Genomic DNA, 57,671 nt, shown 5'->3' on the forward strand with positions numbered 1-57,671 from the left:
TCCCCTTGTCCCCGATCCCCGATCCCCGATCCCCGATCCCCAATCCCCGTCCAATTTGGTGTACCGGGAATATATCTATAGTAAAGACACAAGGCTGTTTTGATTAAACTAGCAATTCCCGATGCAGTGTATGTATGACCGATATTAGCTTTCACACTGCCAATTGCATAGTTTAAATCATTTGCACTTCCTGGATAAGCCCTAAGCAAACCTGTGATTTCAGCTTCGTCTTCTTGTTTGTTACCACTACCGTAAACTTCGAGATAGTTCACATCAGATGGTTTGATACCCGCCATTAACAAAGCTTGCTGACAAACTTGGTGAATGGCTTTAGGATTACTATTTCCTAAACTATCTTGCACAAAACTGATTGCATCAACAGCTGCGTAAATGTGATCGCGTTCTTTTTTCGCAGTTTCATGCAGTTTTAAGACTACCGCACCTGCACCTTCTCCAACCATCCAGCCATTAACTTTTTGATCATAGCTGAGGGTATTTGTACCAGAATTAATTGCTGTTCTTTGATTTCGCAACAATACATTTTCCATCCCGCCAGCTAAATCAACTGCACCCACAAGTACAGCATCTGCTTCTCCAGTTGTGAGTAAATGTTGGGCGACTTCTAAAATTTTGAAAGTCGAATTTTCACCCGCAGTTATAGTAAACGCAGGTGCTGTAAAATCCCACAGCGAAGAAATACGACTCGCCATAATATTAGCGATATAACTTACATATTCGCTGCTTTCAACGGGATGATGAATACCATCTTTAACGATGGTTTCTAATTGATCAACTTTATCAGCTGGTAGAGAAATTTCTCCGGCAATTAAGCCTTCCTTAATCTGCCAATCTAAATTCCATCTTTGCTGTAAATGATGTACAGAAAATTCCGTTTCTGCGGCAATTATTACTGCTACATTTGCACCTTCTTTAATACCTGCATCTTTTAAGGCACGTTCGGCAACTTTCAATAATAATAATTGTTGTTGATTGAGTTTTTCTAGTTCATTCGGCGGAATTTTGCTGGAAACTGTATCAATTTCAAAATCTGTAATGTATGCGCCTAATGGTGGTTTCCCGTCAGCCAAACCGTATTTTTTCAGTAACTCTGTTTGCTTCTCTATTCCGTACCATCTCTGGGGGGGTAGAGGAATAAAATGTTGTCTACCCTCGTAAATACTGCGTTCAAAAGCATCTAAACCATCACATCCACCAAAAAAGGTATCCATCCCGACAATAGCGAGTTTAGGGGGGAAAGGGGATTGGGGAAAGGGGATCGGGGATCGGGGATCGGGGATCAGGAACTCTTTTTGTCCCCCTTGTCCCACATGTCTCCCATGTCCCCCTTGTTCCCCTTGTCCCCGATCCCCGATCCCCGATCCTTCTTCTAAAATCATATGAGCATTAGTTCCACCCAAACCAAATGCACTGATAGCGGCGCGTTTTATCGGTTGGTTTCCTGGCCAATTGGTGGTGTTGGTAACAATGCGTTGCGGTGAGACAACATTGTTGTCTGTACCCATCGGTTCTGTAATATTGATTGTGGCTGGAATGACGCCATTAGACATGCTCATCAGCACTTTAATTAAACTAACGCTACCAGCAGCTGTCAGCAAGTGACCAACATTAGATTTTACAGAACCGAGTAAAGGTGTGGCTTGGTATTTACCGAAGAAGGTTTCTATTGATTGGGACTCGGTGGTATCGCCTAACAATGTCCCCGTCGCATGGCATTCCATGTAATCTATATTACTAGGATTAATCTGTGCTTCTTGGTAGGCACGCTCAAAAGCAATGGTTTGTCCTTTAGTATTGGGGCTGAGTAAGTGTTTACCCCGACCATCATTAGAAAGACCATTACCCGTGATGGTAGCATAAATGCGATCGCCATCTCTAACAGCATCACTATATCGCTTCAGTACCACCATCCCTGCACCTTCCGCAGTCAGCATCCCCCGCGATAATTTATCTAAAGGACGGCTAATATCATCATTTTCGGGATATCCTTGAATTCCAGAAAACAACATTCTAATAAATAGCGGATCTGCACAGCTGATACCACCTGCTAACATCAAATCAGCTTTGTGTGTCCACAAATAATGAGATGCCAACCTGATAGAATATTGTGGCGATGAACAGGCAGCATCGATACAAAAATGTATATTTGATAATGAGAAAGCTTGAGCAATAATCGCTGCTGGTAAGCCTGAGATCATCGCATTGTAAAATGAAGCTTCCTCAGATGAATTTAAAGCAGCTAAATCAAAGTCTTGCTGTTGTATGAGTTCTCTAATTGCAGGTGTCAGGATTTGTTGATAAATTGGTGCGAATAATTGATTAGATGCTTTGGTAGGAAGAGAGAGTGTACCTAATATGACTCCGCATTGAGAGAGAATAGATTCTTGATTGAAATAACCGCTATGTTGCAAAGCTTGTTTAGCAACATAGAGCGACCATTTAAAGGTATTATCTAGTTTTTCTAATACTTTTGCTGGTAGTTTGTAACCTGTAGTATCAAATTGAAAATCGCGGATGAATCCACCTTTGAGAGAGTAAACTTTATCTGTTTTTCCTTTGGTTTGTTCGTAAAATGTTTGAGGATTGACTCCGAGTTCTTGGGAAGTTAAAGATGATGTTGAATCTTTTTTTTGAATAAGGTTTTGCCAAAATTCTTCAGGATTTTTGGCGTTAGGAAATAAGCATGAGAATCCGATAATGGCAATTTTTTCCACAGATATTCTCCTAATACTATTATTTCTTGGTGTCTTTGTGCCTTGGTGGTAAAAAAAGAATATTTTAAACACGAAGACACTAAGACACAAAGATGTCTATTTGAAAAACCGCAGAGACGCAGAGGACACAGAGAGAATTATGCTTTTGGACGCATTAATTTGGCTGGGAAGATAATACCTTTTCCTCCGAGAAGTTGTGAGTAGATTTTTCCTTGTTTATCGTGTACGAAGAAGTCAGCAATAACACCTGTTTGTGTTTTGCTTCTGACTTCGCAGGAGACGTAGAATGGTTCGTTGTAGGGGGTTTTAGCAAATTGTTCGTATTTTTCTTGTTGTCCTGGTAAGCAAATTTCTTGATGGTAATGATTTAGCCAAATCCATAAGGGATGGGTACTCAAATCAGTTGTGAATCCATTGATCCAATATGCTGGAAATTGTCCTTGTTTGGCTTTGTCGATTTCTTGCCAAAAACATTCGACGGTGATTTTTTGTGAGTTAATGTTTATAACTCTTCTGAGTTGTTGAAAAGCTGCGCCATGAAATAATGCGGATTCTCCTGTTTGATAAAAGTCTTTATCTATGGTGGTGATGATATTATCTTCTGTCAGGTTCAGTTTTTCATAGATGGGAGCGGGAGGAATATCACGCAAGAGTTTAACTTGTGTGCTGAAGTGATATATGGTTTTACTTTCGGGGTTTTTACTCCAGATTCTGCACAGGAAATTTATTTCGTGATTATCGAGGTTTTTGGATGTTTCTTGTAAGTCGAGAATGTATTCATCTGCGAGGGTTTCGTTAAAGGTAATTCCTTTAAAAATTCGGAAATCTGTGCTACTGAATGCTTTATAGCCTGGATATAATTTTTCACAGACATCAGACATCCATGAAACTGCACAGGTAGCTGGTAAAACAGGATTTCCAGCGATGACATGATCCTGTAAAAATGGATTTGCTGCAAGTGTAAGTTTGCGACGGATGCGATAACTACGAAGTTCAGTATCTAAAGACGCAGCTGGTGTAGGCATGGGGCTACCAATCACAACTTGTGTGGTATTGTGATTAGTATTATGCAGTTCTCTGACTAACATTTGTGTCCCTGCTTCTACTGGGATTATATCAATACCCCGACGCGCAAATTCTTTTTTCAATTCTGCTGTCACCATTCCACTATCCCAACCTCCCCAGTTAATTGCAACAACGTGAGATTGAGGATTTTGTTGTTTAAATAAATGGGCTGATTTGTTGAGAATTTCGTTAGCGATCGCGTAATCAGATTGTCCGATATTACCGTAAAAACCAGTTACGGAAGAAAATAAGACTAAATGCTCAATCTGATTAGGTTTGACACAAGCTAAAATATTTTCTAGCCCTTGAACTTTAGCTGTATAAACTTTTTCAAAATCCTGTTCTGTTTTCTTTTCAATTAATTTATCGGCTAAATTACCAGCACCATGAATGATACCTGTTATTTCACCCATGCGTTGAACAGTAGCAGTCAGTTTTTGATTTAAAGCTGAAGTATCAGTGACATCTACACTAATATATTCGGCTTGTCCACCTGCTTGTTGAATTGCTGCTAATGTTTCTTTAATTTCTCGACTCGATGCTATTTGATTATATAACTTCTGTACACTCATGGGTGTGGGCTTCTCTCCAGTGGAAAGAATATATTCCATGATGCGTTTTTTTAATGTTGCTTCATCAAAACAATTTTGAGCAAAATCTGGTTCTGTTTCTAAAAGTTCCGAACGTCCTAGCAAAATAAACTTACAAGGATGCTGCTGTGCTAATCTAATTGTACATTTAGCCGTAATTCCCTTAGCCCCACCACTGACCAAGAAAACAGATGTAGGGCGAATCTGAGTTGCTGTAATCATAACTTATCCTCTCGCAGAGATAATTTCAATAAATAAAGTTGAAAATACTTGGTGTCTTTGTGGTGATAAAATATTGAAACACATAGACGCGCCAGCGGCTACCTACGGTAGGCGCGTTAGCGACTTCTGCAAGTAGTCACTCCGTGTCGAAGCGCAGGGTAGGCACTAAGACACTAAGTGTATTGCGCCTATTAACTGGATTTTTTTGAGGTGAAGGTTTGAAGGCGATCGCCATCATTAAAAACATCATCATCATGACTGCTATGATTATTGGCAAAGGAACAAAATTGTTATTTTGAGATTGAGATTGTGAACTAGAATTTGTACTTAATTTATTACTAGAAGCTAAACTAGAACTAGAACTAGAATCTGAGCTTGATTTGTTACTAGAATTAGAATTAGAGCTAGAACTAGAACTAGAACTAGAACTAGATTTAATATTAGAAGATGAACTCAAGTTAGAATTAGGTTCAACTAGTCGAACATCACCAAGATCTTTTTGTTTTGGTGATAGTTTTATTGAAGAGTTATAATTTTTGTAGCCATTGGCTTGAATAGATAATTGTGATTGCAAAGAATCGCTGTTATTAAAGTTAATTGTTAATCGATATATTCCTTCTAAATCTGTGTAGGTAATCACTGAATTACCTGGATATGTTAGTAAAATTTTAGCCCTACTAATTGGAGCTTGTTTTTTTTGGTCAATAACGCGACCAAGAAAAGTTATTGTTTGATGCTTGGACATATCTTCAAGAGTGAGGTGGGAAGGAGGACGAGGAGGACTAGGAGGACTAGGGGGAATAGGAGGACAAGGAGGTATTTCTTCTCCCTTGTCTCCCCCCTCTCCCTTGTCTTCCCTGTCTCCCCCCTTTCCTGGTCTTTCTATCTTTTGTTATCTGTCGAGTACGCTAACTAAAGTTACTCTTCCCTGGGAACCATAGGCTACTTCGGTAAGATAACGATTGGGGTCGTGAAGTTCAGCAAAAATGTGTTGTGCTGATGTTTCGGCGCTAAGATCAGGACTAAGGTCTATTGCCCGACAATATACTTTTGGCCATTCCCAAATCATGGTTTTGGTTAATCCAAATAAACCTGCACCAATCGCCCCAAAGTTAACTTTGTGTTCAACTCCAAAAGCCCCGTCTAGACGTGCTACGGTACAGAAACAACTGCGTCCGTAATTGGCTGCTGCGTTGAGGGATTTTTTCAGGTGTTTCGCCATGAAGAAGACTTGCTTAATAATCGCTTTTTCGGCTGGGAAATAAGCAATCTTACTGTTGTTGCTAGCCTGGAAGACGGGGTGAATGTGAATAAATGCGCCAACGTTACCGTAATGAGTGGCGATCGCTGCTAGTTGTTGTTGTAGATGTTCTTCAGTAGAATCTTGTAGGGTAACGCGATTCACACCTGCTGGTAAGGGGGATTTTTCGGGAACTAGGGACGGAGGTAAGTTTAAGACTACTACTTTCCATCCCCGTTGACTCAATAACTCAGCAACTTTGGTAGTGGTGAGGGAACCATCGTCGGTGATTAAGGCGATGTGTCCCTCTGGTATGGGGGATTCCCAAAAGTCGGGGGGTGGGAGAATTTGCAGCTTGGCTGGACGACGTTGGATGTTGGGTACTAACTCATCTGGCTGGTTAACAGATTCATGTTGCTGCTTTTTTTTTTCAGCCCCAGCTAGTTTCTGGAGGTACTCAACTATTTGACCGATGGTGCGTAGTTCTGCTAGTTCTTCCACATTACTCGGTTTCGGTAGGTCAGGGTATTTTTCTTGTAACGCTCCCATAATTTCTACCCGTTTAATCGAGTCAATCCCCAAGTCTGCTTCCATATCCATGTCGAGTTCTAGCATCTCGACTGGATAACCTGTTTTTTCGCTAGTAATAGCTAACAGGGTTTCAGATAGGTTACTTAAGTCAATTTCTGCTGCGGGAGTGGCTGTTTCGGTAACGGTGATGATTGGTTCGGCGGCGACTGCAACACTTGCGTGAACAACGGTAGAGTCGTTGCTGAATTCAGGTACAGCTTCTGAAGACGCGGTGACGGAGAGACGCGGTGACGCGGAGAAATTATCAAAAATATTCTCCGTGTCCCCCATGTCTCCCATGTCCCCCATGTCCCCCATGTCTCCCTTGTCCTCTACCAACGCGGGGGTAAAAACTAACGATTGTAGATACTGGACGATTTGACCGATGGTACGTAGTTCCGCCAGTTCTTCTACATTACTTGGCTTGGGTAAGTCGGGGTATTTTTCTTGCAATGCACCCATGATTTCTACTCGTTTGATCGAGTCAATTCCCAAGTCTGCTTCCATATCCATGTCGAGTTCTAACATTTCGATGGGATAACCAGTTTTTTCACTGGTGATGGCTAGCAGAGTTTGATCTAACTCAGATAGATCAATGGTTGGTGCTGATGCTACTAATGTTGCTGGTGGTAGTGGCTGTTGAGTAATTACTGGTTGCGGTGGTGCGCTGATGGTCGGTGTGTTGGGAGTGGGAGTGTGGGAGGTAGGGGGAGTGGGGGAAGTCGGGGGAGTGTGGGGTGTGTGGGAAGTGTAGGAAGTGGGGGAAGTGTTTTCTTGTGTGACTTCTTTGAGTGGTTTGACTTCTGTTACTTGTGTGACTTCTTTAATTTCTTTGACTGGTTTGATTTCTTCTGGTGTGGCTTTTCTCCCATTTGTAGAAATTACTGGTTGAGTGGTTCCACCGTCGGTGATGAGTTGGGAGTATTCTTGCTGAACGAGTTGGAAGAAGTTTTTGGTGTATTCTACCTGATCTTTGAGATATTGTTGATGAATGCGTAGGGTTTCACCTTGTTGGGCGTGAAACTGCATCATGCTACGGTCTAAGCTTTCGATGATGCTTGGTTTCAGTTTGGCTGTATCTGGTGAATTGTTACCGTTAGCAAGCAGGGAATTCTGCTGCTGCATCAGTTGGAAAAATGTTTTAGCATATTCCATCTGATGGTTCAGGTAGTGGGAATGAACTTGTAAATTCTCGCTTTGATTTTGTTGAAACTGTGTCAGGACGTATTCTAAGCTTTCTAAAATTCTTTGGTAATTTACAAGTTTATCTGGGATTTCTGGTTGCATTGGGGATCGGGGAACGGGGATCGGGGATTGGGAGGTGGGGAGAGTGGGGGGAGTGTGGGGAGTAATGTAGAGACGCGATTCATCGCGTCTGGAAGTGGGGGAGGTAGGGATTAGGGGTTGGGAATTACTGTTACCGTTGGTTTTTACCATTTCCCCTTTAACCATCTCAACAGTGTTTTCTACTAACTGGGGTTGTTTGCTGTGTCCGTTAGTACCGTTAGTACCGTTAGTTTGTGGCAATGCGATCGCACTTGTGGAAACAGAATTAGAATTATGCTGCAATTTTACTGTTTTCCCGTTCTGCAATGCTTGCTCAAATGCCATTTTCGTTTTGTCTGATACGTAGTTACTACCGCATAATTTGACGTTCAAACCTTTGTTTTTCGGTGGTTCGGCAATTACTGGCGGTAGTTGGTAGGGGTCGAGGTTTTTCAAAGACATACCCGCAACCCGCAACTGTACAGCGGCTTCGCGCACAGAACGATCACTGTTCTTTTGGGCGCTGGGGTTAAGTGCGATCGCCATATGAGGGCGATCGCCTAAGATGTCTTTGATTAAGTTGGTGAGAATGTTTCTCGGCCCAAATTCTACGAAGCAATAACCCCCAGCTGCGTAGATATTTTCGATTTCCTGCTTGAACAGTACGGAGTTGGAAAGGTGGGTTTCGAGGGTTTTTTGAATGACTGCTGGTTCTTTGGGATATTCTTTTCCTGTGACGTTGGTGTAAACAGGGATTTGAGGAATTTGGAAGTTGACGTTTTTAATGGCGATCGCAAAGGATTTTTGAGCAAAAGCAATTAGCGGTGTATGGAAGGCTGCGGATACTGGTAAAGAAACAGCCGCATATCCTTGTTTGTGTAATGCATCCTTTACTTGGGTAATAGCGTTGGTGGGGCCTGCTAATACGACTTGGCGGGGTGAATTGAAGTTAGCGATCGCCACCTGGGGATAATTCCTCAGTACGGCTTCTACTTTACTCAGGTCTTCTTTTACCGCCAGCATTGCTCCTGTATCATAATTCGGATCTTGGGGTGCTGCCATTGCTTGTCCCCGTGCTTTCACGAGTAAGCAGTAATCTGCATCACTCAACACTCCCGCCGCCCACAATGCTGTCAGTTCACCAAAACTGTGTCCAGCGACGAAATCTGCCTTAAATCCAGATTGTTGCAGAATTTTATACATCCCTGCGCTTAACATCCCAATTGCAGGTTGAGCATATTGTGTCCGTTGTAATGCTGCAATTTGGGCATTCTTTTCTGTCTCTTCAAATACGGGATGGGGAAAAACTATTTCGGATAGTGGCTGCAAGTTATCTTTGCATAACAAGCTATCCATGTAGCCATACAGATTCCGCATTTCCGGGAAATTCATCACTAATTCCCGACCCATATTCAAGTATTGCGAACCCTGACCGGAAAATAAAGCTACTACTTTTCCGGCTAATTCCATACCAGAAGCGCGGTAGTAAACACCTTGGGGATGTTCCCAGGATATTGCAGTTGCTTTGTTTTTCAACAAGTCAATGCTAATTTGTAGTAACTTGCAAGCCTCAGCACTATTCTCAGCGACAAAACCAACCCTAGCAGCACCCTGGGGAATTTCTTTGGTTTTGCAAGCTTCGACCAACTCTAGATAATGTTTATTACCTGCTTCAGACTGCAATTGAGCTAAAGTTTCCTGACAACTGCTTAATAACTCTGCTGGAGTTTGAGCAAACAGGACTACTTCACTAGGCGCAGTGTGCAAGCGGTAAGCTTGGTTGTGTTCGCCTTCGTATTCTTCCAGAACCACATGATAGTTTGTACCACCAAAGCCAAAGGAACTGACACCCGCCCGTCTTGGTGCTTCCCCTTCTGACCGAATCCAGGGTCTTGTTTCTGTATTTAAATAGAAAGGTGAATTCTTGATTTGAAGTTTGGGATTGGGTTCAGTAACGTTAATTGTCGCTGGTAGGATTTTGTGGTGGAGTGCCAAAGCAGTTTTGATTAAACTCGCCGCACCAGCTGCCGCTTTTGTATGTCCAATCTGGGATTTGACTGTACCAAGGGCGATATGATGTCTTTTGGAACTATTTTCTCCGAAAAATTCTCGTAAAGATCCGAATTCAGTTGGATCACCCGCCATAGTCCCTGTACCGTGGGCTTCAATCAGGGAAACAGTTTCGGGTGTAAAGCCTGCATCTTCGTAGGCGCGGCGTAATGCTTGTACCTGTCCCGCTTGGCGAGGGGCGTAAATACTTTTATAGCGTCCATCGCTGGATGTACCGATACCTTTGATGACTGCATAGATTTTATCGTTGTCTCGTACCGCATCTTCTAAGCGTTTGAGAACAACCATACCGATACCTTCACCCAACATCATGCCATCAGACTGGGTATCGAAGGGTCTCACGACGCCGCTAGGAGTCACCGCCGGAGTTTTGCTAAAACTGATATAAGCTGTGATCGAGTTGTCAGTGTCAACGCCGCCAGTCAGCATCATGTCACAACGATGCTCGACTAACTCGCTAATTGCCATTTTCAGAGCGGCGAAGGAACTTGCACAAGCAGCGTCAACTGTACAATTTATCCCGCCTAAATTCAAACGGTTAGCAATACGTCCAGAGATGACGTTCGCTAACATTCCGGGGAAAGCGTTTTCATCCCACTTGACATAAGCGCTTTTGATTTTCTCAATCACTTTTTGGGTATCTTCATCAGATAAGCCGCTACTTTTGAGGGCTTTTTCCCAAATTGGATATTGCAGACGCGCAGCCAAGGGAATCCCTAATTTGAGAGCTGCTGATCCTAAGATGACGCCAACAGTCTCGCGACTAAATTCCCGGTTTTCGCTGTAACCAGCATCTTCCATCGCTTGTTTGGCAATTAGCAAGCTCAACAGTTGGGAGACATCTGTTACTTCTAAAATATTTGGCGGAATCCCAAAATCCATGGGGTTAAAATCAACATGGGGGAGAAATCCGCCTCTTTTGCAATAGGTTTTGTCTTCTGGTGTCCTGGGGTTTGGATCGTAGTAATCTTCCACACTCCAATGGGTGGGTGGAATGTCGGTTATACAGTCGAGTTTATTAACAATATTTTGCCAATATTCCCGCAAGTTTTTCGCTTGGGGAAATAAGGAAGCCATACCAATAATAGCAATAGGATTATGCTGCAATTTTCTGTTTATTTTTTCGATTCCCATAGACTTATCCGACATCCTTTTTTTGACCTCAAGAAACCTCACCACTGCCTTTTCACAATTGTTTATCTGTTCTTCCAATTGCGCTAAGGCAATCTCAATTGAATGAGCAGACATAGAAGATGATTAATTTTTGGTAATGTGGATGATATAACTGCTACAGTTTCTGTAGCGAATTAATGCAGCAGTTATCCTATGCACAAGGGCTAAATACTTGTATTGACATCAGCATCCAATAGCAAATGTCACCCTAACAATTTTGGATTTTGGATTTTGGATTTTGGATTAATATTTTTTGGAATATCAATTCTAAAATCGCCAATCTTAAATCGGTTTACTCGATGAAAATAATTTTGCTTGTGTCTGTTGCAATTAGATCAAAAATATTACACAACGCTCGACTCCTGAGATTGCGGTAATAAGTCGATGACGTTGTTGTAACTAGTAAAGTAGTCTTGCAGTGCGTTAGCTGCCTGACCCGTAAACTCTATCCATTCGTAATTATGGATATTGGGGGAGATGCTTTCACACTGGAATATTGGAAACTTAGGAGTAACTAAGAGAACAGAAACGCTTTTTATTTCTGAGGCAGTTTGATTATCTAGCTTAACTGCGGCAATGTAGCTGGTGTTAAGAATAACGTTCTGAATCTTGATAAATGCCATAGCAGTTTCGACTTCCAAGATAATATATTCTATGAATTCTGTCAAACAATATTTGACAAATTCGTTACAGAAAAATACCTCCTTTCATTTGAATTCATAAGCAATTACAAAAATAATTGAACTAATTAGAACTTAGAAAGATAAAGCCGCTTCCTGATTGGATTTAAAGAAGGAGCATTTTAAGTTTAATTCTGTTCACTTACTCAATCATTAATAATGGCATAGGGACTTTTTTAGTGCGTAGTTATGTACTCTCAATTAATTATTCACTAACTAATAAGCCTTGTTGCCTAAAAGAACGACAATTAATACCAAGATTAGCATAGCCAGAATTAACTGAACTGTTCGTAGAAGGCAATTTTAGAAAAAAGATAATTACTAACTTGAACAATCATTAAAAAGTAGCATTTCTTACTATTGCTTCAAGTAAAAAGTAGAAAGTGCCTATACTACGGTAATAAATAGGCATCTCTTTCGCAATTATATTAATAAATAGCTTCAAGAAATATTGATTTTGGAATTAAATTAACAATGTGATCAAAAAAATTGTGCAGCCAGTAAACATCAGTATATTTTTCCTGACAAGCTGATGATTCAGCTATCAATGATGCTGATTTTGCAATAAAAATAAACTAGACACATTAAGAGGTTATTAAAGTCAATATTTATTTACATTTTTTTGTTGGTCATTAGAGACGCGATTTATCGCGTCTGTACAATGGTCATTGGTCATTCTCCCTTGTCTCCCTTGTCCTCTTTGTCCCCCATCACCCCATCCTCACACTGAGATTGGCTTTTTTCCCTGTCCATTTTTCCCAACGGATAATTTCGCGACTGACTAATTCTGGGTTAGGATCTCCGATAAAACAGATACGTCCCATCCTTTCACAAGCGCTCAAAATTTCACCGTTTCCCATAAATGGAGCAATGACAAATTGATCTTGATGACTTGTATAAAGGTTGATCAGGTAATTAATTATTCCCTCAATACCTTCAATATGAATTGGTGTTTGTGGCTTGGATATGGATTGATGAGAAAAAATGCCAATGTACAGGTTACTAATGATTAATTCATACTGGTAAGGCATCCGAGTTTGGTTGCAAAACTCATAAATTTGATCTTGGGAACGTACGACTGCAACAATTCTTGCTTCATCAACCAAGTAATCATGATTCCAAGTAGGCGATAGAGTGGCGATCGCTAAAGCTGCATTTGAGGGTAATAGTTGTCTAAAATCTTTACTACTGGTATCACCACAATAAACTAAATGCCTACCCAGCACTAATTCATCACCTACTTTGACTTGCGGTTCTTTGAGAATAATGGTAGTTTTGCTGTCTGTATTTTCTAAACGATTTGGTACTTTTTTAATAGCTGACTTTGCTTGTTTTTGTGCGATCGCACTTTTTAAGGCTAATAATTGTAACTCCTTTTGCTTGGCTCGTGATTCTGCTGCTAATTGTGCTTGTCGTTCAGCTTCTTGTTCTTCTCCCTTGGCTTTGGCTAATTGTGCAGCTTCTTCAGCTTGTTCTGCTAAGGTACGTTCAGCAGTAGCAGTTCTGGCTATTTCTAACTGAGCTGTAGTACTTTTGGCTAATGGCGTTTCTTTAATTAACTGTTTTACCTCTGGATGAATAGCTTTAGCAATTTGTAAACCTTGCTGCAAAGTACGTTCAGAGAAACCTGTTTGTTTTGCGATATCCTTGGTAGTTTTAGCTGGTGGTGAAATGGTTGCACTACCTTTGAGGGTATATTGGTTATCTCCTGCTTTGGCTCTGAGTCCCATCCGTTGGAGAATTTGCTCTCGTTCCAACCAAAGTTCATTACGTTCGAGAGGTTCTAACTCATTGCGGATCAAATTTTCGTCTATTTCCGCTAAACGAGATTGTTCAGTATCTTCATAATGAACAACATTGCACTCAATTTCTTCTAAACCCAGCATCTGACAAGCCGTCAAACGGTGCAACCCAGCAATTAAGTTGTAATGTTGATCTACCGTGATTGGGTTTAAAAGACCATTTGCTTGAATAGATTCTTTTAAATCCTTGACTTTCTCGCCATTTAATGGACGACGATTCACACCAATTTTAATTTTGTCTATAGATATTTTAGGCATAATTACTGTTTTTCTAAGTCGTCAGTCAGAATACCCGCAAGACGATAAACCCGATTTTATTTCACCAGTGCGATCAAAAACATTAATTTTATGAAAACTCTGATGAGGATCTCTGAATGCTTTACGGTCATTCGATTTTAGATTGATTTCACTGAGAAATTTGGGGGCTTTTACCTCGCTCTTACAGCCTTATTGAAGCCAATGCTCTTAAAAAAGTTCCCCCCTTTCCCCCCTTCCCTCGCTTATCCCCAATCCCCAATCCCCGTACTCTATGAGAAGCCGCTGACGCGTCTACGCGAAGCGTCTCCTCTGGAGAATCCCCGATCCCTTATCCCCGATCCCCTGCTTGACAACATCAAAGTTTTTTGCCATATTGGAAGGCGAGTTTTTGATGTCCATATCATCGCCGCTTCGTTTTGAACTCAAATTCTTTTTCGACGTAAAAGTTTTCTAAATTAGTATTGTTATTGTTCAGGGCCTACTTTACCAGATATCTACCAAGAGTAAAATTGAGAAAATTTTGGTGTAAGGCTGCTGTTGATTGTGTGATCAATTACATTTAATTAGGTCGGCACAAATAAGGATAACTGGCGAGGAGCGTCATTCGTCATCCGTCATTTGTCATTGGTAAAGGTTTCTATTAATCAGTGAACAGTTAGAAAAACAGGTGTAATTTCCAGAATCGATGAATAACTGATAACTGATAACTGTAATATCGAAGAGTCATTGTTAGTCTTTTGTTATTTGTTGTTTGGTATTTAAAGCACCAATCATCAACAACCAACTATCAACAACCAACAATCAATATCAACCAATAAAAATATGACAGCAGACAAGAAAAGCTTGTTCTTCGCAAAACCTTTAACTAGGTGGGGAATTTTTTTGGCAGTTTCCATTGCTTTTGCTACGGGTTTAGTGTCTTTCTTCAGTTTGTTATTGCTTCGATCTCAAGTTCAAACCGAACCACAAAAGCCTGTGAAAGCTGCGCCTGCAAGAGTTGCTGTGACTGCTTTAGGGCGTATTGTACCTGATGGTGAAATTACTCAATTGTCTGCTCCAAGTTCAGTAAATGGTGTACGAGTAGAAAAGCTGTTAGTGAAAGAAGGAGAGCAAGTAAAAGCAGGTCAGATCATAGCATTGCTGGAAGGATACACGCGTACTTTGGTAGGTGTACAACAAGCTTTAGACAGTGTGACAGTGGCTCAAGCTAAACTAGCACAGGTTAAAGCTGGGGCAAAAACAGGCGATATTGATGCTCAAAAAGCAGCGATCGCTCAGGTAGAATGGCAATTACAAGGAGAAATCACCACTCAGCAAGCAGCGATCGCCAGTCTCGAAGCCCAAGTCCAAAATGCTGAAACTGAAAACAACCGCTATCAACAACTATATAGAGAAGGTGCGATTTCCGCATCTACAGCAGAGAGCAAAGCTTTGCAACTGAAGACTTTGCAACAGCAACTAGCTGAAGGTAAAGCAGCTCTCACGCGCACTGTTGATACTCTCCAACAACAACTCAGAGAGTCTAAAGCCAAACTAGGAAGTATAAAAGAGGTGCGTCCCACAGATGTGCGCCTAGCAGAAGCAGAACTCAAGAGTGCAATGTCTGATGTGAAACAAGCACAAGCCCAACATGAATTAACTTATGTAAAATCTCCAGTCACTGGTAAAGTTTTGAAAACTCATGCCAAATCAGGAGAAGCAGTCGCCGCTAACGGTATTGTAGAGATCGGTAAAATTTCTCAAATGTACGCGATCGCAGAAGTTTACCAAACAGATATTCAAAAAGTACGTATAGGTCAAAAAGCAATCATCACTAGCACCGCCTTTCCTGGTAAAAAATTACAAGGGACAGTCAGCGAAATAGGTTTACTCGTTGACAGACAAAATATCTTAAGTGTCAACCCTGGTGCAGATACAGATCGCAGAGTCGTTGAAGTCAAAATCCGCCTCGATAACCCAGCAGATAGTCAACAAGTCTCTGATTTAACCAACTTACAGGTAGATGTGGCTATTAAAATTTAGCTACTCCCAGCATAGTTAAATCACTCACAAAACAAAGTAGCTAGGCTGGTTTTTTACTATTAATTACTAACCACTAACTACCAATTACCAATTACCAATTACCAAATCATGGTGTTTAAAATTCCTCTGGGATGGTTGCAACTAGTCAGAAACAAGATTCGTTCACTAGTAGCTGTAGCCGGCATTGGTTTTATTGTAATTTTGATGTTTATGCAACTTGGATTTCAAGATGCTCTTTATTCTAGTGCTACCCAGGTGCATCGCAATCTCCGAGGTGATTTATTTTTAGTCAGTTCGCAGTATAAATCTTTGACTGCAATTCAAAGCTTCTTTCGGACTCGATTGTATCAAGTTTTGGGGTTTGATGGTGTAGAGTCAGTTAGCCCTATATATTTGGGATTTGCTAAATTTAAAAACCCCGAAAATGGCGAAAAATATTCAATCTATGTGATTGGTTTTGAACCAGGAAGACCAATCATGAATATGCCGGAAGTTGAGAAAAATATAGATAAAATTAAAATTCCCGACGTCGTACTTTTCGACCGGAATTCTCGTCCAGAATTTGGACCAGTTGCCAATAAATTTATTCAGGAAAATACCGAACAAATACTAGAAATATTTCCCTTTGATTCCCTCAGAGGTTATAGAGTTAGAGTTGGTGGTTTATTTAGTCTAGGGCCATCCTTTGGTGTAGATGGAAACTTGATAGTCAGTGACACAACTTTTTTGAGGATATTTCCTAACAGTCGTCCTTCAGAAATGATTGATGTCGGTGTAATTTCACTACAACCAGGTGCTAATCCCCAAAAAGTAATAGCAGAATTGCGAGCTAATTTACCCAATGACGTGAAACTTTTTACTCACCAAGAGTTCATTGATTTTGAGAAAGAATATTGGGCTACAAGAACACCCATTGGTTTCATACTCAATCTTATGCTTTCAATGGCTTCAGTTGTTGGTATCGTAATTGTTTATCAAATTCTCTACAGTAATATATCCACTCAACTAGTTGCTTATGCAACCTTAAAAGCCATAGGTTATGAAAACAATTATTTATTAAATGTCGTGTTTCAACAGGCTTTTATATTGTCAGTTTTAGGTTATATTCCAGGGTTTTTTCTATCTATATTCATATATGATTTTGCTATGGAAGCAACTAAACTACCCATTATGATGATTCCTCAAAATGCAGTCATTGTTTTCATTTCAACAATCTTAATGTGTATGACATCTGGTGCATTAGCTATCAACAAACTGCGCTCCACAGACCCAGCAGATATTTTTTAGAAACGCGATTTTTCGCGTCTGTACAATGGTCATTGGTATTTCATCTCTCACACTCCTCAAATAATTTGTATCCAAATATGAACTTGCAAAATAAAACTATCCTGATCACTGGAATTGGCGAATTTATCGGTTTGCGTACTGCTCAATTAGCGATCGCCAACGGGATGAAAGTTTGTGGAATGCAAAGTTCCGCAGATAAAGCAAAAAAAGCACAGAATTTAGGCACAAAAGTCATCATTGGCAATATCACCGATTCTACTACTGCTGAATTAGCTTGTCAGGGAGTAGATATAGTTGTACACACAGATGAAATTGCCAAAGAAGGTGGTTCCCTAGAAGAATTTCGCAAAGTAAACGTTGATGGAACTATCAACATAGCTAAAGCAGCGAAAAGTGCTGGTGTTAAAACCTTTGTTTATATCTCCAGTGGATTAGTTTATGGCTTTAATTATCCAAAACACATCACAGAAGAAGGACCACTTTCAGGAGATAATAATCCCTATTGTCAGACAAAAATAGAAGCAGAACAAGCACTTTTACAACTAAATAATCCACCTGATTTTGGCATCATTAATCTTAGAGCAGGTGATGTTTACGGTCCAGGTAGTATTCCTTGGATAGTCCGACCATTAATCATGATGCGGCAAAAATTATTTGCCTATGCTGGTGATGGAATGGGAATCATCAATCATGTATATATTGATAACCTAGTTACAGCTATATTTTTAGCAATAGAAAAAGAAACCTACGGCGAAACTTTCAACATCACTGACGGACAGGAAACTACTTGGAAAGAATATTTTACTTGCTTGGCAGAAATGGCAGGTTTACCAGCACCTTTTTCACTACCAAAAGACGAACTCAAACTATTTCTCAAGCTGCGCTACCAGGGACAAAAACTCTTTCGTAAACAAGCTGATATCTTACCAGAAGCCGTAGATTTTATGACTCGTCCCTATGCTTATTCAATTGAAAAAGCACGTAAAAATTTAAGCTATGAACCCAAAATTAAATTAGAAGAAGGAATGCGTTTAACCCAAGAATGGGTGAAAAAAACAGACCTCAAGAAAATTGTTAATGCTTAGGGGGAATGTAGAGACGTACCATGGTACGTCTCTACAAATAACATTCATTACCAACAATATATTTGTGATGGTGAAAATAATGTTAACGAAAGCTTCTAAACTTTTGACATTTCTACTTCCGAGTTTGGTAAGTATTGGTTTGTCTAACACAGTGCAAGCAGAACCCACAACCACACTTACTGTAGTCGTAAATGGGATCAAACACCAAAAAGGTCAAATTTGTCTGAAAGTATATGCGAGTGAAAAAGGATTTCCGATGAGTGAGACTAGTGGCGTAAAAAGCGGCTGTGTCAAAATTACAGGAAGTTCTGTAACCAAAGAATTTGTTGGTTTAAAACCAGGGAAGTATGCAGTTGCTGTAGTGGATGATCAAAACGGAGATTATAAACTCAATCAAGATTTTTTAGGCATTCCTCAAGAAGGATTTGGGGTTTCTAATAACCCAACCGTATCAGTCATAACTGGTACACCAAAATTCAATAAAGCAAGTTTCCGATTGCAGAAAAATACAACCATCAAAATTGAAATGAAATATGGATTAGACCCATAAGAATTTGTTGATAGTTGCTAGTTTTTTATTCTCTTCCTAGTCCCCCTAGTCTCCCTAGTCCCCCTTCCCTTCTCTCCTCATCCCCCACTCCTCACACTCCTCACCAATGAAAGAACTAGCGATATCTCTGTCTAGAATGTTGCTAAATTGGTTGGCAATTCAAACATTTGTGACGTTAGCTTTTTTATGGACATTAAGAACGCATCGCAGAAATTCCTTACCAGATGAACAGCTTCCTAAAACAGCAGTTATTCTTTGTTTACGGGGAAGCGATCCGTTTCTAGCCAATTGTTTAGAATCACTTCTGCAACAAAATTATCCACAATATGATTTAAAGATAATTATCGATCATCGTGAAGATCCAGCTTGGAAAATTGCCACCGAAACTATAGCTTCACTCGGTGCAACTAACGTCCAAATTAACCCTTTGACTATCAGACGATATAACTGTAGCCTCAAATGCAGTTCTATAGTTCAAGCTGTCTCAGAATTGGATGAATCTTACAAAATAGTTGCATTTGTAGATGCTGATGCGGTAGTTCATCCCAACTGGTTACGCGAATTAGTTAGCCCTCTAGCCAATCCGAAAGTAGGCGCAACAACTGGTAATCGCTGGTACTTACCCACAGGTAAATCTTGGGGTTCACTGGTGCGGTATTTCTGGAACTCTTCTGCTGTTGTGCAGATGAGTCTCTACCGCATTCCTTGGGGGGGTAGTTTAGCACTGAAAACAGAAGTAATTCACGAAACTGAACTACTAGAAAGATGGGCAAGAACCTACACTGACGATACTATGATCCGTAGAGTTCTTGCAAATTATGGATTCCAGGTAAAGTTTGTACCATCTCTGTTGATTCTCAATCGTGAAGAGTGTGATTTACCAAGATTATTTGACTGGACAAAGCGTCAAATGTTGTCTTCGCGCCTGTATCATCCCCAGTGGTGGGCGGTAATTGCTGATGCATTGCAAACAGTACTACTTCCGAACTTGCTGTTGGTGTTGTCTATAGTAGCGTTATGGATGCAACAATGGGATACTGCGGCTCTAGCTTTCACTAGTTATGGTAGCTATATAGTAGCATTGCTATTGTTGGCGATCGCCCTCGAAATCGGAGTCAGACCAATAATTCGCGACAACACAAAGGTCAAAACCAAATTATCACCAGCTACGATAATCAGAATGCTGTTTGGTATACCTCTAACACATTGGTTTTATGGGTTTGCACTGATATTATCTTTTTGGATGTCAAAAGTCACCTGGCGCGGCGTCACCTACCAAATAAAAGGGCCTTGGCACATTCGTCTGATTCAATATCGCCCCTATCAAATCTTAGACCAACCCATTGATAGCAAAGTATCTTTGTGAACATCTAACAGAATTATTATCGTTTCATAAATTCCTACACCCTTATACCCTTACACTCTAAAACCAGTATTTTTTGGGCAAAGTGTAAAAAAGCTACATCTATTATCCTATCTCCTCATTTCTCCAAATAACTCCTCCCTTAACTATGAAAAAACAACCTCTTCGTGTAGCGTTAATTACAGGATTGTATGCGCCATTTTTGACAGGGGTTTCCATCGCAGTACACCAACGAGTGCGCTGGTTACTACAACAGGGACACGAAGTATTTCTTATCCACCCAGAAATCAACGACCAGTATCCAGAAGAAGTTGGTAGTCGTCCGATGGCGGGACTCAAAGAACTCCAATCTTTCCCCAAATTTTCTTCCTATGCATTTCCTACCCAACCCCTAATCTTTTATAAATCTCTTCCCCAACCATTACACTACCGTCACTGGAGCGATACTAAATTACTGGAGAACTTTAAACCAGACATTGTAATTGTTGAAGAAGCACCACAAATGCGAGGCTTTTATTCACTTTATTTACAAGGTTACGGTCGCCCAGTAGGTATTGAATACGCTAAAAAAACTGGCACACCAATCATATCGCTATTCCACACCGATATTGTTGCTTATATTCGCTATTACATGGGCAATCAATTTTTTAGCTTTATTCGTCCCATGTTACCCATGTTAATCAAGCAATTCAGCGAATCTTACGACCATAACTTTTTTTCTTCGCGGGAACAACTTGAAAAATATCAAAGCTTAAAATCCCAACGTAGCGAATACCTACCCTATCAAGGTATAGATTGCCAAAAATTTAATCCTGCAAATATCTCTTACAACCCCATACCCAACGACAAGCGTCCCACACTTTTGTTTGTTGGACGCATTGCTCCCGAAAAAAGTGTGATTCAACTTCTAGACATATACCCAATTGTCGCTGCCAAAATCCCTGATGCACATCTAGTTATCGTCGGTAGTGGTCCCCAACAAGAAGAAATCCGTCAACGTGCAGCTCAATTTGGTAAAGGCGTCACCATCTGGGGAGAATCTCACGGTACAGAACTCTTGGGATGGTATGCACGAGCCGATGTTTTTGTCAATGCATCCGTTACCGAAAACTTCTGCACTTCCACCAACGAAGCTTTAGCATCGGGAACTCCTGTAGTTGCAGTCAAAGCGCCCTCAACCTCGGAACAAGTAGTTCCTGGTCGCAATGGCTTTTTAGCTCAACCCAATAGTCCTTGGGATTTTGCTAATAAGGTAATTAGAATTCTCGAAAATCCCGAACTCAAAGAAGAAATGTCTCTCCACGCGCGTTTTTCTGTTCTGGAATATGATTGGTCTGTATGTATGCAAAAGTTTGAACAGAGACTACATCAAATAGTAGAAAAATCCAAAAATTTAGCAGCAACACCAATCTTATAATTACCTGCTTGGTGTCTTTGTGGTGAAAAATAGCATTTTTTTTAACACAAAGACACTAAGACACATTTGAACTCTCGATTTGATAGTTTTTTGGTTTGCTCGTATCGCATAACTCAGTTGAATCAAGCTAAAAGCCTCCTCTCATACCATAAAATAATTCTGCAAGAGGTCTACTATATCAGTACAAAGAGATAGTTACTCATAGTAATGAATACGTGTAGAGACGCAAAATTACCCTGCGGGATCTTGCTACGTGTCTCTACTTTATTGTGGAATTTGTCTAGAAAGTTTTTGAATTTGTCCAGAAAAGTAATCTTCCTCGTATTTTAATTGTTGTGCTAATTCCAGCCCTTTTTGAAAAGCCTGTAGTGCTTGAGGATAGTCTTTACGTTCTAACTGCATTTTGCCGATTTGATCGTAGGCATTCATTAAACCATAAAAATTGGAAGCTAATTGTTGAGTCTGTACAAGAATTTCACTAGCTTGCAATGCTTCTTGTATTTGTCCTTGGGAACGGTAGAGTGTGATTAATTTTTGCAAAGCTTCACCAGCACGCACGTACTGCTGTGATTGCCAAGCAATTGTGTAAGCTTGTTGATAGTTATTAAAAGCTTCTTGGAGGAGATTAGGATTTTTCTTGGCGAGAGATTCATAATCTGAAGCGATCGCTAGTTTTAAAGCTGGTAGTTGAGTTAGATTATTCTGTCTTTGATATATTTCTGAGAGTCGGTTCTGTATTTCGATTGCTTGCTGGGGTTGTCTTCCTTGTTCGTAAATGTAAGCTAATCTTTGTAGATACACTAACTCGTTGACACTATCACCCCTAGCAATAGCTAGTTTTAACAACTCCTGATAGGTATCTGCTGCTTTGGTGTAATCAAACCAACTCAGATGTACTTGGGCGATCGCTTGTAAAATTTCAACCTCTTTGGCTGGATTTTGCTGTTGTCGCACCGCAGTTAAAACTTGCTGATACATTTCCACTGCATTTTGAGGCGATCGCACTTGTTGGTAAGCTTGTCCTAGTGCTTGCAATAACTCTAAATTAGGGGTTTTTTGGGATTTTGCTTGTTTTTGAATCGCTTGCAATCGCTGAGTAATGTATTGTACCTCTGGACGATTGCTTTTTTGATAGGCTACAGCACCCACTCTTCCTAGTGCTTGCACCTCTTTGATAGAACCCAAATAGCGACGCAACCGTAGTTCTCGGTTCCAGATATCAAATGCTCCTAACTCATCACCTGCTTGCAGTTTCGCGGTAGCTTGTTGATTCAACTTGTCCAACTCCGTCTCCAACCGTAGCTGTTCAATCACAGATAAAGGCTGTTTGTCTTTGTCTGGATTACGTGGTAACAGTGGATCAGGTGTGGTAATTTCTAAGGGTGATGGCGGAAACTCATCTGGTGGTTGAGGTTTTTTAGTCGCCGCCATACTCAAAGAACCACCAAGTAACCACAAAGCAGTAGTAGCAGTAATTGTCACACTTAAGCGTTTGAACATAATTTTTGGTCATTTGTCAATGGTCAATTGTCAATTGTCAATTGTCGTTAGTTATTCTCCTTTTCCCCCTTACGCGGGAGACCCGCGCAACGCAGTGGCTCCCCTTGTCCTCCGTGTCCCCCTTGTCCCCCGTGTCTCCCGTGTCCCCCGTGTCTCCCGTGTCCCCCGTATCTCCCGTGTCTCCTTTGTCTATACTGACGATAGTCATTCAAAAATTCTCCTGCAAAATCAACAACTTTGCTTTTTTTGAAAAACCATAGACTGACTTTAGCCAAAAAGCATTTGTTCAGCGAGGGTGAACAGCCATGACAGGTAAATTAGAAGGCAAAGTTGCAATTGTTACCGGGGCTTCTGCTCGTATTGGTGAAGCAACTGCGATCGCATTGCTAGTTATAAAACATCTGGTAACAAGCACGATTAGGCAGCTTGATTAACAGTTGGCTCCGGAAGGGGTTCATTTGTTGCTTCATAAGCCATAATTAAAGACTCTAACGCTTCAATCCCATTCGCCACAGCCTCTTCATAAGTATTGCCATGAGTCCGCCAACGCTGTCCGGGAAAATCAGGAAATCCAACCAAGAAGCAGTTGTCTTCAAGAGACCATTGAATCAACATTTGGTACTTAAATTTACTCATCTTCCAGCTTCTCCTGCTGTTGCTTCTCCTCTACCTCTTTTATAGCTTGTTGCACATCCTTTTCTTGGTAGGGTTTAGCGTCCGAACTATCTTTCCCTGAAACCGTTAGCTTTCCAGTATATAAAGGATGTATCCAGTTAGTGTGGCTTCCTTTTCCTGGGAGTTCTGTAAAACCTACTTGGCGTAGCCATTGTTTTAACTCCCTAATTTTCTTGGGCATTAATGAGATATTGACTATCAACTACAGCATAGTAACCTTAATCTCACCTAAAAAAGGGAGCCTTTAAGTGTGTGTTTAGATGATCACTCCACCTTATTCTCTCACTTAAAAAAGCCCGTGGCGAGGATTGAACTCGCGACCTCACCCTTACCAAGGGTGTGCTCTACCACTGAGCTACACGGGCAAAACTAACGCATTCATAAAATTAAAAATGTAAAACTAAAACTTTTAAATTTTAATTTTACATTTTTAAATTTAGCAGGTGGGCCGGGCTGGATTTGAACCAGCGTAGGCGCTAGCCAACGGATTTACAGTCCGTCTCCATTAACCACTCGGACACCGACCCGTGAGACCCACGATTAAGAATATTAGCACAAGGTTTTAGAATTTCCAAGCTTTTTTTCAAAAAAAAATTTATTGGGGAAAGGGGATCGGGGAAAGGGGATCGGGGATTGGTTACTCTCCCTGCTCACTTGTCCCCCTTCCCATGTCCCCAATGCCCCATGCCCAATGCCCACTAACTCAGTAATTCCCCTGTTTCTTGCAGTGCGTGCAAGCGATGGTAAATACCACCATGACGCAGAAGTTGTTCGTGATTACCGACTTCTATAATTTTGCCTTGGTCTAAAACCACGATCTGATCTGCTTCTCTGACTGTACTTAGGCGGTGAGCAATTATAATTGTGGTACGAGTTCCTTGGAGTGATCGCATTGCTAATTGAATGGAACGCTCAGACTCATAATCTAAGCTAGAAGTTGCTTCGTCAAAAATCAGTACATCCGGTTCTACTAGTAACGCTCTAGCAATTCCCAGGCGCTGTCTTTGTCCGCCAGACAACCTCACACCTCTTTCTCCTACGACTGTGTAATAACCATGGGGTAAATTCTGAATCACTTCATCAAGTCTGGCGATTCTACTAGCTTCTTCAACTTGCTCAAAGGTGACATGTGAGCGACCATACTTGAGATTATCCAAGACAGTTCCGTTAAAAACATCTACTTCTTGGTGAACTATTGCCAGTCTCCGGCGATAATTCCCCACATTTAAAGTACGAATATCTTGACCATCAATCAGAATTTGACCTTCATTTGGTTCAAAATAGCGCAATAGTAATTTCACTAAAGTAGATTTACCCGAACCTGATCGCCCGACCAATGCTACTGTTTGATATGGTTCAATCAAGAGGCTGATATCCTGCAAAACAGGACGTTGAGGTTCGTAACCAAAGCTCACGTGGGAAAACTCTACTTTTCCTGTAAATTGATAAGCAGAATCTGGTTGTGGTTTCTCCAAAAGACCAACGGAATCAACTCCAGATGGTTCTTGCAAAAATTCGTTAAACCGGATCATAGAACTATAGCGACGAGCAAACATCTCTGCCAATACGCTAATTGGTTCCAACTCCGCATAAGCCATACTGGAAAGAGTTAAGGTCATGATAAAGTGACCAAGAGAAATCCTACCAGCTACAGTTTCGACGAGCGTCAAACCTAAGATTGCAAACACGCAAAACTGAATGACAGTTCTTTGCTTGGTATTCAGCTTGACATAACCTTTGTGGATACGATGATCCACCACAGTGAATTCACGTTCTAAACGGACTTTTTGCCGTTCTAGTTCTTTGGCTTCTGTCGCAAATGCTTTTACTGTTTTAATATTGCTGATAATTTCCGAAGTTCGGCTTTCTGTTCCTTCTCCATATTTATCCAAGCGGTTATCATGCCAAACTAGGCGTTTTAACTTTTTCAAGGTAAAGCCAAGAATCACCACAAAGGAAATTAAGTACAAAATTGCGATTCGCCACTCCACAAACCAGATAAATACAAAAATTCCCAAAACCCGAAACAGCTTCGGAATCATCTGTCCAGCGATTTCGGGATAAGTCCAAGTGTGGTTGGCGATACCTCTTGCTACTCGCCCAGCAATACGTCCGGGGTTATTTTCGTCATAAAATTCTAGGGGTAAGGTGAGAATCTTTTCAATCGCTTTTTGATGTTGATCTCGACGCGATCTTAAGGCAATATCCCAATGAAACCAACTAGTTAGCCAAGGTTGTGTCGGCGCTCTCACCACAGTGACAAGAAAAATTAAACCCAGCAATACACCTAAAGATAGAAGCTGATTTACTGGATAATTGATAAGGTTTGCAATTGTGGCGATCGCTACTACTAGCGGTTTATCTAATGGTTGATTAGACAACACATTCAAAATTTGTCCGATCGCATACGGTACGACCAAATCAATAATCTCGTAAACACTGGTAGCTGCAATACTGAAAATACTCAGCTTCCAGTAGGGACGAAAGTAATTGAGAATATCTCTAAAGTTTGCCATGATGCACACTGTCCAAGAGCATGAGCCTTTAGCTCTGGAAGTTTTATACTACATGCATATTACATTGTAGTCAAGAGGCAGATTGGTAAATTAGTCTTTGGGAAGAGATGAACAGTTATCAGTAATCATTACTTTGACCATCTTTCCGCCCACTCCTTACCTAATACACGCAATAATGCTTTGAGTCCCAGAATGTATGGGGGTTCAAAGCGAATATTCTCTGATTTACCTCTGATTTTCAGTAAGACATTTGTCAATTCACGGTTTGTATCCCGCCATAATTTTTCGTTGTCTTGAAGGTCTAGACTTCTTCTATATCCTTGTAGAGGTTTTATTCCCTCGACTTCTAAATCTCTCAATGCTACATGGAAATCATAGAGAAACTTAGGTAGTTGTACTAATTTAGGAATGGCAAATTTTTCAATTTCTTCTTCATCTTCTTCCAATTGCAAACGGGAATTCCAATCAATAGTTCTACCATTAATTTCACATTGTTCACCTGCAATTAATGGATCTTTGGTTCTTCTTTTCAAGTCTTGAAGTTTTGTATCATGCAGTACTAAACCACAAGCTACTTCATCTTTGGGATTTTGGCTTAAGCGTGTCGGAACTTCAACGTCTTCAAAACCAGAGGCTTTACTTAGCATCTGGCTAAATAATAAGTTTATTTCGGAGTTACGGTCAAATTGTGCCGTCTCCGAAAGCCAATTTAAAAATTTACCACCATTTCCAGCAATATAAACAGGGGTAATCTCTTGGCGTTGATACTTACCTTCTTGGTGCAGTGTATGGAGAAGAATTCCTACATAGTAATACAATCCTGCCATACCAATTGCTGTTAGTTGTATCAGTCCTTGAAAATCTGGTTCATCTGCAACAAATGCTTTTCTATTATTCAGCCAATTATCTCCTTCTAAGCGTAACCACATGTCTAATTTCAGATTGAAATCTGCTCCTTTCAGTCCTTTGACTTGAACAGCTTCGATTCCAAATCTACGCTCTAAAAACTTAGGGTTTAGCTCTAGGAATTGTGAAAATAAATCTCGTCCGGCTAAAAAAACTGAACATTGATGAACAAGAGTTTCTTCTTCCCAAATTGATATATCAGAAGTATTACCACCCACATCAATACAAGTAGTGTTAACTAAATCATGTCCTTCATGGTCGGCGAAATATTGGGCTACTGCTAAACTTTCCAAACGAAAGTCGTCTAAATTATGTATTTCTGGAGAAGTGTGCTTAACTCCTGTTTTTTCTTCTAGTTCTTTGGTGATATCTTTCCAAGTTTTGGCATATCTAGCTCTGTCAACACGAGAAAAAGACGAGCGGTAAGACAAAGACCATTTAATTTCTGCAACACCATTCTTGGCTGCGATCGCAGTGATGTGCAAAGCTAAATGTTTGAGGAAGAGTTGATTATAAGCTAATTTTTGATTGTCTTCCCACTTTAAATCCGTTTTAATCCAGTCTTCTTGGGGTTTAAACTTGTAGCTATTTGGAACATAAATCCGACCGTCTAAAATTGGTCTCATAACATCGTTATGAGTAGCAAAACCTCCTCTTGTGGTAAGTACGTTTCGCAAAGGTAAGGGCTTGTTTAAAGGAATAAAGTCTTCTGGAATGAAGTATTCATACAGCAGAGGTAATCGAGTTTCTTGGTTAAACTCTGCTACTTTAAGATGTAAATTTTCTAATCTCAATGGTTCTACAATACCATCTCTGTTGACATAAACATTAGTGGAAGAAGTGCCAAAATCTACACCTATTTCCCATAAAAGTCTCATAGGAACTTCTAATGGAGATCGCAATATAATTAAACCTAAAATTTGTCTATCTTGCCATTGACGACATTCAATATGAGATGGGAATTCCTCTAAGTAAGCCATTTGATAAGAACCACGACCATCTTTAAAAATGTGTGGCTGTTTGGCTTTGGGAAAATTTACTTGAAAAGTTTCTTCTGCATGTTCACCATCGTAGTAGAATGCATAATAAGATTTCCAATTTTTAGTATGGAAGTTTGGCCATATTTCTAAAACGGGTACTTCTGGTAAAGCATTCTCTCCTTTGAGCAGATAATCTTTTTGGATGCGATAATTTTGGAATGAATGATCATAATTCATCCCAGACAAGGGTAAATCTAAAATCACCCGTACTAGCTGTACTTCATCTGTATCAATTGGTTGCAGTGTCAATCGAGAAATTAAATCTTCTGGTGTGAGATAATCAAGTAGAATTGGATTAAGCGGAATCAAGGGAGTAATGCGATCGCCCTCAAAGGTCAATGGTACAATTTCCTTGGGTAATAACGCACCAGGTAAAGCTTCTTCTTGATTAATAAATTTAAACTCCGGCAAGAATAAATCTTTAGGTTCAATCCATTTTACATCTGTCCAAATAATTCTTTTTTGCCGTAAATCTTCTATATTTAAAGCCGCTAAAGTTTTCCCGCCATGAATCCAAATATCTTGAGGTGAGACATTCCAAACTCTAGCTATTTCTGGATCTATGATTAATAAATCAGGATATTGCCATTTATTTAAACTGGGAATCAACCGGATATTGGGAAATCTTACCGGTGCTTTTATAGGAAAATTCAAAGCATGGAGTACTCCTCGATTGAGGGGAACTCCAAAAAATTGCGGTTCTTCAGTTAAAATAAATTGTTGATTAGTATCTGCGTTTAAATCAATACGAAATTCATCTATTAACCCACCAATCATATTAATAGCGTGCCTTTTACCATTATGCTGAGTTATCTCTTTCCGCAGATTTTCTAACCAACGCCACAATAGAGATTTTTCAGTAGAATTTATATAATTAATTGGAGAGTCTAGCTGACCTTTTGACCACCATTGTAATCCTATCCATTCTCCTTCTTCTGAAGGAGAAACTAAGGTACTAGGTGAGGTCATTCCTACTGGTTTATTTTGCCATAAAAATACATAAATATCTTCCCAAGGATGTTTATTTTCTAATGTGTAAAGGGTGTTCTCATCACTAGGTAAAACTTCATGTAAACAACGAGCAAATTCTTCTTCATATCTTAATTGACCCAATTCTATCAATTGTGCTGTGAGTGGAAAACCGCGTACTTCTGCAAGTGCTATTGCTGCTAACATCCCCCGCCATTGCTTAATCATTTGTTCACGGAGCGGATGATAATAATCATGTAGAGCCATCTCCATTGATAAGGGACGCGCCCACATATTTGGTACGAAGCTAACACTTTTTACTTCTCTTGGAGCTTGATAATTTAGACTGTTAGCTATAGATGTAAATGCTGTGTTTTCATATGCTTCCCATTTCCCGCTCTCGTAAGGAACTTGAAGGTCATAATCACGCTTTAATGAGGGTAGTAGTGAAACAGTAAACGCCGTTTTTTGCTTTGTTATGGGTGTGTCAGGAGCAACTGTATTTTCGAGAATCTCAGATGCTTTAACAGATGAAACTTCAATTGGATTTTCGGGAATCTCAGGTGCTTCAATAGATGGAACTTCAATCGGATTTTCGAGAATCTCAGGTGCTTTAATAGATGAAAGTTCAATTGGAATTGACAACTTTATTTCAGCAACTTCAACTTGATTTTCATGTATTGATAACTGGCGAAATTGTTCTTCTGCTTCCTCTATATTTCCACGAGTAAAACTCTGCATTCCACGAGCATATTTAATTAAAGGCGGAGAAAATTCTGCCAATGCTTCGGGAAGAGTTTCTATTAATGATGCAAGCTGAAAAAGTTCATTCCAGTTTTTTTGTTTTAACCTTGATTCGATTGCTTCTGCTAGTTCCTGACTAACCTGATGAGGTTTTGTATAAGTCAATGCTGTCCAATATTGTGCTTGTGCTAAATCTCTTGTTCTTGAGTCTTCATCCTCAAGTTGGTGTTTTACGTATTTAGTCAGAAAATCTGCTAATTCTTCTAACCGTTGTTGACCAAAACGTTTATCTTCTTGCAGCTCTGTTAACAATAAATTACGGACAGTAACATTCATTTCATAAAGCTCATAACCCACTTCACGACACAAACGTGACAGAAGTATACGAGCAACTGCTGTCCAAGGAGCTTGGGGAAGGAAGCGAAGCCAAATTTGATAGAGTAAATCTGGTGTCAGTACTATTGGAAATGCAGCGTGACAAGCTAAGTCAAAATGTGCGCGGTCGAATTTTTGGGCAAATCCGACAACTCGCTCAACGGCAAATTCTAACTTTGTCGTATCAGCTTTGTTTTTCATCGCTACGACAACATCCATTGATAGGGGCGTTCCCAATAGACATACCGTCCGCGCAAGGTATTAATAGCTGCATTGAGTCCTTGGCGACTCATCTCAAACATCGGCACTAACAAAGCAATCTCGCCAGCAGTAGTATACTGCCAACTTTCGTTTGGCATAGGATTAAGCCATGCAAAATAACGCACAAACTGCTGGAGTTGCTTGATAAAATTTTGGCTCTCCTTTACTCGTTCTGCATTATAGTTACCACGTGCAGCTCCTGCATCGCTGACAATCAATACAGCTGCTTTTTGATCAATTGATTGTAAAACTTCGTTTAATAATTGAGCTTTGAGGCGAGTGGGATCAGTATAAATATATTTTTCAGGATAATTGTGAAAATAGTAAACACGGGTTCGAGTTATGTTTCCACCCTGTTGAGCTTTTTCGATTAATTGACGGGATAAATGATGAAAAGGTGTCATTGAACCACCTTGGTCAACGAGTAGAACTAGTTCACTACAGTTAACATAGCGTGGTTTGAATATTGGTTCAATGACAATACCTTGCTGAGAAATTTTTTCTACTGTAGCTGCTACATCTAATTCTTCTAATTTACCTTTACGTATAGGACGACGCAGGATACGCCAACTCTGCTTGATTTGTCTACCTGTAACTGGTAAATATTGATCGGTTGAGTTTGGATAGGGGTAGATAGTAATTAATGATTCGCGCTTGTTATGGCGAATAGCTTGAATTACTTGCTCTGGTTCTTGGGAAATTTCTACATTTTCTTCTTCAGATTCAGTTGAGGAATTGGTGGTTGAATTGAAAGTATCTTCTGCTGGTGGTGGAGCAGGGGTATCAACTGGTTGTTCAGGCTTGGTCGAGGAAATTTCAGATAAAGAAGAATTGGATGACTCTTGAGTTGGTGATGGTTCTACTGTAGGAGATGTTTCAACTTCAATATCAACCTGTGCTAGAACCTGATCTAGAAGTCGATGTAGCAAACGCGCTTCTTCTTTAGATTTTGTCCATAGTATACAGCAAAGTTGTTCTAGAGATTGGCGATCGCGAATTCCAAATCCACCTTGCACAGCTTCCATCGCCAAAAGATAATCATCAATTCCTAAAGGAAGACCAAAATCACGTAAATTATAAAAGAGATTTAATAAAGCATTTAATAAAGATATTTCGGTAGGATTCATGTTTTATCCTCCCGTAAAAATAAGTAATCCCGGTAATCTTTCCAATATTTAAGCAATGCTCCAGCAAAAGGAAGCTTTCCTTGAAGTTTTGCTAAGGCTTGGTCTTCTGGATATTGACGCAGCAGTGTAAACCAATCAATCAACTCACTGGTACTAACTTTTTTGCCAGTTCTACCGCTATCTTTTTCCATTTGTTCTCGTAGCTGTGTAAAGCGAATAACGGCTGCTTCAATAATGTCTTGTGAAGAATCAGGAAAATGGAGGTTAATAATATTTTTTAAATCAGACTGAGAGGGAAAGTCAATATAATGGAATAGGCAACGACGCAAAAAAGCATCAGGTAAATCTTTTTCATCATTACTAGTAATAAATATAATTGGTGGATGCTTTGCCTGAATAACAGTTTGTCTCATTTCGTGAATAATAAACCGCTTTTCATCAAGTTCTTGTAATAAGTCATTAGGAAAATCAAGGTCTGCTTTGTCAATTTCATCTATCAGTACAATAGTCCGTTTCTGGTTGATAAAAGCACGACCTAAAGGCCCTAGTGTAATGTAATTTCTCACATCATCAACCTTAGAACGTCCTTGTTCATCAACACGTGTTAGCTGTGCATCATGGAGACGAGCGACAGCATCGTAAGAGTAAAATCCATCTTTTGCTTTAGTTGTAGATTTTATATACCAAGGCTCGTAGGGTAAGCGTAGTTCGTGAGCTACAGCCTCCGCTAAACGAGTTTTACCACAACCAGGTTCTCCCTTCAGCAATAAAGGACGTTTCTGTAAAAAAATCGTAAGGTTTACTACCTCAACTAATTGCGGTGAAGGAATATAAGGTGCAAGTCCAGCAGCACGTTCTTCTTGAGAAGGTTGCTGTGTACCTGTATAAATAAGAGGTATTACTGAATCAACCATTGTGCTAATCTTCCCTCCCAACTAGAACCGCAGTGAAGACAAATTTTTTGATAAACAAGTTCTGGTACACCTGATTTTGACTCTTTCAACAAATTTTCTATAGATAAATTCTCAAGGTCTATTTCTGAATCTGTGTTGCTTAACCATTTGGCAAGTTTTTTATATGAAAATCGGTTAGCTTGAGTTAAACATAGAGGAATTTTCGGATATTCTGCTTCAGAATGATGATAGACTAAAGGAATACCGGAATCACAAACTTTTGCCTGATTGTCAAGCCAGAACATGACTAAGTATTTCGTTTGACAATTTACTTTTTCTATAATTGGTTGCCAGAAATATTCAATTAACTCAGATAAAAAACCTATATAAGTACGATGAACTTCATCAAAAATAAAAATTAAGTGCTGAGTTTGCAAACATTCCGCAATTTTATCAAAAATTTATTCTTCGCAGATGTATACTAGCTGAGTTGATTCAAAAAAGTGTTTGGCTATCTCATTCCATAAATCTGAAATTTTACCCATACCTCCTAATTTAATTTTAATCTTTCTGCCATTACGCAATTGTCTTAATTGAGACAATCGTGTAACTAGAATTTCTTGACCATATTTTTCCTGACCATGAATTAAAAAAGCTGCAACTCTGTTGGGATGAAAATCTAGAGCTTCCACAAATTCTTGTTCTTGCTCTTCAAAATCAATAGCAAGTATTGATTTAAACAAATGCTGATCACATTGATTTATTGGTATATATTCTTTTTTTTGTTGAATTTCAAATTCTTTTATTTTACTGTATAAAATATCTATCTCCTTCCATAGTAGTTCTTCTGTCGCCTCGTAACGTAATCTAAGTTTTCAACATCATTTTCACCGTTGTGTAGTGCTACTACCTGCCAATTAGTAACATTCAATACAGCAGCACCAGAAGTTCCTTCTTCTGTTGGAGCGCTATGCAAAATTTGATTTGGATTAGATGCAAACCTGATAAATCTACCTGCGGAACGCTGTTTTTGCTGTCCTTTAGGATGTTGAATTACGTATAACTATTTCAGAGGGTTTAATGTGATGATATGAATAAATATTTGTCGAGTAAGTGTAAACCCTCCGTACTGTGTTGAATAGGATATCAAAAAATCAAAGTAAAATCTAGAAAACTTACGTATTGATACTTAATTATACATAAATACTGCTGATTCATAAGCCATATCTAAAGCCTACAGAGTATATATAGAGCTTTTGCTAATCCAGCAGCACCCTGGTTTGGTTCCTTGAGGTCTCTTGGTTCAGAAATCAATTTGACGTGTAATTCCTGTATCGTGTCTCGTGTTTGCTTACTTCTATCCCGACTGTCATCAATTACAAGAGTGGGAAATAGCTCTAATTTAGGTTGCAAAAAAGAACGAGAAGCAAAAAGTTGAATGTCATCACCATCACCTTGATGAATAGCATGTAACCAACCTAAATATGTTTGACACCAGTTAGTCACAACATTGATTGTGCCTTGTTCATTTGCATTACCCAACTCAGGTAAATCTTTACCTCTTCCCCCGAACAAAGTTTGAGGGCGGAAAAATCTGCTAAACCAAGCAATATTTTTTTGCGCCCAGGGAATTCCTTGGGTTTGAGCAGTTTTTAATTCGGGGAGAGTATTTGCTAGCCAAGCATAAGCAAAACGTGTGGCGTTTACTAATTCCTGCTGAACCACACTTTTATCTGGAAGATCATTCCATGTGATTTTATCTAAACTTTGACGAGCAATTAATGTTACAGGAAGTTGTTCGTTACAAGGTTTTAAGAAAAACTGTCTGGCTGCTAATGCTGCGTAAAGTTCGATAAAATGAGGGTCGTTACGTTGGGTGTTTTTACCAATACTAAAATCAACTTTTTTGGCGTTCTGATTCCCTAATAAATATACGGTATTAAAGATTTCTCGTGCTTGAGTAACGTAGTAGCGCAACGCTGCTTCTGTATTTAATAAAAACAAATCGGATTGGGCGTAAACACCATCGGCATCTCCTCCTACAGGCGGCGAAAAGCAAAAATACGGTAACATGAATAAACAACCAATCTTAACGCGATCGCGTACATTCAGCCGCCACAATTTGTTGTTAAGCAAGCTACCAATGGTAGGTAAGCCAGAAGCACCTGTTCCGCCAAAGATCGAACCGCAAAGCAAAATCTTGGTTTCGCTTCCCTGTCCTACATCTCCCTGAATTTGACTGATGAGCGATCGCCATGTTTCATTATCTAAAGCATCCAAATCGACTTGGCTCATAATTGCTGAACCAATCGCCGGTCGTCCGCGAAACCCAACATCTAAATCAACAGTTCTTTCTTCTTTGGTGTAAAGAACATCAAATAAATTGCCTAATTCTTGATAATCTTGTTTCAGGTTATTGTAATTAAAAAAAGACCCAAGATTTTTATTAACGTTAGCTTTCGCAAATGGCGACCATGAAGAAAAAGACTCAATTGGAGTTTTCATCCAAGAACATTGTTCTTTTTCTCCAGCGATAATTTGGTAGCATATTTGGTAAAGGTTGAGAGTGCTTTGAGTGCGTTCCAAATTACCATTAGATTCATCTGGGTCTATAAATAAAATTTTGATGGAATTGTTGCTAAAAAGTCCAATACTAGCTAACTGAATTACAGCTTCTACACACTTAGCACCTGTCCCACCAATGCTAATTAAGTAAAGTGACATTGTTTAATCTTCAAATAAAGGAAGACGACGTAGTGTAAATGCTCCCGGAGGAATGTACATTAAAGCTTTGGGAGAACTTGTAGCCGTAGTAAACCAATAAAGGAACGCAACATCCAATATAAATAAAGTAGTCAGAGAAAAAAGAGCTTCTGAAGTATAGCTGTAAAAGAATAAAGCAATCCCAATACTTAACACTGGTAAAAACAAAATTATACACCAAATCAGTAGCCAATTCTGCCGATCATGCGCTGTTCTGGGTTGCGCTCTGGCTGCTAAAACATACCATAATAATGTTGAGAAAATACTAACACTGAGAACAACCGTTGCTCCTGGCGTGTAATAATTAACAATCCAAACTTCAAGGTTAGGTACTTTGCTCAGAACAAAGAAAAAAATTTGACTGCGATAAAATATCGGCTGTACCCAAAGCATCACAAGCGAGCCGAGCAAACTAAAAGCTATGATGCGAATCCATTCACTCGCCTTCACTCATCCTCCTATTACGATTACTAGTACAAGTTTGTAAAAATATGCCAATTTCAGTAGATCACAAACTTTTCCCGAAAGGATGATCGCTGGTGAGATGCAGCACACTTTCAGGGAAAATACATAATAAAAAGTTATAGTTGACTACGAGCTAAAAAATGAAATGATTTAGAGTTGTGAATCAAAATGTGGTGAAAAAAATTGACTGTTTTACGAGATAATCCATCTCTTACAGACTCAGAGACGCTTGACGAAGTTCTTAATTGTTTAGTATAAAATATATCGATTGATACCCAAGGTGCCTGTGACGAAAAAACATTATTTGAGATTTTAATTAAAGCAGCTAGTAGTGGAGATAGTATTGAGAACACATCGAAAATATTAGATAATATTCCCTCTGGGAATGATGTTAGATATCATTTGGACAAAATCAATAATTTTGAAGAATTAGAATTACAAATTAATCAGGCTCTGTTAAGTCGTATTCCTGCAAGAATCAAAAATGGAAGTCATTCTATTGCTATAGATTTAAACCTAATTCCTTATTATGGAAAGCCTAGTCCTGAAGAATTACCTTATATATATAGAAGCCAAGCAAAGTCTGGTACTTGTTCATTTTATGCATATGCAACTTTATATGTAATTACCAAAAACAAGCGCATCACTTTGGCAGTAAGAGGCGTACGCTGCTTTGATACTAATGTAGCAATTATTACATATTTACTCGCCGAACTAGAACCTCTAAAAATTCAAATCAAGAAATTATTGCTTGATAGAGTCTTTTTCAGCCTTTCGGTTATTCGTTGGTTGCAAGCTCTAAATATACCTTTTATTATGCCAGCAATACGCAGGGGTAAGCAAAAAGGCATCAAACAATTTCTTAAAGGTAAAAAAAGTTATAAAACCCATTATACGATGACCAAGGGTAAAGATGATTCAGTAACTTTTAACTTATGGATAGTCTGTAAATATAGAAAAGGTAAGCGAGGTAAACATGGAGTTGAGTATTTCGCTTATGTTATTTATCAAGTAAAAACTAGTTTATCTTACATACATCAACACTATCGAAAAAGATTTGGAATTGAAAGCAGTTATCGGTTAAAAAATTTATGTCGAATTAGAACCACTAATAAAAAACCAGCGCTTCGATTATTATTCGTTGGCATTTCTTTCCTTTTAGTTAATATTTGGGTTTATCTTCTCTGGTTAAAAATTAGCCTGAATAGAAGAGGTGGAAGGCTCGTTTATCATCAATTATTTGGTCTGAAGCAGATGTTAGCATTCTTGCGTCAAGCTGTTGAACGAAAATATCAAGTTATTCAAGCTGTTTATCTTCCGTCTAGTTAATATGCTGAAAACAAAACTGTCAACCATTTATAAATGTAACTTATTAATTACTGCACTGTTTTTATAAATATGACAACAAAAAGTATCCTATCTTACAAAAATCCGCAGCGATCGCCCTTTCGGGAAAAGTTTGTGATCTACTGAATTTTATTTAGAACCAAGATCAATACAAGAAAATAAACCTATCATGAGTTGCTTTTGTTATGGGATTGATAAAAAGTAATAAAAATAACTATTAACAAAAGTCACACTAAATATATATAGCAGTCGTAAATGACCAGATCCCCAACTTATTCAAGGATACAACTGGCAAATCAGGGATGACATCCCTTATTAAAGATTTTCGAGACATAACACACGTAGCAATGTTACCTCTTTTAGAGCGATCGCGTTCCGAGAAGCGCGACACTTTGCATCTGTTGCTTGATTTTAGTGAATTGGTATGACTCCTGCGACATATCCAATATACATAATAGCATTTTAAATATAAAATTATAAGAAAAAATATTTAAAAGGATACTGCAAATAATAGCCAGTCGTATTAATATACAAATAAGAGAGGCGTTCCCACGACCAAGTAGACAACGCCTCTCCCACCCAACTATATTCAGTAAGGTCTTATTAACTATGATGCCACAACCGATTCTTTGTCAAACACCCACAAGAGATTTATTAAATTTAAGTTACGCTCGTCAAATTCGATTTTGCGATCTTCATTTTCAAATGTCTTGGCGATTTGTCTGTTTTATTACCTGGAAGAATGGCGACGAGCAAACTTTTGACGGTAAAGACGCGAAAGCCATTGCTCAAACAGTAAACAAAATTACACAAACTAAATCTTGAGCCAGTATTACCTTCAAAGGGAAAGATCCCCGACTTTTTAAAAAAGTCGGGGATCTGATGTATTTGGAGTTGCAAAATTATTTTACAGATGAGCGATCGCATTTCAACAAGTCACCCTTCATCACAAAAATCCTCTGATTCATAACTAACGTCGTGACGTTATTTATGAACGAGATGACATTTACAACAAACGGGAAACCAATGCTGCAAAGCAACCGCTACGCGATCGCAAATAACAATGAAATTTATTGCTAGAAACAAGATCCCCGACTTCTCACCAGAAGTCGGGGATCTGGCCACTTTTCATTTTATCTCCACTAATTATCGAAAAAATTCCAAGCGATATCGATACAAAGCAACTGGGTGAGAACCAGCTTGGAAATAGTCTGGGTCTTGGGGTGAAAGGTAAACAGCAGTAACTTGATCCGCTTCTATGGCTGGATTGGAAGTAGATAATTTGCGGTAAGCAGTCGTAGATTCCACTAAATTGAAATAGGGACGTCCACCACCTTTAAATAGTTGTTGAAAAACTTCTGTTGTAATAAACCTACCATCAGGTGTAGTTTCTGTAGACCGTTCAGAAACAATCGAAATCAGCTGGCGTTCATGACGTAAAAACGTGATCTGACGATTAGGCGAATTTGGATCTACTTTGACAGAAATCACAGCTGCATCGCCTAAATAAGCCCGTGCCAAATTTAAACCGTTAAATCCTCGATCCGCAACTACTACTGTTTTTTTATCTACACCAGAGTTGATTTTTAATCTAGCAACAGGTGTATTTTGCTTGACAAATCGCACTTGACACTCAATCGGCTGATTGAGATACTGACGATTTCCCTCAAATCCAGGGGTGACAATTTCAGGTGCTAAAGGTGCAACCATATCTACAAGTGTGCTGCTAAGTTGCCACTCACCCAGCATCCACTCAGGATATACTAAGTCTCCCGTCGCAGGTTGGGTAGAAGTGATTTTTTCCCAAACAGGAAAGTTATCTAAACGTTTGGCTAACTCTCCCGCTTTTGCTTCTCCACTCCACAACAGCAATAAAAAAATCAAACAAAAACTCCAAATTCTCACCATATTAATGATCAGTACTATTGTTTTCAAAATTTAAAATTTATGAGATTAATAGCTCATCCAATTAAAAATTATGTTGCAATTCCGTTACTAAATTTAACTTTTACAGCAATAATTTCAATAAAAACATTAATGTATTCTGAAAAGACTGAGATCCAAGTAATAATTACAGCCTATTTTCTTAGTTAGAGGAGGTTATTAGCCAAAAAATACTGATAATTTGACTAAATATGTGTATTTTATTTGTGTTTTGTCTAAAAAAGATGTAATTGCTACTTTTTAGCTTGATAATAATGTTGTGATTTAGCTGAGTACTTTCATCAAATAATCTAACAAAGCTTTAATTTATACTTGTTATTTTAAACATATAGTGTTATTACTTAATTTACATCAGTCAGAAATAGATTTAGTAGTAAAATTACTTATTCTAATAAAGGAAATCTGTATTTTATGCTTCTGAAGTAATGTAATTCCAAAAAGGTAAATTATTTTTCAAAATAGTAACTATAAGTTTTGTATATTAGCAAAACATGGTGAAATTAGTATGGTAACTCAATTAGGAATTTATAGTTTTAAATTCCTGATATATGAATATTAATCGACACTTGTAAATTCAAATACTAGTTGTGATTTAGTAAATCTAAATTTGTTTATTTGCTTATATTTGTAAGTGTTTGATCTAGACGCGTAGACTCAACAGCAGCTTCAAGGAACAGTAATCTAAAATCCTGTTAGAAGTTGATTTTGTTGAAGAGTAATAATTTCAAACTGGCAAAAGATTTAATAACTTATTAGGGTGTAATCTTCACTGATTACTTTATTTATGTTTGGATGAGCTAATGAACCTATCTAGTTCTTTCACAGATTTTTCTTTAGCTGAATTGTTTCAACTGATTGATCAAGGTAGAAAATCTGGTTGTTTAAGTGTATGTACTCTACCAGATATTCACACTCCTAATTCTAAATCCCAATACTATTATATTTGGTTTAGACAGGGGCGTGTAGTTGCAGCAGCACATCGCTTAAACGGTCAAGGTTTAGCCTACAAAATTACTCAACGAAATTGGGTAAGTCAGCAAATTATAGAAAAATATTGTCGAATATTTTCTCCCGAAAAACCTCTTGGTTTATCTCTCAAAGCTGAAGGTTTACTCAACACAGAGCAATTAAATTTATTATTTGCTAGTCAAATGCATCAGGTACGACAGTTGTTTGAAATTCAAACAGGTGTATTTAAACTTGATAGCAAAGCACCATTACCTATTAAAGAAATGACAGGATTAAGTCTCAGAGCAATAGAAATTGCTCTGGTGGCTTTAAGAACACTCAAAAGCTGGAAAATATTAGCTGATGCACTCCCAGACCCCAATTCGGCTATAGACAGCATTGCTGAAGGTAAACCACAAATTCATTTACATGCTTTGGAGTGGCAGGTATGGGAATTTGCCAATGGTAGTATATCTTTAAGTGCGATCGCCCATCAAATCAATCAACCAATAGCTGTAGTCCAACAAGCAGCTTTTCGACTCATATTGGCTTGTTTAATAGAAGAAGTTCCCTTGAATGAATTAACACCAGAACTGAGTAATTATCCTGTCGATTTAAACTTAGTTAATTCTTCTAAAGCAGTCAAATCTTCAGTCGGGACAACCATCAAGATCAGTACTTTATTTCTACAAAATATAGTTGGCTTTTTGAGGAGTAATAATTGATGGAGATCCTACGCATTGTGATCACTGGAGGCGTAGGTGCAGGTAAAACTAGCTTTATTCGTACCATCAGTGAAATCGAAACGGTAGATACCGATAGAAAAGCAACTGATGATATCGCACTCCTGAAAGAAAAAACAACAGTTGCATTAGATTTTGGGCGATTGACTATTGGACTCAATCAATCACTGCATCTTTATGGTACCCCTGGACAAGCCCGATTTGATTTTATGTGGGACATTTTAATTCAAAAAGCCCATGCCTACATCTTATTAATAGACGCACACCGTCCAGAACACCTGCGCTATAGTCGAAAAATTCTGCAATTTATGAAGCATCGAGTCAAAATACCGTGTTTGATTGGGCTAACTCATACTGATTGTCCTGATGCTTGGGAGATAGAAGATATTGCATTAGCTTTAGGATTATTAGATGCAAATAACAGACTACCAATCATGTCTGTTAATGCAACACAACCTGCTTCTGTTAAAGAAAGTTTAATTGCATTGATCGAAGAAATTACCAAATATTACCAGTATCTTAACGGTTAAATGACCAATAATTCCCAGCAGGGTACCCCCTAAACCCCAAATTCGGGGAAATCTAAAATCGCATAATGTTCTCTTGTGTAAAAAAACTCAAAAATAGAATGTAAAAGTTAAAACATGTAACAAAATTTTTATCCTGTTGTACGGGATTTTCCTTGTTACTTATATTGAGTTGTCTAAAGTCTTGGAGTCAGATAATGACACCAAATCATGCGATCCATCACGCTATTCATAGCCTGTTGTTTAACCGCTATGCTTCTGGGCTACTTACTAAAGCTATTGACTAGGGATGTTCAAAAAAAACCCTCTCTGGACATAGAAACATCACATTTGTCAACAAAAATACATTCCCTAGAACCGGCAACTGCTGGAGATACAGCACAATCGTTACCCGTAGTAACGGTAGATTATCTGTTACCAACAACTTCTGATCAAGCTCATATATCTGTACCAAAGATTGTGGAGGAAAAATTTATGATTAACGTTTCAATGCTGCAAGACGAACTGCAAAACTTCGTGTCTGGAACCTCTGATATTCAAGGTGCAGCTTTAGTGAGTCCCGATGGCTTGGCTTTGGCTTCTGTGTTACCAGGTGGGATGGATGAAGAACGGACTGCTGCTATGTCTGCATCTATGCTGTCCTTGGGTGAACGTATTGGTCGTGAACTAGTTCGTGGCAATGTAGAGCGTATTGTTGTAGAAGGAGAAAAAGGTTACGGCGTTTTAGTTGCTTGTGGTAGTGATGCAGTTTTATTGGTACTAGCTAGTACAGGAGTCAAACAAGGGTTACTGTTTCTAGAAGTCAAACGTGCTGTTGCTAGAATTGCGCCTCTGTTAGCCTAACTAGAAACACAAAACAATCCTTATACCAATATTTGGATTACTGATTTTGCATCTTAAAAATTGGTATTCCAAATTGCATTGAATTGTACAGGAGCATCACAAATGTTACGTCCAACTTTGGGAGATTTTAGCAGTATTGTCTGTTTTAAGGCAGCAATTACAGGTATGGAAGAGGCTTTGGGTGAAAAAGCAACTGCGATCGCTTTAACTGCGGCGGGTCGTTACCGTGGTAAAAGTTTAGCTCAAGAATTAAACATAATAAACTCCTCGATATCTTTAGAGGAACTAGCCGACAAACTTGATCATGTTTTCGGCAAGGATGGTACATGTCTGTGTATGGTCGAGAAAATTTTCCAAGAAGATGATGGGGTAATCAAGGTACATACATCAGAAACCTTATGTTCTGCGGGCGAACCTCAAAATTCAAAGCGTAAATGTACTTACACTCTTGGTGCTATTTGGGGTGTCCTAGAACTAACTTTGAATCAGCGTCTACAAGGTAAGCATACCGAATCTGTATTGCGCGGTGGCGAATACGATGTATTTGAATTTACCAAAATTTTATAGGTTCGTTGTTTAGTTGTTAGCTGATGTCGCTGATTAATAATTCACACCTGGTGAAGGCAAAAATCAATGCTGGACTATCAATCATTTTTGAAATTGGTATGAGTTTTGTCAATTGATCTGTTACATTCTGGCCTCAAAATAGTATAATTACTTATATATTATGTAATTATTATTTAATCATTACATGATTATTTCCGTGTATATTTCGCATAAGGAGAACTCAATCATGCCTTTAGAACCAGTAGCTTTTTTGTCTACGCTAGAACAGCGTGTAGGCTTGACAGATGAAGACAAAGCTATACTTAACTCCCAATCTGATTGGGGTTTACAAGTTGCTCCCGAAATGGCTGATCATTTTTATGCTTACTTGGGGCGTGATTCAGAAATGAGTGCTATTTTGCATGATGATAACGGGCGTATCCATCGCTTGCGTGAAACCTTTATTCAATGGTTTCACGAAATGTTTACAGGTATGGATGATTGGGGTCAAGCTTACGCCGACCGTCGTTGGAAAATCGGTTTAATTCACGTCCGTATTGGTATTGGACCTCAACACGTTGTTCCAGCAATGGCGACAGTAATCCACCAAGTAGAAAAGCGCCTACAAGTTGATGGTCAAACTTCAGACCTTAAAGATGCACTCAGTCGCATCTGCATGATTGATTTAGCATTTATTGAGCAAGCTTATGTAGAAGTATCTTCAGATGCTGTTCTCAGAGAAACTGGTTGGACTCAAGGTTTGTTTAAGCGTTTAATTGCTACTGGCGCACGCTCAATGTAAGTAAATCAGCACAAATAAATTACAGGGTGCATTCTCCACACAACCTTAAGATTAATACTCTCACTGAAATTAAGAAACATTTCTTATTTGTTAATAAAATTAAGGCAAAAATTCAAATTTTAGTTATACATTTTACATATAAGCTAATGTGCGCTTAGATTAAATATTCTTGCGTTAGGACTGTCCAGGGTCAACAGTCCAAAGTCCAAGCTCGTCTTTGACTCTGGACTGTTGACTTTTGACAACCTGATCGCAAAATATACAATTTAAATGCATAACAGCTTAACTTCTCTGGCTGCGAAAGCTTCATCATAAGTAAACGTGAGTTCGATAGATTCTGTTAGTCTAATATCCCACACTCAAATAAATAGCTGGCTCCTAGTCAAAACCCACTTTCACAGTTAAAAGTTAACAGTTAACTATGATCAATATATAGGACTCATATTTGATTTCTGAAATACACGTAGGGGAGGCAAAAAGGGGTGTAGATTTTCTTCCCCCTTTTTGCCGTTGTGTTACGCCAAAGGCTAACGCACCAGTTAAGGATTTAGGTGCGTGATAGCGTAGCTATCACACACCCTACAGATACTTAGATTTTTTCAGAAATCAAATCGGACTCCTATATAACTGATAACTGATAACTGATTTATGTAGACTTGGATTATTAGGGCGCAGTTTACTTCCGGGTGAATTGATTGCTTGATCTGATAATATTTATCAAACTCACGTTAAGTAAAAATCAAAAAGTATGTATAAAACTTGCCGCAAGCACAGGTATGAATATTTAGGGTGCGAGTTTGGAAAAATAGCTTTTTATAATACTTGAAAGAATGAGTCTACATAGTTTTTTAACAGATTTCTCCTTAGCTGAATTGTTTCAAATCGTAGACCAAGGAAGAAAATCTGGTTGTTTAATTGTTTGTAATTTACTATATGATCCTGCTTTAGTAGGTCAATCTCGATATTACTTTATCTGGTTCCGAAAAGGATGTATTGTTGCTGCGGCCAATTGTTTAAACGGCGAAGGTTTAATGAATCAAATCAAACAACGCAAGTGGGTAAAACCGGAAATAATAAATCAATATTATGCGATCGCACCAGCAACAACACCCTTTGGTTTACATCTCAAAACAGCAGGAGTATTGAATGCTGAACAATTAAATTTACTATTTGCTAACCAACTACGGCAAATTCGGGAGCTTTTTGAAATTCAAAAGGGTGTATTCAGACTAGATAGCAAAGTAACTATACCTGGAAAAGAAATGACAGGTTTAAGTTTAAGCGCTATTGAAGTCGCTCTGATGGCTCTAAGAACACTAAAAAATTGGGATACTTTAGCTGATGCTCTCCCAGACACTAATTCGGCGATATGTAGCATTACCCAAAACAAACCCAATATTCACTTAAAAGCTTTAGAATGGCAATTATGGGAATTTGCCAATGGTACTATTTCTTTAGGTGCGATCGCTAATCACCTGAATCAACCAACAACCTTAGTTCAGCAAGCAGCTTTCCGGCTCAAAATAGCTGGTTTGATCGAAGAAATTCCACTTGAGCCATCTATTCTAGAATTGAATGATTACCCTCTAGATGTTAACAGCGCAGACTCTTCTGTTTTACTCAATCAAAAATCCACAGAATCAGAAATGACTACACTCAGTACTTTGTTTTTGCACAATCTGGTTGGATATTTAAAAAATAAGGTTTAATTTACGAATTATCCTAAATAATTTTTAAGAGCGAACTCTTATACCATTTTACGTTAATCACGATACACATAAATTTTGTCCCAGACGCGATATATCGCGTCTCTACACCATTTGTATTTGTATCAGGGTTTTAGTGAAATGGTATTAACAGGGAACTCGTGAGCAACAAAATCTCCAACTTATTAAATAAGTTGGGGATTTTATTGCACAAAGTGATTGCCTGAGTCTATAACTAGCAACTTGGGTTAATATCTTTTTATCAGCTAATTAATACAAATTAGAATTACTATGTAATCTCACTACTTTCCAATTCATTTTTTTCTTTATTTTCTTTATTTTCTTTATTTTCTTTATTTTCTTTATTGTCTTTATTTTCTGTAGATTCAGATTCTTTAACTCGACGTATAGGAACATTGGCAATTAAAGCACTTGTTCGCTGATTGCTTTCTAAAGAAAACTCTAAACCCTCGGTTTCGATTTCGACATAGCGACAAACAATATCCAAAATTTCTTGTCGCATTTTTTCGATCATTTGGGGGCTTAAATCAGCGCGGTCATGAGCAATTACCAATTGTAGGCGACGCTTAACTTGATTACGACTGTTAACGTCAGAATTACGAGTAAATAATCGTTCTAAAAGTTCTATGATCATTGCTGCTAAGTATGGACAGATGGAGAAAACATCAAATTATTTTTGTCCACAACAATCTCCTGAGACGAGAGAAGATGCTGTCATTGGGTGAGTCGAGTTCAAGAAATTCGACGGTTTCACCTTCCAATCTGCGAGCAATGTTATCAAAGGCGGTAGCCGCTAAAGAGGGAGTTTCTCCTAATACTAAAGGTTCGCCGCGATTGGTAGAGACTATAACGCGCTCATCATCCGGGATGACCCCAATCAGAGGAATTGCCAGAAGTTCCTGAACATCCTGCACAGACATCATATCATTAGCCCGTACCATTGCGGGCTTGATCCGGTTAATTATTAAATGAATACGTTTGACACCTTGTGCTTCTAATAACCCGACGACGCGATCGGCATCTCGGACGGAAGCAATTTCCGGTGTGGTGACAATTAATGCTTCTTTGGCTGGGGCGATCGCATTTTTAAACCCCATTTCAATACCTGCGGGACTATCAATAATTACATATTGATATTTTTGTGCTAGTGCATTCACTAATAATTTCATCTGGTCAGGAGTGACTGCATCTTTTGTACGGTTCTGGGCCGCAGGTAACAAGACTAAGTTTGGTTGACGCTTGTCTTTTACCAATGCTTGTTCAAGGCGACACTCCCTAGCTAAAACTTCTACCGCCGTATAAACAATGCGATTTTCTAGTCCTAGCAACAAATCTAGATTTCTCAAGCCAAAATCTGCATCAACTAATGCTACTTGACGCCCTATTTTTGCTAAGGCCATGCCTAAATTGGCTGTACAAGTGGTTTTACCCACGCCTCCTTTACCGGAGCTAATCACAATAATGCGAGTCATGACAAAAACGCGCTCGATGATGTTTCTGTAAATATATAACAATAGAGCTTCATGGCTCTTGGTTTATCCGATTAAATAGGGTCTTAGAAAAATCACTAGCCCTACCGATACGAATTCCTCGTGGTGTTACATATGCCACTTCAGGATAAAATTGCATCGGCAATTTTTCTGGCGCTCTAGCAACAGCATCTGCGATCCGCAATTGGGTTGGTTCCATTTGCAAGGCCATAATCAGACACTCACGATTACCCCCAGCACCAGCATGAGCAATTCCTCGGAGACGACCCCACACGAGAATATCACCATCTGCAACTACGATGCCACCTGGATTTACATCTCCTAAGATAATCACACTTCCAGGGTGGCGAATTTCTACACCAGACCGCACCGTCATCTCTAGATAAAGAGCATCTTTTGAGGGTTTGTTGCTGATTTTAGAATTAGAACCAAGGATATTTTCTCGTTGTATTTGTTCAACAGAGTAACCAGCAGTAGCTGCTGCGATCGCAGTTTGGCGACGACTGGTAGCAACCGATTTCAGTTGCATTTGCACATTCCCTAGAGATTCGGCCAGTTGTTGCAGTTGTCTTGCATCTAAAAGGCGATCGCCTGCTACTAAATGCACAGGTGTATTCGGTGCTGTAAAGCGATCGCTACCATGAAGTCGTACCTTTAATTGTTGCCAAATATCATTCCAATTTCGTTCCGAACCAGACAATTGCGATTCTGTGGGCAAAATTAATAAAAATCTTCCCTCCTCTGTTTTCATCTGAATTTGAATATTCTTCTTCACCCCATTTTCTGCTGGAGGTGATTTCGGCACATCTTTATGCAAGAGGTCAACATTCAATTCTGCATCCACAATCGTCTGGGACTCTACACTAGCAACAGTAGAATTTGATTCCAGTTCACTAGAGACAGAATTGGACTTTAAATACAGCAGTACAGAATTTATTTCCGCTTCTGGAAGTATAGAAGTAGACTCCGTATCATCCACAATAGAATCAGTCTCTGTAGCAGTATCTTGCTCTTGAGCTTGATCTTGATCACAAACAGTTAATTTTACCTCTATATCAGAAAGACTGGAGATTGATTCTGCATCATCAACAGCAGAATGTGACTTGAGATCGGGCATAGCAGAATCAGAAGTCATGTAGCATTAGCCTAAAAAGAAAAACTGAGCAACTAACAATCTTAAATTATTTGTCTTTAATACTGGGTTGTTGAAAGTTGTAAATTATCAAACAAGTATGAGACAGAAGAATTCCTGTCTTTAGAAGTTCATATGAATGATAGATGTTTACCCCGGCTTGGTATAAGAATCTAGCACAAATTCTCTTCAGAATTTGAAAGCACGATTTGAAACAAACTACTGAAATCTTGGCTCCAACAATTGTACAACGCGATTTATACAGAATTCTTTGCAAAACTGTTTCATCCACAACACCTCTGGTTTCAAGGAAAAAGGGAAAAACAAAAGGGACGAATATTTATCCGTTATGTCATTTCCCAAAATTCCACACTCCCCACACCCAGACGCGATGAATCGCGTCTCTACATTACACCCCACACTCCCCACACTCCCTTGTCCCCCTTTTCCCCGCTCCCCGCTCCCCTTACTTAGTCTTTTGACTCAGCCGTTGATACACAGTTGCCAAACCATTTGCATCACCGACGTTCCCTGGAAATAGGACAACTGGTAAATTCGGAAACTGCGGATGGTCAGATGGAGTCCGTACCATTGAACAACCGGGTAAGATTTGACCAAGTAATCGGGCAGAAGTCAAAGCTAACCCTGTACTCAAGACATCGTTAGAAGTTATACCACCTTTACTAATTAAAAATCCTAAATCTGCTGGCAAACCCTGGACAACTTCCATTAATAAACGGGAAACTTTAGCTCCAAATTGTAAGCGTGTATTCACATCTTTAAAAGTAAGTTCTTGGCGACTGGTGTAAACTACTGGTGTTTTGCCGCCTGCATGAGCAGTGTGAACTTTTTCGAGGACTTCGCTTAACAATGTGGCAGATTGATCAACATCATCCAATAAACGCGCCACCTCAACTTCAACCCCGAATGTACCTTCTGCTTGTAGTAGTGCTTCTAGCTGCTGAGTTGTTTTTTTGACATGAGAACCGACAATCACAGCCCCTGGTTTGCCATTGCGTACATACTCAGCCATATTTTCCGGTGCGATCGCTTGCGGGGGTAAAGCAGCCAAAGCTGTTAAAATACTGGCAGCACTGCGAAATAAAAAGCGTTTGCCTTGACTTGCTGCTGCTAAAATATCTTGAGCAAAACGATCTAGATCCGCTTGAGTTTCTCCATCTACAACACAGCACTGATTACCATTCAAATTCATCAAAGCTTCTAAACTGCCATTACGGATATCTGCAAGTAAAAATCTTTTTACTGAGTCTGCATGAATCCGTCCTTGTGTTTTTTCTTCTACATATTTGGGTAAATAACTGTGATGGTAGCCAAAAACAGAATCACGAGCAAACTCTGTTTCATGAACAGGTTTAGGAACACCATCAACAATGAGATAATGTATGCTGTCGCGGGTAATACGTCCACCCTCAAAAAAAGCCGGGACGAGAAAATGAGCATCAAAAGGGCCGAGTTCTTCTGCAATCACATCGGTTTCAATCGGGTAGTGTCCCCGTAAAGTCGAGTCAGAACGACTGACGATGAGAAAACCCCCCATATCCCCCCCTTCTGAAGGGGGGGTAGTCGCTAAAGCTGCTTGCAAATTCTGACAAACTTCTTTGGTGACAGAAGCAGCCGACTCAGGCGGTAAGGCTCTAGTATTTGTTAAGACAAAGAAAATTGGTGCATCGTCTTGCAATCCCAGGCGTAAAGTATCCACATCCCAACGCATGAGTAATAAACAGCTGTGGACTGTTTGTGAACCGGTTGGATCATCATCAAGGACGATTATTTTTGGTTTTATGGTCATTTTTATATCAAGAATGCGACTGCTGTAATTTTCTTATCTGGCTTTGTACGTCTAAGTCAATCTGTAATAATTGATTGAGAATTTGAGCATGTTCCCCTGCTGAACTGCTAACTTGTAAAGCTTGGAGATTAGATAAATTATTGACAAATAACTCTTGTTGATCAATAACCGATTTTTTATTATCCCTTAATAGCCGCTCGATTTTCAAACCACGAACTAAATCTTCTCTCACCAATTGTAGTGCAGCACTAATAGTTTCTCGCTCATGAGCATTATTTTCTAAGTTTTCAGAGATGGCTTGTTGGTCAAGATTATCTACCGCTTGCACCCCTGCATGATATTTATCAACTTCATTTAAAAGAATTATTAATGCTTTGGAATAACGAAAACGTCGCCACAACCAACGCCCAACTACTACTACAATTGCTACGACAATTAGCAAGATAATTCCTAAGCCAATTTGCGAACCACTTGTTAGAGTAATTAACGCATAAATCAATCCGGTAATTAACAAAACCAAAAGCAATGTTTCCCGGACTTCTTTGAGTAAAAAAGCAAAGCGCTGTTTGCGATTTTCCATCAGCGAAGGTAGGAGGAAAAGTTCTGGTTTGACACCAGTTAAACGTTTCAATTCTCCCTTAGTTATTTCCAAGCCTAGTAAGTCAGGCTGCACAGAGATACTCCTGTGGAAGTGCAAGTTGCGTATATAGCAATCCTATATGATTTGTGAGAATTGCAGAGCTTAGATCCCCGACTTCTTTAAGGATACAGCTGGCGAATCAGGGGTGACACCCCTCACCGACGATTTTTCGTCATTCCACCACATGTAGAGACGCGCCATGGCGCGTCTCTACAACCAATTTGTGGGCGAACGAGGGGTTTGACCCCCTATTCGCCAGCTGCATCCTTTAAGAAGTCGGGGATCTTGTCTCTCACGAATGATTGAGGAATGCTATGTATCAATAAGGTTCAGTTAAGGACAGGACTTACGCAAAACATAACGCGCATTTGCGGTAATTCATGAATTACCGCTACGCAAGCATAAGGTTTTCGGTCACATCTTGCGTAAGTCCTGAAGGATAATTGTAGGTTGAGTTGAGGCTTTGCAAAACCCAACAAACGTTTAAACTAGAACGTTGAGCCTCAGAACTCGAAATTTGAGAAGCTACGCTAGTCCCAACTGTTGCTTTAACGCTTCTGGAACATTTTTTGCTGTTTCAAATCCACGTACACCTTCCCACTTAGTATTTTCATCCCACCGGATATCTCTTAATATTTCACCATCGCTTAAGGATCTGAGTATTGCACGACTTAAGAATTTACTACTGACATTTACATCAAGAAATCTATCACTGAGAAATCTGTCGCTGAGGATAGCTCCACTCAGATTTGCACCACTCAAATTTGCCCCACAAAGATTTGTTCCGTTGAGGATAGCTCCACTCAGATTTGCACCACTCAAATTTGCCCCACAAAGATTTGCTGCGCTCAGGTCTGCGCTTCTGAGGATTGCGCCTGTGAGGACTGCACCACTAAGGTCTGTGTGGCTAAAATCTACGTCCCAGAGATCTGCGTTGCGGAGGTCAGCGTGACTTAGGTTTGCATTGTTAAGGTCTGCATGGCTGAGAACTGCACCCCAAAGATGTGCGCGATTCAGGTTTGTGTAGCTAAGAAATTGCCCAACAATACTATGGAAAGTCCAAAGCTTGAGTCCGTTAGTATAGTGAATAATGGGAAGCAATCTCCTTGTAGAAGGATTTTGTTCATCCGCTTGACCAGAAGGATAAAAAATTATTTGTTCTTTCAAATCTTCTCGCCCTTGAGCATAGCGGTGCAACCCCAAAAGCAAAATCATCACATTTAGCCCAGCATAAATATCTACCTGTCGCTGTCCCAAGGAAATATTTTGCTCGTGCAATTGCCGTGATTTTTTTTGAGGTAAGGTTTCTGTGTAAGCATCAATAAATTCTCCCTCGCACCAACGCTCATAAAAATCATGTAATCGCTGGAATAGTTGGACTGGTCGAAATCTCTCTCCCCTCTGTGCTTGCGGAGAGGGGTTGGGGGTGAGGTCAGGCGCTGTGAGCAACCCCATCAAATATTCCACAATTTCTAGCGTCAGCCCACCGTAACCCAACAAATCATAAATTTCCCAATCCATCTGGTCTTGTTGAATATTAAATCCTCTCCCCTTTCTTCCCGGTTCTGTCCAATTTTCTAAGCTTTCTTTTAAGCGTTCAGCACACAAAAACTCACTAAAACTTTTATGGGCAAATTCTACTGAACCTGTTTGTTTACCTGGCTGGAGATAAAAAGCTGCTAAAGCATTTCTCAAAGGATTATCGCCTATGCGTTTTCTTGCTTCTTCTAATAATTTTTTAGCTGTGTCATCAAGCCGTTTTTCAATCATGGAGATTGCTGCACATTCTCCACCAGATTGCACCACACATAAACCTGCTTCTGTGAGAATACGCCGTAAATCTTCTGTATCTTGTTCTGTTAATTCCCGATTGAGAATCTCTGGCCGTTGTTTTGTTAATACCCAGTCTAAAGATTTTTGATAAATCAGAATTTTTGCTTGTGTACCGTTAGCATCGGCAAACATTTCTATAGTTAGTTCACCATCGCGATGCATCGCCGCTAACAGATAAAGTAATAGCGGCTCTTGTGCTAATTCTCTGACTCTATCAGGACAATTTTGATTTTGCAAAAACTGCTGAAATGCTATGGTTTTATCTTTACCTATTTGCGCCGACCATTTTTAAAACCACTGCTCTTGGATTTTTTTATCCATTGGCAAGATTTCCACCCGTTCCAGATTGGCTGGCATATTTCTTTCTATACTTTGTAATGCCAGAGTTCGCCCAGTAATTAATACTCGATGCCCTTTTTCAAGGTTACGCTGGCAACTTTCCTGAAACCCTCCCACTTGTTTGAGAAATTCTTCTAAACCGTCGCTGGTTCTTTTTTCCATCAACAACTCATCAAAACCATCCAGCAAAAACAAATATCGAATGTTTTTATCTGTTAACCAGCCATCATCATTATTAGCAAAATCTCTATCTACTGCCTGACAGATTGTATTTTCAAAATTCTTTTCAAAGGTTCTAATATCCCGCAAGCGGATCAAAATAGGTGTCCAAATCGGATGTAGATTTTGTCTAATCCAATCAGCAAACATCCGACAAAATACACTTTTACCCCTTCCTGGGCCGCCTTGGATAAATAAAACTTTATCTTGTTTATAGGAGTTTTGAAGTAAGTCTTTTGCCCAAGTTTCTAAATCAATTGGTTGCTTTTCGCTATCCTTTTGACCATTTGTATCCAGTGGCTGTGATTGTAGCGGAACATAGATATCTTTAAAAGTGAATTGTTCTGCAAATACTTTTTCTTTAGGTTTTTCTGCAATCTGCTTATTTAAATAATCATCAATACTTTGATATTTTTCTAGTTCTTTGCGCCAGCCATCGCGGAATAGTCCCGCTAAGTTTTTCACTGTATCTCCTGCTTCCGCTAAGGCTTGGTTCATGTATCGCTGTGTATTCCAAGCCACCCGTTGAGTAAAAGTTTCTGCTTGTGTGGGGCTAAGTCCTGCTACTTTTAAAATATATGACAACTGGCGGTTAAACTCTTGAGCTAATTTCGTTTCCCGAAAGCAGGTGATAGCTTTTCTTGCTTCTTCTTCATTAATTTCAATGAATCCTTCTGCAACAGCTTCACTTGTATGTATTGTCCCAATTTTTGCCAATAAATCTTGGTCTTCTATCGTGTTTAATATTCTTTCAAAACTTTCTACATAAGCTATCCGTGCTGCAATACTAACGCATTCCTCTAGACTTGCTTCTCCAGTCTTTTCTTGGTAAAACTTGATCGCTTTGGCTGTCAGTCCGACAAAGGATAGTCCAGCAACAGCAACACCCACTGGTGCGAAGGGAGTACCTAACAATCCTAATGCTACGGCTAATTCCAGACTCGCTTTAGAAACTTCTGCACCTGTTTCTGTTGTGTTTGTTGGTTTTTTTAAGAAATCTGGGATATCTTTAGTGAAAAAATTCCGTAGCTTTTCCAGCCTTGTTGTCATAATTACCCTTTGCTTGCTGACTATTAGACCTCTTGCATGAATACAATATTTACCCTCATCCCCCAGCCCCTTCTCCCAAAATTGGGAGAAGAGGAGCCAATTTCAAAGTCCCTCTCCCATGTTTGGGCTGCGGTGTACACACAAGTCTTATAAAGTTGCCTAGTGGCGTTTTGATCCCCCCTAACCCCCCTTGAAAAGGGGGGAACTAGAATCAAAGTCCCCCTTTTTAAGGGGGATTTAGGGGGATCAGAGGATTTGTGTGTACACGGTAGCCCATGTTTGGGAGAGGGATTTAGGGAGAGGGTAAAGATTCATGCAAGAGGTCTATTCTGAGAGTAACAGTCTTTAATTGTCGTGCGCGAGTAGAGGATTTAAATTAACTTTAAAGGTAAACCATCTTGAAATGTGAGAAATTCCTCCAGTTTGATGGGTGTCCAAACTTCGTTGTTGGTGAGAGGAGTCGCAGTGAAAGTACAAATCATCATTTTTGATGGGTTTGATGAGCTTGATGCTATTGCTCCCTTTGAAGTTTTGCGGAGTGCAATGGCGATTGGTGCTGACGTGCAAGCAGAACTTGTCACTCTAGATGGCTCTACGGAGGTTATCGCAGCTCACGGATTGCGAGTTCAACCTGATGCCAAACTTGAGCTTGATCAGAAATTAGATATTTTGATTGTGCCAGGTGGAGGTTGGGGGAATCGCGCTACACAAGGAGCGTGGGCTGAAGCGCAACGAGGTGAGATACCAAGGGCAATTTCCCAGTTGCACCAAAGCGGCACAACGATAGCCTCAGTTTGTACGGGTGCGATGTTGGTTGCAGGAGCGGGTCTTCTAAAAGGTCGTCCAGCAATTACACATCATGTAGCTATAGAAGATTTAAAAGCTATTGGTGCAGAAATTGTACAAGCTCGTGTTGTAGATGATGATGATATTGTTACAGCAGGAGGTATAACTTCTGGTTTAGATTTGACATTGTGGCTACTAGAACGGTTTTTGAGTTCTCAAATTGCTCATCAGGTGGAGAAAGAATTGGAGTATGAGCGTCGCGGTACGGTGTGGCGTCGGTCGGCAGCATAACAAACAATTTTGGATTTCGGATTTTAGAAAACCCAATTGAGTCCCAGGATTTATCCGCTTTCTTGTACCCTGGGAGGAATTATCGGTCATTTTGCGATCGCAGTGGGAATACAAAGTGATTAACAGCACATGATATGACAATCTTTGAACCTCGTCGATGAGTCTTTGAACCTCGTCGATGAGTCTTTAATACTCGTCAACGAGTCTTTAATTGTCGTGGGCGAGTCTTTGATACTCGTCGATGAGTCTTTAATTGTCGTGGGCGAGTCTTTGATACTCGTCAACGAGTCTTTGATCTCCGTCAACGAGTCTTTGAACCTCGTCAACGAGTCTTTAATTGTCGTGTGTAAGTAGAAGATTAACTTAACTTCAAAGGTAAACCATCTTGAAAGACTAACAATTCCCCCGGTTTGATGGGTGTCCAAACTTCATTATCGGTGAGGGGAGTCGTAGCAATCACAGCAACGCGATCGCTTGGAGTTGTCAATTCACTAAAATCTACTGTTACGTCTTGATCAATCAGGTGAGCAGCAGCAAAAGGAGCTTGTCTGACTATATAGCAAAGTTTTGTAGAACAGTGAGTAAAAAAGTATTCGCCATCTGATAACAAGTAATTAAAACTACCCTTTTGCGAAATATGATCCGTGATATCTTTCAACACAGGATATATTTTTTCCAAAGAGGGTCTACCTTCAGGAAAAGCTTGACGTATGGTTTCTAAAATCAAGCAAAAAGCTTTTTCACTATCAGTATTGCCTACAGCTTGATAATATTGCATACCCGTAGGATTAAATTCTGGTAAATCACCATTGTGAGCAAATACCCAATATCGTCCCCACAGTTCCCGACGAAAGGGATGGCAATTTTCGAGAACAATTTCACCTTGAGTTGCTTTGCGAATATGGGCTATGACATGGGTGGAATGAATCGGATAGCATCGGACTAATTCTGCTATGGGAGAATTAATCGAGGGTTTAGCATCAATAAACATTCGACACCCTTTACCCTCAAAAAAAGCAATACCCCAGCCATCACGATGATCATCAGTTTTTCCTCCCCGTGCCGCAAAACCTTCAAAAGAAAAGCAAATATCTGTGGGAGTATTGCAACTCATTCCTAACAGTTGACACATGGCGTATTTATGGACTCAACCTGTTTGAAAATAGGATAATGCAAACTGCCGGGGCTAAATCTGAAGCTTTTCTTACTTTCTGCTAGTGATTGGAGCAAATTGACCAACTGGTTTTTTGATCTATCGCGCTTGGGTTTAAACCCTTAGCTAATAGTACAAGTCGTCTGAAGACAACTCAAATCAATCAAACAGTCTGCTTTAAGCCAATACGGTTCGGATAAGACAAATCGATTGGTATCTAAACCCTGTAGAGACGTGCCATGGCACGTCTCTACATGCCCAAATCATGACGAAAAATTCTTAACCGAACCGTATTGTGCTTTAAGCAGACTTTTACTATGAGACTGCGATTTCAATCGCAGGCTGAACATTTGGGATGCTCCCCAACAACAGGGGCGGCTAAAGACGCAGAGATTGAAGCTTGCTTGATCACCAACAACCAACTAATGAAGAATTGTTTCTAGAGCTGGTTTCAAATCAGGATATTGAAAATTAAAGCCACTTTCGAGGGTGCGTTTAGGAAGGACTTTTTGCCCTTCTAAAACGACTACAGCTCCGTCTCCCAAAAGTGCTTCTATGGCAAAATTAGGAACAGGCAGCCAGGAAGGACGATGCATAACTTTCCCCATGCTTGTAGATAATTCTGACATCCGAATCGGATGAGGAGCAGTAGCATTATATACGCCTGACATTTCTGACTTAGTTAAAGCTTGGATAATCAACTTGACTAAATCATTTATGTGAATCCATGAAAACCACTGTTTACCGCTACCAATAGGGCCACCAGCAAAAAGTTTGAAGGGTGTAATCATCTTACCCAAAGCTCCACCCAGACCCAAAACTATCCCGAATCGTAGAATTACGAGTCTGACACCAGCTTCTGTAACTTTTGTTGCTTCTGCTTCCCAAGCTTGACAAACTTGGGCGAGAAAATCGTTACCAGATGGGCTTGTTTCATCGAAAGTAGCAGTTTCGCTAGTACCGTAATAACCGATTGCAGAGGCGTTAACTAGAACACTAGGTTTAGGGTTAGCCTTGGTTATTGCTTCCACGATTTTTTGAGTAGTTAGTTGACGGCTATTAAGAATTTCTTGTTTTCGTTGTCGTGTCCAGCGTCCCTCACCAATGGGTTCGCCAGTCAAATTAACTATACCATCACATGTGGCGATCGCTTCTTGCCAACTACCAGAGATTGTCGGTGTATAAGCAATTATTTCCACATTCGGAAAAGCTTGGCTGGGAAAAACTTTTTGGGCGTGAGCGATATTACGAGTTAAAACCAATACTCTATTACCATCTTTGTGGAGTTGTTCTACCAAGCGACTACCGACAAATCCTGTTGCACCACTTACTGCTACTTTCATGATTTAACCTCTATCAATCCTTATTTTAAAGTTTTTTATTCACCTGAAATCAGGATCTGGCAGATTGAAAACAACCAGCAACTACTTAATCCAATTTAAAAATTGTTTGACACTGGTGGTCTGTCCTATTAATTTTGCTGGGCTGCAAGATCCCCGACTTTTTTCAAAAGTCGGGGATCTGTCTCCTCGTAACCCCTCAGAATTTATGCGACAGACCACTAGTCCAGATACACAACCTAATTCCCAATCCAAAATCTAAAATCCAAAATCCAAAATCGTATAACTTGCGTTTAAGATGGTTCGATATTATAGGATGGACTGAGTGTTACAAGGCTTGGGGCTATTATGGCTCGCTATACCTGTTCGTTTATTCTTTCTATTGATATTAACCATCTCCAGCCGTTACTTATAGAACTGCTGCAAGACTGCAACCTGGATATACAGTACTATACATTGGATTACATCATGGCACGTGAAATAGTCGGTACTGTTTCTTACTCCAAAATGGTGACAGTAGAGGTACTGATTGATA

At 39.5% G+C, this 57,671-nt stretch carries 43 protein-coding genes, 2 tRNA genes and 3 pseudogenes (1 of these 48 only partly in view); 18 read left to right on the forward strand and 30 right to left on the reverse strand.

Annotation, left to right across the window (positions count from 1 at the left end; all coding sequences use genetic code 11):
* The 6 genes from B4U84_RS07880 to B4U84_RS07910 all read right to left on the reverse strand — a co-directional run.
* Positions 1-2,732: beta-ketoacyl [acyl carrier protein] synthase domain-containing protein (locus tag B4U84_RS07880; protein WP_278248312.1), on the reverse strand; the 2,732-nt coding region annotated here is incomplete at its 3' end.
* Positions 2,733-2,869: 137 nt separating this feature from the next.
* Complete coding sequence (locus tag B4U84_RS07885) at positions 2,870-4,609, reverse strand: SDR family NAD(P)-dependent oxidoreductase (protein ID WP_131116737.1); 1,740 nt, start codon at positions 4,607-4,609, stop codon at positions 2,870-2,872.
* Between the two features lie 136 nt (positions 4,610-4,745).
* A complete protein-coding gene (locus B4U84_RS07890) occupies positions 4,746-5,354 on the reverse strand; it encodes a peptidase associated/transthyretin-like domain-containing protein (protein WP_131116739.1) in 609 nt (202 codons plus the stop codon).
* Positions 5,355-5,501: 147 nt separating this feature from the next.
* The gene (locus B4U84_RS07900) at positions 5,502-11,003 is read right to left on the reverse strand and encodes a type I polyketide synthase (RefSeq protein WP_131116745.1); all 5,502 of its coding nucleotides are present in this window, start codon (positions 11,001-11,003) and stop codon (positions 5,502-5,504) included.
* 269 nt (positions 11,004-11,272) lie between these two features.
* Complete coding sequence (locus B4U84_RS07905; protein WP_044452410.1) at positions 11,273-11,551, reverse strand: hypothetical protein; 279 nt, start codon at positions 11,549-11,551, stop codon at positions 11,273-11,275.
* Between the two features lie 767 nt (positions 11,552-12,318).
* Positions 12,319-13,668, reverse strand: coding sequence for a ParB/RepB/Spo0J family partition protein (locus tag B4U84_RS07910; protein WP_131116748.1), 1,350 nt, complete (start codon positions 13,666-13,668; stop codon positions 12,319-12,321).
* Between the two features lie 822 nt (positions 13,669-14,490).
* Between B4U84_RS07910 and B4U84_RS07915 the strand changes: the two genes are divergently transcribed.
* The 6 genes from B4U84_RS07915 to B4U84_RS07940 all read left to right on the forward strand — a co-directional run bounded on the left by B4U84_RS07915 (position 14,491) and on the right by B4U84_RS07940 (position 21,392).
* A complete protein-coding gene (locus tag B4U84_RS07915) occupies positions 14,491-15,690 on the forward strand; it encodes an ABC exporter membrane fusion protein (protein WP_131116751.1) in 1,200 nt (399 codons plus the stop codon).
* A gap of 108 nt (positions 15,691-15,798) precedes the next feature.
* On the forward strand, positions 15,799-16,977 hold the full coding sequence (gene devC / locus B4U84_RS07920) for an ABC transporter permease DevC (RefSeq protein ID WP_131116754.1): 1,179 nt from the start codon (positions 15,799-15,801) through the stop codon (positions 16,975-16,977).
* A 77-nt stretch (positions 16,978-17,054) separates the two neighbouring features.
* On the forward strand, positions 17,055-18,062 hold the full coding sequence (locus B4U84_RS07925; protein WP_017309043.1) for an NAD-dependent epimerase/dehydratase family protein: 1,008 nt from the start codon (positions 17,055-17,057) through the stop codon (positions 18,060-18,062).
* A 79-nt stretch (positions 18,063-18,141) separates the two neighbouring features.
* Positions 18,142-18,612: a DUF2141 domain-containing protein gene (locus B4U84_RS07930; RefSeq protein WP_131116757.1), complete on the forward strand. Its 471-nt coding sequence runs from the start codon at positions 18,142-18,144 to the stop codon at positions 18,610-18,612.
* A 106-nt stretch (positions 18,613-18,718) separates the two neighbouring features.
* Positions 18,719-19,978, forward strand: coding sequence for a glycosyltransferase family 2 protein (locus B4U84_RS07935; RefSeq protein ID WP_242677567.1), 1,260 nt, complete (start codon positions 18,719-18,721; stop codon positions 19,976-19,978).
* A gap of 145 nt (positions 19,979-20,123) precedes the next feature.
* Complete coding sequence (locus B4U84_RS07940) at positions 20,124-21,392, forward strand: glycosyltransferase (protein WP_131116760.1); 1,269 nt, start codon at positions 20,124-20,126, stop codon at positions 21,390-21,392.
* Positions 21,393-21,656: 264 nt separating this feature from the next.
* On the opposite strand, the gene B4U84_RS07945 is transcribed toward B4U84_RS07940, so the two are convergent.
* Positions 21,657-22,892, reverse strand: a complete 1,236-nt coding sequence (locus tag B4U84_RS07945; RefSeq protein WP_131116763.1) for a tetratricopeptide repeat protein — start codon at positions 22,890-22,892, stop codon at positions 21,657-21,659.
* Positions 22,893-23,197: 305 nt separating this feature from the next.
* On the opposite strand from B4U84_RS07945, the gene B4U84_RS31910 reads away from it, so the two are divergent.
* On the forward strand, positions 23,198-23,326 hold the full coding sequence (locus B4U84_RS31910) for an SDR family oxidoreductase (protein ID WP_017309049.1): 129 nt from the start codon (positions 23,198-23,200) through the stop codon (positions 23,324-23,326).
* Here B4U84_RS31910 and B4U84_RS07955 read toward each other — a convergent pair.
* The 12 genes and pseudogenes from B4U84_RS07955 to B4U84_RS08015 form a co-directional block, all read right to left on the reverse strand.
* Positions 23,310-23,528 (reverse strand): type II toxin-antitoxin system HicB family antitoxin, encoded by a 219-nt coding sequence (locus B4U84_RS07955; RefSeq protein WP_017309050.1) that lies wholly within the window; start codon positions 23,526-23,528, stop codon positions 23,310-23,312. The two genes, B4U84_RS31910 and B4U84_RS07955, sit on opposite strands and share 17 nt — an antisense overlap.
* Entirely contained in the window at positions 23,521-23,748 is a 228-nt protein-coding gene (locus B4U84_RS07960; RefSeq protein WP_131116768.1) for a type II toxin-antitoxin system HicA family toxin, read from the reverse strand. The genes B4U84_RS07955 and B4U84_RS07960 overlap by 8 nt, the downstream gene beginning before the upstream one ends.
* Positions 23,749-23,860: 112 nt before the next feature.
* A tRNA-Thr gene (locus B4U84_RS07965) sits at positions 23,861-23,932 on the reverse strand.
* A gap of 79 nt (positions 23,933-24,011) precedes the next feature.
* A tRNA-Tyr gene (locus B4U84_RS07970) sits at positions 24,012-24,094 on the reverse strand.
* Between the two features lie 171 nt (positions 24,095-24,265).
* Positions 24,266-26,083 carry an ABC transporter ATP-binding protein gene (locus B4U84_RS07975; RefSeq protein WP_131116771.1) on the reverse strand — a complete coding sequence of 606 codons (1,818 nt, stop codon included), beginning with the start codon at positions 26,081-26,083 and terminating at the stop codon, positions 24,266-24,268.
* Positions 26,084-26,211: 128 nt separating this feature from the next.
* Positions 26,212-30,336, reverse strand: coding sequence for a hypothetical protein (locus tag B4U84_RS07980; RefSeq protein WP_242677568.1), 4,125 nt, complete (start codon positions 30,334-30,336; stop codon positions 26,212-26,214).
* The gene (locus tag B4U84_RS07985) at positions 30,321-31,505 is read right to left on the reverse strand and encodes a hypothetical protein (protein ID WP_131116775.1); all 1,185 of its coding nucleotides are present in this window, start codon (positions 31,503-31,505) and stop codon (positions 30,321-30,323) included. The genes B4U84_RS07980 and B4U84_RS07985 overlap by 16 nt, the downstream gene beginning before the upstream one ends.
* Positions 31,502-32,419: an AAA family ATPase gene (locus B4U84_RS07990; RefSeq protein WP_044452332.1), complete on the reverse strand. Its 918-nt coding sequence runs from the start codon at positions 32,417-32,419 to the stop codon at positions 31,502-31,504. Before B4U84_RS07990 ends, B4U84_RS07985 begins: the two co-directional genes overlap by 4 nt.
* Positions 32,404-33,141 (reverse strand): annotated as a pseudogene (locus B4U84_RS31505) (hypothetical protein). Before B4U84_RS31505 ends, B4U84_RS07990 begins: the two are co-directional and overlap by 16 nt.
* 80 nt (positions 33,142-33,221) lie before the next feature.
* Positions 33,222-33,452 (reverse strand): S1 family serine peptidase, encoded by a 231-nt coding sequence (locus B4U84_RS08005; RefSeq protein WP_131116784.1) that lies wholly within the window; start codon positions 33,450-33,452, stop codon positions 33,222-33,224.
* 173 nt (positions 33,453-33,625) lie between these two features.
* Complete coding sequence (locus tag B4U84_RS08010; protein ID WP_131116786.1) at positions 33,626-35,122, reverse strand: FtsZ/tubulin family protein; 1,497 nt, start codon at positions 35,120-35,122, stop codon at positions 33,626-33,628.
* Positions 35,123-35,125: 3 nt separating this feature from the next.
* Complete coding sequence (locus B4U84_RS08015) at positions 35,126-35,611, reverse strand: hypothetical protein (protein ID WP_131116789.1); 486 nt, start codon at positions 35,609-35,611, stop codon at positions 35,126-35,128.
* Between the two features lie 198 nt (positions 35,612-35,809).
* Here B4U84_RS08015 and B4U84_RS08020 point away from each other — a divergent pair.
* The 3 genes and pseudogenes from B4U84_RS08020 to B4U84_RS08025 all read left to right on the forward strand — a co-directional run bounded on the left by B4U84_RS08020 (position 35,810) and on the right by B4U84_RS08025 (position 37,798).
* A pseudogene (locus B4U84_RS08020) lies at positions 35,810-36,955 on the forward strand (ISH3 family transposase).
* 320 nt (positions 36,956-37,275) lie between these two features.
* Positions 37,276-37,401 carry a hypothetical protein gene (locus B4U84_RS31915; RefSeq protein WP_278248314.1) on the forward strand — a complete coding sequence of 42 codons (126 nt, stop codon included), beginning with the start codon at positions 37,276-37,278 and terminating at the stop codon, positions 37,399-37,401.
* 184 nt (positions 37,402-37,585) lie between these two features.
* Complete coding sequence (locus tag B4U84_RS08025; RefSeq protein ID WP_131118802.1) at positions 37,586-37,798, forward strand: hypothetical protein; 213 nt, start codon at positions 37,586-37,588, stop codon at positions 37,796-37,798.
* A 321-nt stretch (positions 37,799-38,119) separates the two neighbouring features.
* Here the strand turns inward: B4U84_RS08025 and B4U84_RS08030 are convergent, their stop codons facing one another.
* Positions 38,120-38,881 carry a DUF6816 family protein gene (locus B4U84_RS08030; RefSeq protein WP_131116792.1) on the reverse strand — a complete coding sequence of 254 codons (762 nt, stop codon included), beginning with the start codon at positions 38,879-38,881 and terminating at the stop codon, positions 38,120-38,122.
* 836 nt (positions 38,882-39,717) lie between these two features.
* Here B4U84_RS08030 and B4U84_RS08035 point away from each other — a divergent pair.
* From B4U84_RS08035 to B4U84_RS08060, 6 genes are all read left to right on the forward strand, one after another.
* Complete coding sequence (locus B4U84_RS08035; protein ID WP_131116795.1) at positions 39,718-40,590, forward strand: DUF4388 domain-containing protein; 873 nt, start codon at positions 39,718-39,720, stop codon at positions 40,588-40,590.
* Entirely contained in the window at positions 40,590-41,138 is a 549-nt protein-coding gene (locus tag B4U84_RS08040) for a GTP-binding protein (protein ID WP_131116799.1), read from the forward strand. The genes B4U84_RS08035 and B4U84_RS08040 overlap by 1 nt, the downstream gene beginning before the upstream one ends.
* A 249-nt stretch (positions 41,139-41,387) precedes the next feature.
* A complete protein-coding gene (locus B4U84_RS08045) occupies positions 41,388-41,978 on the forward strand; it encodes a roadblock/LC7 domain-containing protein (protein ID WP_017309058.1) in 591 nt (196 codons plus the stop codon).
* A 102-nt stretch (positions 41,979-42,080) separates the two neighbouring features.
* On the forward strand, positions 42,081-42,545 hold the full coding sequence (locus B4U84_RS08050; protein WP_017309059.1) for a hypothetical protein: 465 nt from the start codon (positions 42,081-42,083) through the stop codon (positions 42,543-42,545).
* 226 nt (positions 42,546-42,771) lie between these two features.
* Positions 42,772-43,326: a protoglobin domain-containing protein gene (locus B4U84_RS08055; RefSeq protein ID WP_017309060.1), complete on the forward strand. Its 555-nt coding sequence runs from the start codon at positions 42,772-42,774 to the stop codon at positions 43,324-43,326.
* An 830-nt stretch (positions 43,327-44,156) separates the two neighbouring features.
* Positions 44,157-45,035: a DUF4388 domain-containing protein gene (locus tag B4U84_RS08060; RefSeq protein WP_131116802.1), complete on the forward strand. Its 879-nt coding sequence runs from the start codon at positions 44,157-44,159 to the stop codon at positions 45,033-45,035.
* 286 nt (positions 45,036-45,321) lie between these two features.
* Here the strand turns inward: B4U84_RS08060 and minE are convergent, their stop codons facing one another.
* The 8 genes and pseudogenes from minE to B4U84_RS31520 form a co-directional block, all read right to left on the reverse strand.
* Complete coding sequence (minE, locus tag B4U84_RS08065; RefSeq protein ID WP_131116805.1) at positions 45,322-45,687, reverse strand: cell division topological specificity factor MinE; 366 nt, start codon at positions 45,685-45,687, stop codon at positions 45,322-45,324.
* A gap of 31 nt (positions 45,688-45,718) precedes the next feature.
* Positions 45,719-46,525 (reverse strand): septum site-determining protein MinD, encoded by an 807-nt coding sequence (gene minD, locus B4U84_RS08070; protein WP_017309063.1) that lies wholly within the window; start codon positions 46,523-46,525, stop codon positions 45,719-45,721.
* Positions 46,526-46,574: 49 nt separating this feature from the next.
* The gene (gene minC / locus B4U84_RS08075; protein ID WP_017309064.1) at positions 46,575-47,678 is read right to left on the reverse strand and encodes a septum site-determining protein MinC; all 1,104 of its coding nucleotides are present in this window, start codon (positions 47,676-47,678) and stop codon (positions 46,575-46,577) included.
* A 463-nt stretch (positions 47,679-48,141) separates the two neighbouring features.
* On the reverse strand, positions 48,142-49,485 hold the full coding sequence (locus B4U84_RS08080; RefSeq protein WP_131116808.1) for a four-carbon acid sugar kinase family protein: 1,344 nt from the start codon (positions 49,483-49,485) through the stop codon (positions 48,142-48,144).
* 7 nt (positions 49,486-49,492) lie between these two features.
* Positions 49,493-50,158: a hypothetical protein gene (locus B4U84_RS08085; protein WP_131116811.1), complete on the reverse strand. Its 666-nt coding sequence runs from the start codon at positions 50,156-50,158 to the stop codon at positions 49,493-49,495.
* A gap of 492 nt (positions 50,159-50,650) precedes the next feature.
* Positions 50,651-52,195 (reverse strand): pentapeptide repeat-containing protein, encoded by a 1,545-nt coding sequence (locus B4U84_RS31510; RefSeq protein WP_242677570.1) that lies wholly within the window; start codon positions 52,193-52,195, stop codon positions 50,651-50,653.
* A gap of 51 nt (positions 52,196-52,246) precedes the next feature.
* Positions 52,247-53,566 carry an NACHT domain-containing protein gene (locus B4U84_RS31515; protein ID WP_242677571.1) on the reverse strand — a complete coding sequence of 440 codons (1,320 nt, stop codon included), beginning with the start codon at positions 53,564-53,566 and terminating at the stop codon, positions 52,247-52,249.
* Between the two features lie 371 nt (positions 53,567-53,937).
* A pseudogene (locus B4U84_RS31520) lies at positions 53,938-54,030 on the reverse strand (class II glutamine amidotransferase); the annotation flags it as partial.
* Between B4U84_RS31520 and B4U84_RS08100 the strand changes: the two are divergent.
* The gene (locus tag B4U84_RS08100; RefSeq protein ID WP_207390908.1) at positions 53,993-54,643 is read left to right on the forward strand and encodes a DJ-1/PfpI family protein; all 651 of its coding nucleotides are present in this window, start codon (positions 53,993-53,995) and stop codon (positions 54,641-54,643) included. The pseudogene B4U84_RS31520 and the gene B4U84_RS08100 overlap by 38 nt on opposite strands.
* Before the next feature lie 358 nt (positions 54,644-55,001).
* Here the strand turns inward: B4U84_RS08100 and B4U84_RS08110 are convergent, their stop codons facing one another.
* Together B4U84_RS08110 and thyD are read right to left on the reverse strand one after the other, a co-directional pair.
* Positions 55,002-55,775, reverse strand: a complete 774-nt coding sequence (locus tag B4U84_RS08110; protein ID WP_131116817.1) for a class II glutamine amidotransferase — start codon at positions 55,773-55,775, stop codon at positions 55,002-55,004.
* 443 nt (positions 55,776-56,218) lie between these two features.
* Complete coding sequence (thyD, locus tag B4U84_RS08115; protein ID WP_131116820.1) at positions 56,219-57,139, reverse strand: thylakoid membrane protein ThyD; 921 nt, start codon at positions 57,137-57,139, stop codon at positions 56,219-56,221.
* A gap of 345 nt (positions 57,140-57,484) precedes the next feature.
* On the opposite strand from thyD, the gene B4U84_RS08120 reads away from it, so the two are divergent.
* Positions 57,485-57,671 carry the 5' portion of a hypothetical protein gene (locus tag B4U84_RS08120; protein WP_026081747.1) on the forward strand. Its footprint extends 161 nt past the window's final position, so the window shows 187 of its 348 coding nt (coding positions 1-187); its start codon is at positions 57,485-57,487; the stop codon falls past the right edge of the window.

The sequence above is a fragment of the Westiellopsis prolifica IICB1 genome (assembly GCF_004323185.1).
Taxonomy (GTDB): Bacteria; Cyanobacteriota; Cyanobacteriia; order Cyanobacteriales; family Nostocaceae; genus Pelatocladus; species Pelatocladus prolificus_A.

Excerpts from the sequence above, each read along its gene's own strand:
- B4U84_RS07960 (WP_131116768.1), bottom strand. The coding sequence starts at position 23,748 with ATGCCCAAGAAAATTAGGGAGTTAAAACAATGGCTACGCCAAGTAGGT.
- B4U84_RS07980 (WP_242677568.1), bottom strand. The coding sequence starts at position 30,336 with ATGGATGTTGTCGTAGCGATGAAAAACAAAGCTGATACGACAAAGTTA.
- B4U84_RS08080 (WP_131116808.1), bottom strand. The coding sequence starts at position 49,485 with ATGACCATAAAACCAAAAATAATCGTCCTTGATGATGATCCAACCGGT.
- minD (WP_017309063.1), bottom strand. The coding sequence starts at position 46,525 with ATGACTCGCATTATTGTGATTAGCTCCGGTAAAGGAGGCGTGGGTAAA.
- B4U84_RS07935 (WP_242677567.1), top strand. The coding sequence starts at position 18,719 with ATGAAAGAACTAGCGATATCTCTGTCTAGAATGTTGCTAAATTGGTTG.
- B4U84_RS08035 (WP_131116795.1), top strand. The coding sequence starts at position 39,718 with ATGAACCTATCTAGTTCTTTCACAGATTTTTCTTTAGCTGAATTGTTT.
- B4U84_RS08050 (WP_017309059.1), top strand. The coding sequence starts at position 42,081 with ATGTTACGTCCAACTTTGGGAGATTTTAGCAGTATTGTCTGTTTTAAG.
- B4U84_RS07885 (WP_131116737.1), bottom strand. The coding sequence starts at position 4,609 with ATGATTACAGCAACTCAGATTCGCCCTACATCTGTTTTCTTGGTCAGT.
- B4U84_RS07990 (WP_044452332.1), bottom strand. The coding sequence starts at position 32,419 with ATGGTTGATTCAGTAATACCTCTTATTTATACAGGTACACAGCAACCT.
- B4U84_RS07975 (WP_131116771.1), bottom strand. The coding sequence starts at position 26,083 with ATGGCAAACTTTAGAGATATTCTCAATTACTTTCGTCCCTACTGGAAG.
- B4U84_RS07900 (WP_131116745.1), bottom strand. The coding sequence starts at position 11,003 with ATGTCTGCTCATTCAATTGAGATTGCCTTAGCGCAATTGGAAGAACAG.
- minC (WP_017309064.1), bottom strand. The coding sequence starts at position 47,678 with ATGACTTCTGATTCTGCTATGCCCGATCTCAAGTCACATTCTGCTGTT.
- B4U84_RS07985 (WP_131116775.1), bottom strand. The coding sequence starts at position 31,505 with ATGAATCCTACCGAAATATCTTTATTAAATGCTTTATTAAATCTCTTT.
- B4U84_RS07915 (WP_131116751.1), top strand. The coding sequence starts at position 14,491 with ATGACAGCAGACAAGAAAAGCTTGTTCTTCGCAAAACCTTTAACTAGG.
- B4U84_RS08110 (WP_131116817.1), bottom strand. The coding sequence starts at position 55,775 with ATGTGTCAACTGTTAGGAATGAGTTGCAATACTCCCACAGATATTTGC.
- B4U84_RS08045 (WP_017309058.1), top strand. The coding sequence starts at position 41,388 with ATGCTTCTGGGCTACTTACTAAAGCTATTGACTAGGGATGTTCAAAAA.
- B4U84_RS07945 (WP_131116763.1), bottom strand. The coding sequence starts at position 22,892 with ATGTTCAAACGCTTAAGTGTGACAATTACTGCTACTACTGCTTTGTGG.
- thyD (WP_131116820.1), bottom strand. The coding sequence starts at position 57,139 with ATGAAAGTAGCAGTAAGTGGTGCAACAGGATTTGTCGGTAGTCGCTTG.
- B4U84_RS07905 (WP_044452410.1), bottom strand. The coding sequence starts at position 11,551 with ATGGCATTTATCAAGATTCAGAACGTTATTCTTAACACCAGCTACATT.
- B4U84_RS31915 (WP_278248314.1), top strand. The coding sequence starts at position 37,276 with ATGACATCCCTTATTAAAGATTTTCGAGACATAACACACGTAGCAATG.
- B4U84_RS08010 (WP_131116786.1), bottom strand. The coding sequence starts at position 35,122 with ATGTCACTTTACTTAATTAGCATTGGTGGGACAGGTGCTAAGTGTGTA.
- B4U84_RS07930 (WP_131116757.1), top strand. The coding sequence starts at position 18,142 with ATGTTAACGAAAGCTTCTAAACTTTTGACATTTCTACTTCCGAGTTTG.
- minE (WP_131116805.1), bottom strand. The coding sequence starts at position 45,687 with ATGATCATAGAACTTTTAGAACGATTATTTACTCGTAATTCTGACGTT.
- B4U84_RS07910 (WP_131116748.1), bottom strand. The coding sequence starts at position 13,668 with ATGCCTAAAATATCTATAGACAAAATTAAAATTGGTGTGAATCGTCGT.
- B4U84_RS31515 (WP_242677571.1), bottom strand. The coding sequence starts at position 53,566 with ATGACAACAAGGCTGGAAAAGCTACGGAATTTTTTCACTAAAGATATC.
- B4U84_RS08030 (WP_131116792.1), bottom strand. The coding sequence starts at position 38,881 with ATGGTGAGAATTTGGAGTTTTTGTTTGATTTTTTTATTGCTGTTGTGG.
- devC (WP_131116754.1), top strand. The coding sequence starts at position 15,799 with ATGGTGTTTAAAATTCCTCTGGGATGGTTGCAACTAGTCAGAAACAAG.
- B4U84_RS08040 (WP_131116799.1), top strand. The coding sequence starts at position 40,590 with ATGGAGATCCTACGCATTGTGATCACTGGAGGCGTAGGTGCAGGTAAA.
- B4U84_RS08025 (WP_131118802.1), top strand. The coding sequence starts at position 37,586 with ATGCCACAACCGATTCTTTGTCAAACACCCACAAGAGATTTATTAAAT.
- B4U84_RS07940 (WP_131116760.1), top strand. The coding sequence starts at position 20,124 with ATGAAAAAACAACCTCTTCGTGTAGCGTTAATTACAGGATTGTATGCG.
- B4U84_RS08100 (WP_207390908.1), top strand. The coding sequence starts at position 53,993 with ATGGGTGTCCAAACTTCGTTGTTGGTGAGAGGAGTCGCAGTGAAAGTA.
- B4U84_RS07925 (WP_017309043.1), top strand. The coding sequence starts at position 17,055 with ATGAACTTGCAAAATAAAACTATCCTGATCACTGGAATTGGCGAATTT.
- B4U84_RS07955 (WP_017309050.1), bottom strand. The coding sequence starts at position 23,528 with ATGAGTAAATTTAAGTACCAAATGTTGATTCAATGGTCTCTTGAAGAC.
- B4U84_RS07890 (WP_131116739.1), bottom strand. The coding sequence starts at position 5,354 with ATGTCCAAGCATCAAACAATAACTTTTCTTGGTCGCGTTATTGACCAA.
- B4U84_RS31910 (WP_017309049.1), top strand. The coding sequence starts at position 23,198 with ATGACAGGTAAATTAGAAGGCAAAGTTGCAATTGTTACCGGGGCTTCT.
- B4U84_RS08055 (WP_017309060.1), top strand. The coding sequence starts at position 42,772 with ATGCCTTTAGAACCAGTAGCTTTTTTGTCTACGCTAGAACAGCGTGTA.
- B4U84_RS08060 (WP_131116802.1), top strand. The coding sequence starts at position 44,157 with ATGAGTCTACATAGTTTTTTAACAGATTTCTCCTTAGCTGAATTGTTT.